Source organism: Caulobacter sp. P4_E5 (genome assembly GCF_056401555.1).
The window spans coordinates 54,676-109,409 of sequence record NZ_JBFUJD010000006.1 but is presented as its reverse complement, the minus strand read 5'-3'; the positions used below and the strand labels follow the sequence as shown (position 1 = coordinate 109,409).

53 protein-coding genes and 3 pseudogenes (1 of these 56 running past the window's edge) are annotated in these 54,734 nt (G+C 69.2%); 31 read left to right on the top strand and 25 right to left on the bottom strand.

The window, feature by feature from the left end:
- The first annotated feature begins 38 nt into the window (after positions 1-38).
- The 3 genes from queC (at position 39) to AC1DSO_RS03555 (ending at position 1,965) form a co-directional block, all read left to right on the top strand.
- Entirely contained in the window at positions 39-803 is a 765-nt protein-coding gene (gene queC / locus AC1DSO_RS03565) for a 7-cyano-7-deazaguanine synthase QueC (protein ID WP_477067527.1), read from the top strand.
- Between the two features lie 90 nt (positions 804-893).
- Entirely contained in the window at positions 894-1,526 is a 633-nt protein-coding gene (gene queE / locus AC1DSO_RS03560; RefSeq protein WP_477067526.1) for a 7-carboxy-7-deazaguanine synthase, read from the top strand.
- 73 nt (positions 1,527-1,599) lie between these two features.
- On the top strand, positions 1,600-1,965 hold the full coding sequence (locus AC1DSO_RS03555) for a 6-pyruvoyl trahydropterin synthase family protein (RefSeq protein WP_477067525.1): 366 nt from the start codon (positions 1,600-1,602) through the stop codon (positions 1,963-1,965).
- Positions 1,966-2,127: 162 nt separating this feature from the next.
- Here the strand turns inward: AC1DSO_RS03555 and AC1DSO_RS03550 are convergent, their stop codons facing one another.
- The 8 genes from AC1DSO_RS03550 to AC1DSO_RS03515 form a co-directional block, all read right to left on the bottom strand.
- Positions 2,128-2,346 carry a hypothetical protein gene (locus tag AC1DSO_RS03550; protein ID WP_477067524.1) on the bottom strand — a complete coding sequence of 73 codons (219 nt, stop codon included), beginning with the start codon at positions 2,344-2,346 and terminating at the stop codon, positions 2,128-2,130.
- A gap of 48 nt (positions 2,347-2,394) precedes the next feature.
- Positions 2,395-2,949, bottom strand: a complete 555-nt coding sequence (locus AC1DSO_RS03545) for a response regulator (protein ID WP_477067547.1) — start codon at positions 2,947-2,949, stop codon at positions 2,395-2,397.
- Positions 2,950-3,127: 178 nt separating this feature from the next.
- Positions 3,128-4,246 (bottom strand): chorismate synthase, encoded by a 1,119-nt coding sequence (aroC, locus tag AC1DSO_RS03540; RefSeq protein ID WP_477067523.1) that lies wholly within the window; start codon positions 4,244-4,246, stop codon positions 3,128-3,130.
- A gap of 179 nt (positions 4,247-4,425) precedes the next feature.
- Entirely contained in the window at positions 4,426-5,781 is a 1,356-nt protein-coding gene (locus AC1DSO_RS03535) for a pectate lyase (protein ID WP_477067522.1), read from the bottom strand.
- Between the two features lie 193 nt (positions 5,782-5,974).
- The gene (locus tag AC1DSO_RS03530; protein WP_477067521.1) at positions 5,975-7,324 is read right to left on the bottom strand and encodes a M56 family metallopeptidase; all 1,350 of its coding nucleotides are present in this window, start codon (positions 7,322-7,324) and stop codon (positions 5,975-5,977) included.
- A 26-nt stretch (positions 7,325-7,350) separates the two neighbouring features.
- Positions 7,351-7,587, bottom strand: coding sequence for a hypothetical protein (locus AC1DSO_RS03525; RefSeq protein ID WP_477067520.1), 237 nt, complete (start codon positions 7,585-7,587; stop codon positions 7,351-7,353).
- 159 nt (positions 7,588-7,746) lie between these two features.
- Entirely contained in the window at positions 7,747-8,985 is a 1,239-nt protein-coding gene (locus tag AC1DSO_RS03520) for a M56 family metallopeptidase (protein ID WP_477067519.1), read from the bottom strand.
- Positions 8,985-9,365 (bottom strand): BlaI/MecI/CopY family transcriptional regulator, encoded by a 381-nt coding sequence (locus AC1DSO_RS03515; protein ID WP_477067518.1) that lies wholly within the window; start codon positions 9,363-9,365, stop codon positions 8,985-8,987. The genes AC1DSO_RS03520 and AC1DSO_RS03515 overlap by 1 nt, the downstream gene beginning before the upstream one ends.
- Positions 9,366-9,530: 165 nt before the next feature.
- Between AC1DSO_RS03515 and AC1DSO_RS03510 the strand changes: the two genes are divergently transcribed.
- The 4 genes from AC1DSO_RS03510 to AC1DSO_RS03495 all read left to right on the top strand — a co-directional run bounded on the left by AC1DSO_RS03510 (position 9,531) and on the right by AC1DSO_RS03495 (position 12,820).
- Positions 9,531-10,016, top strand: coding sequence for a hypothetical protein (locus tag AC1DSO_RS03510; protein ID WP_477067517.1), 486 nt, complete (start codon positions 9,531-9,533; stop codon positions 10,014-10,016).
- Between the two features lie 222 nt (positions 10,017-10,238).
- Positions 10,239-11,204, top strand: a complete 966-nt coding sequence (locus AC1DSO_RS03505; protein ID WP_477067516.1) for a bifunctional helix-turn-helix transcriptional regulator/GNAT family N-acetyltransferase — start codon at positions 10,239-10,241, stop codon at positions 11,202-11,204.
- Positions 11,205-11,298: 94 nt separating this feature from the next.
- Positions 11,299-12,213, top strand: a complete 915-nt coding sequence (locus tag AC1DSO_RS03500) for a glycoside hydrolase family 19 protein (protein WP_477067515.1) — start codon at positions 11,299-11,301, stop codon at positions 12,211-12,213.
- Positions 12,214-12,253: 40 nt separating this feature from the next.
- Positions 12,254-12,820, top strand: a complete 567-nt coding sequence (locus tag AC1DSO_RS03495) for a hypothetical protein (protein ID WP_477067514.1) — start codon at positions 12,254-12,256, stop codon at positions 12,818-12,820.
- Here the strand turns inward: AC1DSO_RS03495 and aptA are convergent.
- On the bottom strand, positions 12,817-14,157 hold the full coding sequence (gene aptA / locus AC1DSO_RS03490; protein ID WP_477067513.1) for an omega-aminotransferase AptA: 1,341 nt from the start codon (positions 14,155-14,157) through the stop codon (positions 12,817-12,819). The two genes, AC1DSO_RS03495 and aptA, sit on opposite strands and share 4 nt — an antisense overlap.
- Positions 14,158-14,343: 186 nt before the next feature.
- Between aptA and AC1DSO_RS03485 the strand changes: the two genes are divergently transcribed.
- From AC1DSO_RS03485 to AC1DSO_RS03440, 10 genes are all read left to right on the top strand, one after another.
- On the top strand, positions 14,344-15,030 hold the full coding sequence (locus AC1DSO_RS03485; RefSeq protein ID WP_477067512.1) for a GntR family transcriptional regulator: 687 nt from the start codon (positions 14,344-14,346) through the stop codon (positions 15,028-15,030).
- Positions 15,031-15,094: 64 nt separating this feature from the next.
- Positions 15,095-16,585, top strand: a complete 1,491-nt coding sequence (locus AC1DSO_RS03480) for an aldehyde dehydrogenase (RefSeq protein WP_477067511.1) — start codon at positions 15,095-15,097, stop codon at positions 16,583-16,585.
- 6 nt (positions 16,586-16,591) lie between these two features.
- Positions 16,592-18,034 (top strand): NAD-dependent succinate-semialdehyde dehydrogenase, encoded by a 1,443-nt coding sequence (locus tag AC1DSO_RS03475; protein ID WP_477067510.1) that lies wholly within the window; start codon positions 16,592-16,594, stop codon positions 18,032-18,034.
- A complete protein-coding gene (locus AC1DSO_RS03470) occupies positions 18,031-19,389 on the top strand; it encodes an aspartate aminotransferase family protein (RefSeq protein WP_477067509.1) in 1,359 nt (452 codons plus the stop codon). The genes AC1DSO_RS03475 and AC1DSO_RS03470 overlap by 4 nt, the downstream gene beginning before the upstream one ends.
- 145 nt (positions 19,390-19,534) lie before the next feature.
- A complete protein-coding gene (locus tag AC1DSO_RS03465) occupies positions 19,535-20,914 on the top strand; it encodes a glutamine synthetase family protein (RefSeq protein WP_477067508.1) in 1,380 nt (459 codons plus the stop codon).
- A gap of 54 nt (positions 20,915-20,968) precedes the next feature.
- A complete protein-coding gene (locus AC1DSO_RS03460; RefSeq protein ID WP_477067507.1) occupies positions 20,969-22,060 on the top strand; it encodes an ABC transporter substrate-binding protein in 1,092 nt (363 codons plus the stop codon).
- A 151-nt stretch (positions 22,061-22,211) separates the two neighbouring features.
- Complete coding sequence (locus AC1DSO_RS03455; protein ID WP_477067506.1) at positions 22,212-23,120, top strand: ABC transporter permease; 909 nt, start codon at positions 22,212-22,214, stop codon at positions 23,118-23,120.
- A gap of 160 nt (positions 23,121-23,280) precedes the next feature.
- Positions 23,281-24,135: an ABC transporter permease gene (locus tag AC1DSO_RS03450; protein WP_477067505.1), complete on the top strand. Its 855-nt coding sequence runs from the start codon at positions 23,281-23,283 to the stop codon at positions 24,133-24,135.
- 53 nt (positions 24,136-24,188) lie between these two features.
- The gene (locus tag AC1DSO_RS03445) at positions 24,189-25,268 is read left to right on the top strand and encodes an ABC transporter ATP-binding protein (RefSeq protein ID WP_477067546.1); all 1,080 of its coding nucleotides are present in this window, start codon (positions 24,189-24,191) and stop codon (positions 25,266-25,268) included.
- A 142-nt stretch (positions 25,269-25,410) separates the two neighbouring features.
- Entirely contained in the window at positions 25,411-26,814 is a 1,404-nt protein-coding gene (locus tag AC1DSO_RS03440) for an aspartate aminotransferase family protein (protein WP_477067504.1), read from the top strand.
- Positions 26,815-26,816: 2 nt separating this feature from the next.
- On the opposite strand, the gene AC1DSO_RS03435 is transcribed toward AC1DSO_RS03440, so the two are convergent.
- Together AC1DSO_RS03435 and AC1DSO_RS03430 are read right to left on the bottom strand one after the other, a co-directional pair.
- Entirely contained in the window at positions 26,817-27,092 is a 276-nt protein-coding gene (locus tag AC1DSO_RS03435; protein WP_477067503.1) for a type II toxin-antitoxin system RelE/ParE family toxin, read from the bottom strand.
- Positions 27,080-27,259, bottom strand: a complete 180-nt coding sequence (locus AC1DSO_RS03430) for an antitoxin (RefSeq protein ID WP_477067502.1) — start codon at positions 27,257-27,259, stop codon at positions 27,080-27,082. Before AC1DSO_RS03430 ends, AC1DSO_RS03435 begins: the two co-directional genes overlap by 13 nt.
- Positions 27,260-27,322: 63 nt before the next feature.
- Here AC1DSO_RS03430 and AC1DSO_RS03425 point away from each other — a divergent pair, with 63 nt between their 5' ends.
- Entirely contained in the window at positions 27,323-28,720 is a 1,398-nt protein-coding gene (locus AC1DSO_RS03425; protein WP_477067501.1) for a glutamine synthetase family protein, read from the top strand.
- A 120-nt stretch (positions 28,721-28,840) separates the two neighbouring features.
- Positions 28,841-30,097 (top strand): NAD(P)/FAD-dependent oxidoreductase, encoded by a 1,257-nt coding sequence (locus AC1DSO_RS03420; protein WP_477067500.1) that lies wholly within the window; start codon positions 28,841-28,843, stop codon positions 30,095-30,097.
- A 20-nt stretch (positions 30,098-30,117) separates the two neighbouring features.
- On the opposite strand, the pseudogene AC1DSO_RS03415 reads toward AC1DSO_RS03420, so the two are convergent.
- Together AC1DSO_RS03415 and AC1DSO_RS03410 are read right to left on the bottom strand one after the other, a co-directional pair.
- A pseudogene (locus AC1DSO_RS03415) lies at positions 30,118-30,225 on the bottom strand (hypothetical protein); the annotation flags it as partial.
- A 21-nt stretch (positions 30,226-30,246) separates the two neighbouring features.
- Complete coding sequence (locus AC1DSO_RS03410) at positions 30,247-30,846, bottom strand: TetR/AcrR family transcriptional regulator (protein WP_477067499.1); 600 nt, start codon at positions 30,844-30,846, stop codon at positions 30,247-30,249.
- A gap of 106 nt (positions 30,847-30,952) precedes the next feature.
- Here AC1DSO_RS03410 and AC1DSO_RS03405 point away from each other — a divergent pair, with 106 nt between their 5' ends.
- From AC1DSO_RS03405 to AC1DSO_RS03385, 5 genes are all read left to right on the top strand, one after another.
- Positions 30,953-31,597 carry an SRPBCC family protein gene (locus tag AC1DSO_RS03405; RefSeq protein ID WP_477067498.1) on the top strand — a complete coding sequence of 215 codons (645 nt, stop codon included), beginning with the start codon at positions 30,953-30,955 and terminating at the stop codon, positions 31,595-31,597.
- A 183-nt stretch (positions 31,598-31,780) separates the two neighbouring features.
- Positions 31,781-33,802: a tetratricopeptide repeat-containing sulfotransferase family protein gene (locus AC1DSO_RS03400; RefSeq protein WP_477067497.1), complete on the top strand. Its 2,022-nt coding sequence runs from the start codon at positions 31,781-31,783 to the stop codon at positions 33,800-33,802.
- A 130-nt stretch (positions 33,803-33,932) separates the two neighbouring features.
- Positions 33,933-36,344 carry a TonB-dependent receptor gene (locus AC1DSO_RS03395; RefSeq protein WP_477067496.1) on the top strand — a complete coding sequence of 804 codons (2,412 nt, stop codon included), beginning with the start codon at positions 33,933-33,935 and terminating at the stop codon, positions 36,342-36,344.
- Positions 36,345-36,539: 195 nt separating this feature from the next.
- Entirely contained in the window at positions 36,540-37,853 is a 1,314-nt protein-coding gene (locus AC1DSO_RS03390; protein WP_477067495.1) for an amino acid permease, read from the top strand.
- A gap of 138 nt (positions 37,854-37,991) precedes the next feature.
- Entirely contained in the window at positions 37,992-38,228 is a 237-nt protein-coding gene (locus AC1DSO_RS03385; RefSeq protein ID WP_477067494.1) for a hypothetical protein, read from the top strand.
- Positions 38,229-38,401: 173 nt separating this feature from the next.
- Here the strand turns inward: AC1DSO_RS03385 and AC1DSO_RS03380 are convergent, their stop codons facing one another.
- From AC1DSO_RS03380 to AC1DSO_RS03355, 6 genes and pseudogenes are all read right to left on the bottom strand, one after another.
- Positions 38,402-38,989, bottom strand: a complete 588-nt coding sequence (locus AC1DSO_RS03380; RefSeq protein ID WP_477067493.1) for a TetR/AcrR family transcriptional regulator — start codon at positions 38,987-38,989, stop codon at positions 38,402-38,404.
- A pseudogene (locus AC1DSO_RS03375) lies at positions 38,986-39,124 on the bottom strand (hypothetical protein); the annotation flags it as partial. The pseudogene AC1DSO_RS03375 and the gene AC1DSO_RS03380, both read right to left, overlap by 4 nt.
- 19 nt (positions 39,125-39,143) lie before the next feature.
- A complete protein-coding gene (locus AC1DSO_RS03370; protein ID WP_477067545.1) occupies positions 39,144-40,292 on the bottom strand; it encodes an aromatic ring-hydroxylating oxygenase subunit alpha in 1,149 nt (382 codons plus the stop codon).
- A gap of 15 nt (positions 40,293-40,307) precedes the next feature.
- Positions 40,308-40,418: pseudogene (locus AC1DSO_RS03365) on the bottom strand (hypothetical protein); the annotation flags it as partial.
- Between the two features lie 10 nt (positions 40,419-40,428).
- Positions 40,429-42,060 carry a phytoene desaturase family protein gene (locus AC1DSO_RS03360; protein ID WP_477067492.1) on the bottom strand — a complete coding sequence of 544 codons (1,632 nt, stop codon included), beginning with the start codon at positions 42,058-42,060 and terminating at the stop codon, positions 40,429-40,431.
- Between the two features lie 170 nt (positions 42,061-42,230).
- Positions 42,231-42,875, bottom strand: a complete 645-nt coding sequence (locus AC1DSO_RS03355; RefSeq protein ID WP_477067491.1) for a glutathione S-transferase — start codon at positions 42,873-42,875, stop codon at positions 42,231-42,233.
- A gap of 107 nt (positions 42,876-42,982) precedes the next feature.
- On the opposite strand from AC1DSO_RS03355, the gene AC1DSO_RS03350 reads away from it, so the two are divergent.
- Entirely contained in the window at positions 42,983-43,549 is a 567-nt protein-coding gene (locus tag AC1DSO_RS03350) for a TetR/AcrR family transcriptional regulator (RefSeq protein WP_477067490.1), read from the top strand.
- A gap of 352 nt (positions 43,550-43,901) precedes the next feature.
- Here AC1DSO_RS03350 and AC1DSO_RS03345 read toward each other — a convergent pair whose 3' ends face one another.
- Together AC1DSO_RS03345 and AC1DSO_RS03340 are read right to left on the bottom strand one after the other, a co-directional pair.
- Positions 43,902-46,970: an efflux RND transporter permease subunit gene (locus AC1DSO_RS03345; RefSeq protein WP_477067489.1), complete on the bottom strand. Its 3,069-nt coding sequence runs from the start codon at positions 46,968-46,970 to the stop codon at positions 43,902-43,904.
- A 3-nt stretch (positions 46,971-46,973) separates the two neighbouring features.
- Positions 46,974-48,062 carry an efflux RND transporter periplasmic adaptor subunit gene (locus tag AC1DSO_RS03340; RefSeq protein WP_477067488.1) on the bottom strand — a complete coding sequence of 363 codons (1,089 nt, stop codon included), beginning with the start codon at positions 48,060-48,062 and terminating at the stop codon, positions 46,974-46,976.
- A gap of 76 nt (positions 48,063-48,138) precedes the next feature.
- On the opposite strand from AC1DSO_RS03340, the gene AC1DSO_RS03335 reads away from it, so the two are divergent.
- Both AC1DSO_RS03335 and AC1DSO_RS03330 read left to right on the top strand, forming a co-directional pair.
- Positions 48,139-48,786, top strand: a complete 648-nt coding sequence (locus AC1DSO_RS03335; RefSeq protein ID WP_477067487.1) for a TetR/AcrR family transcriptional regulator — start codon at positions 48,139-48,141, stop codon at positions 48,784-48,786.
- Positions 48,787-48,835: 49 nt separating this feature from the next.
- Positions 48,836-49,042, top strand: coding sequence for a hypothetical protein (locus AC1DSO_RS03330; protein ID WP_477067486.1), 207 nt, complete (start codon positions 48,836-48,838; stop codon positions 49,040-49,042).
- A 157-nt stretch (positions 49,043-49,199) separates the two neighbouring features.
- On the opposite strand, the gene AC1DSO_RS03325 is transcribed toward AC1DSO_RS03330, so the two are convergent.
- Positions 49,200-50,564 carry an aminotransferase-like domain-containing protein gene (locus AC1DSO_RS03325; RefSeq protein ID WP_477067485.1) on the bottom strand — a complete coding sequence of 455 codons (1,365 nt, stop codon included), beginning with the start codon at positions 50,562-50,564 and terminating at the stop codon, positions 49,200-49,202.
- A gap of 50 nt (positions 50,565-50,614) precedes the next feature.
- Between AC1DSO_RS03325 and AC1DSO_RS03320 the strand changes: the two genes are divergently transcribed.
- The gene (locus tag AC1DSO_RS03320; RefSeq protein WP_477067484.1) at positions 50,615-51,028 is read left to right on the top strand and encodes a DUF983 domain-containing protein; all 414 of its coding nucleotides are present in this window, start codon (positions 50,615-50,617) and stop codon (positions 51,026-51,028) included.
- Positions 51,029-51,183: 155 nt separating this feature from the next.
- On the opposite strand, the gene AC1DSO_RS03315 is transcribed toward AC1DSO_RS03320, so the two are convergent.
- Complete coding sequence (locus AC1DSO_RS03315; RefSeq protein ID WP_477067483.1) at positions 51,184-51,642, bottom strand: carboxymuconolactone decarboxylase family protein; 459 nt, start codon at positions 51,640-51,642, stop codon at positions 51,184-51,186.
- Between the two features lie 106 nt (positions 51,643-51,748).
- Here AC1DSO_RS03315 and AC1DSO_RS03310 point away from each other — a divergent pair, with 106 nt between their 5' ends.
- The gene (locus AC1DSO_RS03310; protein ID WP_477067482.1) at positions 51,749-52,621 is read left to right on the top strand and encodes a sigma-70 family RNA polymerase sigma factor; all 873 of its coding nucleotides are present in this window, start codon (positions 51,749-51,751) and stop codon (positions 52,619-52,621) included.
- Here the strand turns inward: AC1DSO_RS03310 and AC1DSO_RS03305 are convergent.
- Entirely contained in the window at positions 52,618-53,235 is a 618-nt protein-coding gene (locus tag AC1DSO_RS03305) for a GNAT family N-acetyltransferase (RefSeq protein WP_477067481.1), read from the bottom strand. The two genes, AC1DSO_RS03310 and AC1DSO_RS03305, sit on opposite strands and share 4 nt — an antisense overlap.
- Before the next feature lie 5 nt (positions 53,236-53,240).
- Positions 53,241-53,549, bottom strand: coding sequence for a polyhydroxyalkanoic acid system family protein (locus AC1DSO_RS03300; RefSeq protein ID WP_477067480.1), 309 nt, complete (start codon positions 53,547-53,549; stop codon positions 53,241-53,243).
- Between the two features lie 128 nt (positions 53,550-53,677).
- Here AC1DSO_RS03300 and didA point away from each other — a divergent pair, with 128 nt between their 5' ends.
- Both didA and AC1DSO_RS03290 read left to right on the top strand, forming a co-directional pair.
- Positions 53,678-53,896, top strand: a complete 219-nt coding sequence (didA, locus tag AC1DSO_RS03295; protein ID WP_477067479.1) for a DNA damage-induced SOS-independent cell division inhibitor A — start codon at positions 53,678-53,680, stop codon at positions 53,894-53,896.
- A 58-nt stretch (positions 53,897-53,954) separates the two neighbouring features.
- Positions 53,955-54,734 carry the 5' portion of a dipeptide epimerase gene (locus tag AC1DSO_RS03290; RefSeq protein WP_477067478.1) on the top strand. Its footprint extends 225 nt past the window's final position, so only the first 780 of its 1,005 coding nucleotides appear in the window; its start codon is at positions 53,955-53,957; the stop codon falls past the right edge of the window.

The window sequence follows — 54,734 nt, the reverse complement described above, 5'->3', positions numbered from 1 at the left end:
GGGCCCATGTTCGCCCCCATGCTTATCGAGCGCCCCGCATGAGCTCCCCCGCGACAGGGGCCGCCCTGGTTCTGTTTTCCGGCGGCCAGGACAGCAGCGTCTGCCTGGCCTGGGCGCTGGAGCGCTATGCCCGCGTCGAGACGGTCGGCTTCGACTATGGCCAGCGCCACGTGATCGAGATGGAGGCGCGCCAGGCGGTGCGTCGCCAGATCGCCGCCCGTTTCCCCCAGTGGGCTGATCGCCTCGGCGAGGACCACGTGCTGGACATCAGGAGCTTCGGCCAGGTGGCCCAGTCGGCCCTGACCGCCGACCGCGCCATCGAAATGACCGAGCGCGGCCTGCCCTCGACCTTCGTGCCCGGTCGCAACCTGGTGTTCCTGATCTACGCCGCGGCCCTGGCCGACCGGCGCGGGATCGACGCCCTGGTCGGCGGCATGTGCGAGACTGACTTCTCGGGCTATCCCGACTGCCGCCGCGACACCCTGGACGCCATGCAGAACGCCCTGAACCTGGGCATGGACCGGCAGTTCCGCGTCGAGACTCCGCTGATGTGGCTGACCAAGGCCCAGACCTGGGCGCTGTCCAAGGCGCTGGGCGGCGAGGACCTCGTCCAGCTGATCGTCGAGGAAAGCCACACCTGCTACCAGGGCGAACGCGGAGCGCTGCACAGCTGGGGCCACGGCTGCGGGACGTGCCCGGCCTGCGAGCTGCGCGAGAAGGGCTACGCGGCGTGGGACGCGGCGGGGCGCCAAACTCTTCCTTCTCCCCTTGCGGGAGAAGGTGTCAGCGAAGCTGACGGATGAGGGGTTGATAATCTTGTCCGGACAAGCCAGCGCGACCCCTCACCCGACCTGCTTCGCAGGCCACCCTCTCCCGCAAGGGGAGAGGGGCGCATGACGTATTCGGTGAAAGAGATCTTCCTCACCCTGCAGGGCGAGGGCGGCCAGGCGGGCAAGGCGGCGGTGTTCTGCCGCTTCTCCGGCTGCAACCTGTGGACCGGCCGCGAGCAAGACCGCGCCAAGGCGGTCTGCACCTTCTGCGACACCGACTTCGTCGGGACCGACGGCGAGAACGGCGGCAAGTTCGCCACGGCCGACGACCTGGCCGCCGCCGTCGAGGCCCAGTGGACCGGCGGGCCGGACGACCGCCTGGTGGTCTGCACCGGCGGCGAGCCGTTCCTGCAATTGGATGAGGCCGCCATCGCGGCCTTGCACGCGCGCGGCTTCCAGATCGCGGTCGAGAGCAACGGCACGCTCGAGGCGCCGGCCGGCATCGACTGGATCTGTATCAGTCCCAAGGCCGACGCCCCGGTGGTCCAGACCTCGGGCCAGGAGCTGAAGCTGGTCTTCCCCCAGGCCAAGGCCCTGCCGGAACGCTTCGCGGACCTGGATTTCGAGCGGTTCTACCTGCAGCCGATGGACGGTCCGGACCGCGACAGGAACACGCAATTGGCGGTCGCCTATTGCCTTTCGCACCCACAATGGCGTTTAAGCGTCCAAACGCACAAATATCTCGGCCTGCCCTGACGGATAAGGCGCGCGACTTGGTGACAGGGTCGACGCGCTAGAGCCTCCCAGGCCTTGTCAAAGAAGTACCCTGATGAAGCCCGTCTTCGAGATCACGAAGGCCGCGCATTTCGACGCGGCGCATTACATCGAGCAAGGTCCCGCCGACCATCGCTACCGCAAGCTGCACGGCCACTCGTTCAAGGTCGAAGCCAGCGTGAAGGGGCAGATGCAGGACGCCGGCTGGGTCGCCGACCTGGACGGACTGGACGCCGCGCTGAAGGCCGTCGCCACCGAGCTGGACCATGGCCTGCTGAACGATCGCCCCGGCCTGGAAAGCCCGACGCTGGAGCGTCTGTGCCTCTATTTCGCCGAGCGCCTGACGCCGGCGTTCCCCGGCCTGTCGCGCGTGGTGATCTCGCGCCCGACCATCGGCGAGAGCTGCGCGCTGACGCTGTAGGGCTGAAGTGATCTCTCCTCCCCCTCTGGGGGAGGGGGGACCGGCGAACGCCGGTGGAGGGGCCCTGTGAGGCAGCCGGCGCACAACCGCTGCGCGGACCCCCTCCGTCTCGCCGCGTATTCGCGGCGATCCACCTCCCCCTAATGGGGAGGAGAGGGTTGTTTACTCTTCCCGGTCTTCGCTGTCCTTGTGGCCATCGCCAGGGATCACCGCCTTGCCGGTGGCCACCACGGCCTTGCCCGCGCCGCCGACGACCGCGCCGGTGACGCCGATGGCCGTGCCGGCCACGGTCCCGACGGCGGCCGCTGCGAGGCAGCCCGTCTGCGAGACGGCGATCATCGCCAGGACGGCGGCGAGGGGGGCGAGGCGGCGAAGGGTCATGGTCAAGCTCGTAAAACGCTGTTCACCACGTTTTAGCCGGCCAAAGGTTTAAAATCTCCGCGTCGGATGGCCGCGCCGGGCGACCGCCTCTTCCGGCTCGCTGTCCAGGTAGGTCGTGCGTCTGTCGTCGTCGCGTCGCCGGGGGCCCGCGTAGCGCGGGTCGTCGCGGCGGCGGCGGTCGGGGCCGAAATAGTCCTCGGCGCGCACGAACGGGCGCGGGTTCTCGATCAGCAGGGTCAGGCGGTGGACGACGCCGCGCGCCGTGACCGGCTTGACCAGGAACTCGTTGACCCCGGCGTCGCGGGCCTCGTGCGCCCGCCGCGCGGTCGAATGGCCGGTGATCATCACGATCGGGCAAAACGGGTTGGGGCTGTCGGGCGAACGGCGCAGCAGGTTGACGAAGTCGATGCCGTCCAGCCCCCGCATCGACAGGTCGGTGAACACCACGTCGATCGCCACCTTGCGCAGCAGCGACAGCGCCTCGGCGCCGTCGGTGGCCTCGTAGACCTGCCGCACGCCGATGGCGCGCAGGATCTCGGTCAGCAGCAGCCGCATGTGCTGGTTGTCGTCCACCAGCAAGATCTTCAGGAGGTCGAACCGCACGCGTTGAGCCCCCTCCGCCGCGCGTTGCATGTCACAACTCATGCGGGCGTTGATCGCCTGTCAGGAGATGCGTTGGGCCAGCCTTATCTCTGCAATCGTATGCAGGTCAATCGAAAAACTCAGCTAAATCAGTGGTAAGACCAATTCGACCGAAGTTCTTTGACCTATGTTCGCGCTGTCAGCGGCTCGCGCCAGGCGCGAACATGCCGCCGCCGGTCTGGGCGCGATGGCGCAGGAAGGCGTCGGCCAGCACGCAGGCGACCATGGCCTCGACCACCGGCACGCCGCGGATGCCGACGCACGGGTCGTGGCGGCCCTTGGTGCGCAGGTCGATCTCCTCGCCGGCCTCGTTGAGGGTCTGGCGCGGGATCAGGATCGACGAGGTCGGCTTGAACGCGACGCGCGCCACCACCGGCTGGCCCGTGGAAATGCCGCCCAGCACGCCGCCGGCATGGTTGGACAGGAACACCGGCTGGCCGTCCTCGCCCAGGCGCATGGCGTCGGCGTTGTCCTCGCCGGTCAGGGCGGCGCTGGCGAAGCCTTCGCCGATCTCGACGCCCTTGGCGGCGTTGATCGACATCAGGGCGGCGGCCAGTTCGGCGTCCAGCTTGCCGTAGAGCGGCGCGCCCCAGCCGGCCGGCACGCCGACGGCTTCGACCTCGACCACGGCGCCGGTCGACGAGCCCGCCTTGCGGATCGTCTCCAGATGCTCTTCCCAGACCGGGATGATGGCGGCGTCGGGCGACCAGTAGGGGTTCTGCTCGGTCTGGGCCCAGTCCCAGTTGTCGCGGTTGATGGCGTGCGGACCGATCTGCACGAGGGCGGCGCGGATCGTCACGCCCGGGATCACCAGCCGGGCCACCGCGCCCGCCGCCACCCGCGCGGCGGTCTCGCGCGCCGAGCTGCGCCCGCCGCCGCGATAGTCGCGGACGCCGTACTTGGCGAAATAGGGGTAGTCGGCGTGGCCCGGGCGGAAGGCCTGGGCGATCTCGCCATAGTCCTTGGACCGCTGGTCGGTGTTCTCGATCATCAGGCTGATCGGCGTGCCGGTGGTGCGCTGGCCGTCGGTGCGCGCGTCCTCGAACACGCCCGACAGGATCTTCACCGCGTCGGGCTCCTGGCGCTGGGTCACGAACTTGCCGTTGCCGGGGCGGCGCTTGTCCAGGAAGCCCTGGATCATCTCGGCCGTCAGGGCGATGCCCGGGGGGCAGCCGTCGACGACGCAGCCCAGGGCCGGGCCGTGGCTTTCGCCCCAGGTGGTGACGCGGAACAGGTGACCGAAGGTGTTGTGCGACATGGCGGGGGGTTTAGCGGAAACGGGGCCGGGTCGCAAAAGAGAGGATGAGCTTGCTCACTTGCCCCCTCCGGGCCTACGGCCCTCCTCCCCCGGAGGGGGAAGAAGGGCGCATCCTTCCGCCCCCGCTGGGGGCGGACGACCCGCGGAGCGGGTCAGGTGGGGGCCGCCGAGCCGGCCGGTTATCCTCGGACCTTCGCCGCGTCGGCGAGATAGAGCTCCAGGTTCGTCCAGCCCGAACCGTCCTTGGCCAAGGGCGCGCCGTCGGCCGCCTTCGGGTTCAGGCCGTGCGCCTTTTCCCAGCCGTCGGGCATGCCATCGCCGTCGGTGTCCTTGGCCGGCTTGGCCGTCGGCAGGATCGGCCAGCCGCCGACATCGGCCTGGGTGTTGATCACCTTGCCCGCGCGGGTCTTCACGCCGTCGAGGATCCGCCTGTCGACCGGGTCGCGCCAGACCGAGGCGCCGGCGTCGGCCAGCACGCGCTCATAGGCCTTGTCGGCGCTCTCCGGCGTCACCGCGCCCACGTCCAGCGGCGCGGCCAGGCGATAGCCGGCGGGTTCGGGGATGGTGAAGGTCACCAGGCTCCAGGGATCGGCCGGGACCACGCCGGCCATGCTGTTGCCGGCGAAGTAGCCCTTCGCCAGGCTGTTGCTCTCCTGGAAGATCACGGTCTTGCCGGAGTTGGGCCCCGGCACATAGGCGTTGTCGACGAAGTTGTAGGCCGCCAGCGCCGCCTTGTCGGCGTCGTAGCCGGCATAGGCCTTGCCCCAGTTGTAGAAGACGTTGGAGCGGAAATCGAAGAACGCCCCAACCGGGTCCTTGTCCGGCCCCGCGTAATTGCCGGGGCGCGGCATGCGGGCCATGTGGTTGGCCCACAGATTGTGGTGGAAGCTGATCTTGCTGCCGTCGCCGCCGCGGATCAGGCTGCCATAGCCGTGGTCGCCCTTGACGTGGATCGAGTGGGCCAGGCTCTCGGCGATGATCGACCACTGCACGGTCAGGTCATAGAAGCCCTGATCCGGACGGTCGTAGCGGGCCGAGGCCGACAGGGTCTCGTCCACCGACCAGCTGGCCGAGACGTGGTCCAGGATGATCCGCCGGCCGCCCGAGATCCAGATCGCGTCGCCCTCGACCTTGCTCTCCGCGCCCAGACGAGAGCGGATGAAGCGGATGACCACGTCGTCGGCCGAGACCACCAGGGTCTGATCGCGCAGGGTGACGCCGCCGCCGGGCGCGGTCTGGCCGGCGATGGTGATCTGGCCGTTGCTGATCTTCAGCTCGCGCTTGAGCTGGATCGTGCCGGCCACATCGAACACCACGGTGCGCGGGCCCGTGGCCTGGATCGCCGCGCGCAAGGAGCCGGGGCCGTCGTCGTTCAGGTTGGTGACGCGAAGAACGGCGCCGCCGCGTCCGCCGGCGCTGAACCGGCCTGCACCCTCGGCGCTCGGAAAGGCCAGGACGTCGGCGGCAAGGGCGGGCGCGGCCGCCAGGGTCAGGGCGAGTGCGCAGGCGGCGGCGCGAAGGTGGCGGCTGAGCATGGTCCATCCCCGTGAAGGCGGCGGTCTTTGCGCCGCTGCTAGGGAAGGGAAAATGCAGGTGGGAGCCGGCTTTGTCCACCGGTGTCATTCGCGCAGCCGCTCCATCCTCCTGTCATCCCGGAAGCGCTGGTGCTTGCCGCGGTCCCGGCTCTCCGCTGCGCTACGGCCGGGATGACAGGGAAAGATCGCGCCCCTAAATCCCCGGCTTCATGACGACATTCAGCGTCACCCGCGACTTGTCGCCGACCATCCGGTTGACGACCTCGACCTGATCGATCGCGCCCCTGGGCAGGACGGTCGGGTCGAAGTCGGCGGGCGGCGTCTCGCCGTTCAGCAGGACCGTGGTCTCGGGCGGCGTCAGCCGGCCGCGCACCTGAACGTGACCGTGATAGGTCGAGACCTGGCCGTCGGGAACCTTCAACTGGCCCTTGATCAGCTCGGCGTTGGTCACCCGGACATAGTCCGAGCGGATCTCGACATACTGGCCGCTCTTGCTGTCGCTGATGACCGTGCGGCTGGAGTTACGGCCCGCGCCATCGCCCTGCTGGGCCAGGGCGATGGAGCCGACGGTGGCCAAGGCCACGGCTAGCAGGCCGGCCAGGCCTAGCAGGAGACGACGCGCCAGGCCGGCGGGATCGCGGGGATCGGTGATGGCTTTCAGGCGCATGAGGGTGGGTCTCCTTCCCTTGCCGGTGAAGGCGGGATGCAGGGCGGGCGCGGCGCGCATGCGCAGCACGTCGATCAGGTTTTCGGCGTAGCTCCGGCGGATAGCCGGGCTGGCGCCGTCGAGGGCGAGGGCGTCGGCCAGCTCCTCCCGCGTGGCGGCGGCGCGGGCCCGCAGCACCGCGAACGGCGGGACCATCCAGAACAGGCCGCCCAGCAGGTGCTCGAACAAGAGCCGCCAATTGTCGCCGCGCTTCAGGTGGGCCAGCTCGTGGGCGCAGATCGGCACGAGGCGGTCGATGTCGAGCCGCGCGGCCAGGTCGGCGGGCAGCAGGATGACCGGCGTCGTCAGGCCCGCCAGCAGCGGCTGGTCGATCTGGTCGCTGACCTTGACCTCGGGCCGACCGGTGTCCAGGCGGCGAGCGGCGGCGCGGACGGTCAGGGCCAGGTCGTGCGAGACCGGGCGGGCGTCGCGGACCATCCGCTTCAGCTTGGCGTGGCCGATCGCCTGGCGGGCGGCGGCGACCGCCAGGCCGCCCAGGGCGCTGAGGATCAGGGCCGCGCCGACGATCTCGACGCCGTCGAAGCGCGACAGGGCCTGGGCTGACGCCGCGGTCATCGTCGCGCTGGCGACAGCCACGGTCTTCGAGGTCAGGGCCGCCTGGTAGACCGGCGCGGTGGCCGCCTCGGGCAGGGCCGAGACGCCGACCATCAGGGCCAGGGTCGCCGGTGGCAGGGCCAGCGCCAGGTTCCAGGCCCGCGCCCGAGGGGCGGGGTCGCCGGTCAGCCGGTCGGCCGCCTTGCCCAGCAGCCAGCCCAGCCCACTGGCGGGCCAGGCGGCGACCAGGCCGAGGGCGGCGGAAGCGAGCAGCGGGTTCATGGGACTCCTCCGCGAGAGCTTGAGCTTTACTGGGGCGCGCCGTTCAGCACGACATTGACCGCGATCTTGCCGTCGACGGTGATCCGCTGGTCGGTGATCTCGACCCGCTGGATGGCGCCGGCCTTCAGGTCGCTGGGCTGGAAGCCGGCGGCGGCGGGCCGGCCATTGACCATCAGGGTGACGTTCACCGGGTCCAACTTGCCCTTCACCGACACGTCGCCGAGGAACACCACCTGGCGCCGCGAGGGAGCCGACGTCTGCATATCGGACATGACCCTGATGAAGCCACGATCCGGGGCGGGCTGGGGATCCGGATGAGGATCGGGACGCGGATTGGGCTGTGGGTTCGGGCGCGGACTGGGCGTGGGATGCGGGTCCGGCATCGGCTGGGCGCGCTCGGCCTCGGCGGCTTCGGCGGCCGCCTAGGCCTGAGCGGCGGCCTCGGCGGCGGGCGCGGCCTCGGCGGCGGCTTGGGCGTGGGCCGCCTCGGCGACTTGGGCGACTCTCGCGGACATGGCGCGAGCCGCCTCCGCGCCGACAGCGTCCGTGGCCGCCTCGGCGGCCGCGGCGTCAGCGGCCTTCCGCGCGGTCTCGGCGGCCTCCGCGTGGGCATGAGGCGGGGCCAGGCGGCGGGCCTGGTCGGCCAGGGCCAGGGAGCCGGCGCCGGTCGCGACCGTCAGGACGCCGCCCAGGGCCAGGGCCAGGCCGACGCGGCCGAGCGAGGCGGCGCCGCGCGGCTGCAGGATGGCCGCCAAGCGCATGCGGACCAGGCTGCGGTCTCGCCCCGTGAACGCCGACTCGAAAGCCAGCTGGGGCGAGGGCAGGGCGTTCATCCGCAGGGCCTCGACCAGCACGCGGGCGTAGTCGCGGCGCGCCTCGGGTCCGGCGCCGTCCAGGGCGGCCAGGTCGCAGACCGCTTCGCGGGCGGCCAGCATCCGGCCGCGCAGGGCGGTGATCGGCGGCGTCAGCCAGAACAGGCCGGCCAGGGCCTCCTCGGCCGGGATTCGCCAGTTGTCGCCGCGGCGTAGGTGGGCCAACTCGTGGCCGCAGACCAGAGCCAGGCGCGCGGCGCCGGCGGTCTGCGCCAGGGCCTTGGGCAGCAGGATCACCGGACGGCGGGCGCCGGCCAGCAGCGGCTCGGCGATCGCGGCGCTGATCCGCACGCGCGGCGCCTTGACCCCCAGCCGCGCGGCGTGGAGGCGGACCGACTCGAGCAGGGCGTAGTCCTGGCAGGGTTCGGCGGCGGCGCGCACGGCGGCCAGCCGCCGGCGGCCCCGGTTCCAGCGCCAGCCGCGCGTCAGCAGGCCCGCCGCCGACAGGCCGACCAGGCCCCAGGCCAGGCCATGTGACAGGACCGGCGGCGGCGTCCAGGCCGGGACGGCGGGAGCGCCGGCCAGGTCCACGATTGCGACCACGCGCTGCGCGGCAGGCGGCGCCAGGCTCTCGGTCGCGGTTTTCGGCGACGTGGCGGGGGAGAAGGTCAGAGCCACGGTCGCGGCCAGGGCGGCGGCCGGCAGGGCGTAGGCCAGGCTCCAGGCGGCGGCGCGCGGCCGAGGATCGTCGGTCAGGCGTTCGACCAGGCGGCCGAGGCCGAAGCCCAGGGCGCCGACGGGCCAGGCGGCGACGAGGCCAAGGGCGGTGGAGGCGAGCAGCGGATGCATCACTTGGTCTCCCCAAGGGCGGACGACTTCGTGTTGAGCAGGGTCTCCAGCTCCTCGATCTCGGTCTCGGACAGGATCTGGCTGCCGGCGAAGGCCGAGGCGGGCAGGCGACCGTCGATCTCGAGCAGGCCGCGCAGGCGGTTCAGCACCCCGCCGATCACGTCGACCTTGGCCTTGTGGGCTTCGTAGACAGCCAGGCCGTGCACCGAGCGGCGGACCAGCAGGCCCTTGGCCACCATCCGCTCCAGCACCGTGCGGGTGGTCGAGGCGCTCCAACCCAGTTCCGGCTCGATCAGGGCCTGGGCCTCGCGGGCGCTCATCGCGCCGCCGCGCCAGAAGGCCTTCAGCACTTCCAATTCGAGGTCGGAAGGTTCGGTCATGGCGCTTGGAATCCCCGTGGGTTTCGAGTGGGATCTCGCTGATGTCGCGAGTACGCTACAAATGTAACGAGCTGGCGTCAAGCGTGGTGACCGCTGTTCTCTGATGACAGATGTGATTTGTTGAATTACATCTGTACATCTACCTGACGTTGGCGAGGCTCACCCATGGCGTCCGAGGACATCCAGATCGTCAAGCTGCCCATCGAGGAACCGGTTCGCCACCAGGTGCGGCGGGTGGCGCTGATCCTCGGCCTGACCGTGCTGGTCTGCGCCCCCGGCTTCGCGATGATCGCCCACGACCAGCAGTCCAAGCGCGCCGCGCTCGACGCCTTCTGGCGTGTCGAGGGGCGGCCCTGCGCGCCGCTGGCTCCCGAGCGCTTCCGGCGGGTGTCCGCGCGGGCCTCGGTCACGCCCTATGACGGCGCGCGCTATGAGCGCCACGGCGGGGCGATGACCTGCACCCATCGCACCGACGAGATCGGCGGGGTTCCGGTCCGCTATCCGGTCTGCAAGTTCGACTCGCCGGACTATCTGGGCGTGACGGCGGCCGGGCAGGAGCGGTTCTACGACCTGACCATGGGCCGCTCGGCGGCGGTTGGGGTGGTGAACGGCCAAGTGCGCTGCGTGGTGGCGCCGTCGTTCGAGATGTAGGGCGGGGGCTGAGCGCCCCCTCCGTCACGGCGCGTATTCGCGCCGCGCCACCTCCCCCGTTTCACGGGTGAGGAGGGTGTTGCTTCCTCCTCCCATGCGAAGCGGGGGAGGTGGATCGCTGCGGATACGCAGCGAGACGGAGGGGGCGTCCTTACCTCCCCTCTTGCGCTCTCGCCCATTCCATAGCTAGCTATATAGCGTGCTATGGAATGGAGGCGCGGCATGGAAGTCGATCTTCTTGCGGGGTTTGGCGTGGGCTTTCTGGGCAGCCGGCTCAAGCGGCTGGCCGAGCGGATGCAGGCCGACGCGGCCGAGGTGGCGCGGTCGCTGGGCCTGCCGGTGCAGCCGGCCCAGATGTCGCTGCTGATGACGATCCGCCTGCACGGCCCGACCACGGTCGGCGAGCTGGCCGAGCGCCTGCGATTGGCCCAGCCCACCGTCACCCGCGCCCTCGGGGCCCTGGAGCGCGAGGGTCTGGTCGAGGCCCGTCGTATTCCGGGCGACCAGCGCTCGAAGCGCCTGGCGCTGACCGACAAGGGCGCGGCCCTGATGGACCGCATCCAGACCTATCTGCTGCCCCGGATCGAGCCGGCCGCCGCCGAACTGGTCGCGGGGCTGTCGGGCGACTTCATGCAGGGCCTGGCCAAGGTCGAGGCGCGGCTGGACGAGGTCTCGCTGCTGACCCGGATCCAGGCGGTCGGCGCCCCGGCCATGTGGGTGCGCGACTTCTCCGACGACCTGGCCGAGGCGTTCTATCGGATCAACGCTGACTGGATCAGCGACATGTTCTCGCTGGAGCAGACCGACATCGACCTGCTGTCGAAGCCGCGCGAACTGATCCTCGACAAGGGTGGGGTGGTGCTGTTCGCCGAGACGCCGGACCTGGGCGTGGTCGGGACGGCGGCGCTGATGGTGTCCAAGGACGGCTGGGTCGAGCTGACCAAGATGGGCGTGACCCCGCAAGCGCGCGGCCGCAAGGTCGGCGAGTTCCTGCTGGCCAAGACCCTGGAGCGCGCCGCCAGCCTGGGCATGGACCTGGTCTATCTGCTGACCAACCAAAAGTGCGCGGCGGCCATCCACCTCTACGAGAAGCTGGGTTTCGTCCACGACGCCGAGATCATGCGGCTGTTCGGCTCGCGATACGAACGCTGCGACGTGGCGATGTCGTACCAGTCGACCAGGGACTAAAGGCCCCGCGCGCGGAGGCGGAAATTTTCTCGCCGCCTAAGCGGAGCCGTCGACGCGGTCGCGCGTTTTGGCCAGGTTGGCACGGGGCTCAACCATGGCGCGACGGAATCTCCACGGACTGGAACTGCACGACCGGGGGCGGACCTTTCTGCTGACCCCGACCTCGTGGATGCGGCCTGGCAGCTGTCGGCCGCTGTCGTGGGCCGACGTCCTGGACCTATGGGAGACCCTGTGGCTGAGCCCGTCCAGCCTGCAGGAGCTGCGGCTGTTCTGGGCCCGCCAGCGTCCGGCCGAAGCCTGCCGGGCGGTCACCCGCATGTCGGACGCCGAGCTCAGGAGAGCGATCCTGGCGATGCTGCGCGGCGGCCACGCGACCTTGGGCGTGCGTGCGGGCGGGGTGACGGCCGAGCAGCTGAAGGCGATCATGCCGAACGCCCTGCTGTCCGACATCAACGCGGCGCTGGGACCGCTGAACACCGCCATGGACAAGCACGGCATCGACAGCGCCCCCAAGCGCGCGGCCTTCCTGGCCCAGCTGACCATCGAGTCCCAGCAGCTGTCGCACACGGTCGAAAGCCTGCGCTACACCCACGCCGAGCGGCTGAAGGACGTCTTCGGCTCGAAGTATTTCCCGACCGTCGACTCCGCCAAACCCTATGTGAAGAACGCCGAGAAGCTGGCGAACTACGTCTATGGTTCGAAGAACGGCAACAACCAGCCGGGCGACGGCTGGGCCTATCGCGGGCGCGGCTACATCCAGGTGACCGGCCGGGCGAACTATCGCGACGTCGGCTACGAGGCCAATCCGGACGCGCTGCTGACCCCGGCCGGCGCGGCCGATTCCGCCGCCGCCTACTGGGAGAAGCGCAAGCTGAACGAGGCTTCGGCGACGTGGCTCGAGCGCCCGGCGTTCGACCTGGTGACCAAGAAGGTCAACGCTAAGAAGCTGGAGGCGACCGCGCGGTGGCAGGCGTATCTCCGCGCCAAAAAAGCCTTGTCGCCCAAATAGAAATCCGCCTCCTATTCCATCGAACCCACGGAGCCGTCGCATGGCCGTTCGTCCAATCTCCGCGCTCGTCCTGTTGGCCGTGCTGGCCGGCTGCGGCCAACGCCAGGCGGCGGCGGAGTCGAACGCGCGGCCCGAGACCGGGGCGGTCCGCGCTGACCGCGCCGCCGACGCGGGACCGCGCTGCGGGCCGGGCGAGCGGCCGGTCTATGTTTGTCCGTTCAAGCAGAAGAGGGTGTCGGTCTGCGCGACCGATCGCACGGCGACCTATCGCTATGGGCCGGCCGGCAAGACGGACCTGACGATCACCACCAACGGCGCCGACGGGCGCGGCCATCTGGGCACGGTGCGAGGGCCGGGCCGGGGCGGTGAGCAGACCAGCCTGCGGTTCTCCAACGGCGGCTACGAGTACATCGTCTATTCGGCCATCGGCGGCACGGACACCGCCGTCCCGGGGCGTCAATGGTCCGGGCTGGTGGTCATGAAGGGCGCGAACGAGGTCTCCAGCGCCGAATGTCCCGCCCGCGGCCCGGCCCAGCGGTTCACGCTGGACACCGCGCCGTCCTTTCTCCCGCGCGAGGACAATCCCGACTACGAGGCCTTCTTCTAGTCCACCCTGGCCAGCACGGCCCGGATCGTCTCGACCATGCGGTCGATGTGCGCCTTCTCCAGGATCAGCGGCGGCGACAGGGCGATGATGTCGCCCGTGACGCGGATCAGCAGGCCTTCGTCGAAACAGGTCTCGAACACCTCCATGGCCCGCGCCGTGGCGGCGCCGGGGCGCGGCTCCAGCTCGATGCCGGCGACCAGGCCCAGGTCGCGGATGTCGATCACGTGGCGGGCGTCGGCCAGGCTGTGCATGGCCTCGCGCCAATAGCCCTCGATCCCGGCGGCGCGGGCGAACAGGTCGTCCTCCTGATAGGTCTCAAGCGTCGCGATCCCGGCGGCGCAGGCTAGCGGATGGGCCGAATAGGTGTAGCCGTGGAACAGCTCGATCGGCGCGTCGGCCCCTTCCAGCAGGCTGTCGTAGATCCTGGTCGAAGCCGCCACCGCGCCGCAAGGGACGGTGGCGTTGGTCAGGCCCTTGGCTATGCACATCAGGTCCGGGGTGACGCCGAACCGGTCGGCCGCGAACGGCGCGGCCAGCCGTCCGAAACCGGTGATCACCTCGTCGAAGATCAGCAGGATGTCGTGCTTGTCGCAGATCGCCCGCAGGCGCTCCAGATAGCCCTTGGGCGGGATCAGCACGCCCGTCGATCCGGCCACCGGCTCGACGATCACGGCGGCGATGTTGGAGGCGTCGTGCAAAGCCACGATCCGCTCCAGGTCGTCGGCCAGCTGAGCGCCGTGCTCGGGCTGGCCCTGGGCGAACAGGTTGCCGGGTACGCCGTGGGTGTGGGGCAGGTGGTCGACGCCGGTCAGCAGCGAGCCGAAATACTTGCGGTTGGTCGGGATGCCGCCGACGGAGATGCCGCCGAAGCCGACGCCATGATAGCCGCGCTCGCGGCCGATCAGCCGGGTCTTGGTCCCCTTGCCCCGGGCGCGGTGGTAGGCCAGGGCGATCTTCAGGGCGGTGTCGACCGCCTCCGAACCGCTGTTGGTGAAGAAGATCCGGTCCAGACCCTTGGGCGTCACCTGGGCCAGGCGCGAGGCGAACTGGAAGGCCAGCGGGTGGCCCATGTTGAAGCAGGGGGCGTAGTCCATTTCGGCCGCCTGCTTCTGGATCGCCTCACGGATCCGGGGGCGATCGTGGCCGGCGTTGACGCACCAGAGGCCGGCGGTGGCGTCCAGCACCTCGCGGCCCTCGGGCGTCTTGTACAACATGCCGCTGGCCGACGAGAGCATCCGCGGCTGGCTCTTGAACCGCCGGTTCGGCGTGAACGGCATCCAGAAGGCGTCGAGATCGTTGGCGCTGGGCATGCGGAGGTCCTTGACGAGGCCTTGCATTGTGATCGCAATTTCGCCTCTCTCGTAAAGAGAACTTTTCATCCGACCTCCCCGGCGAAAGCCGGGGCCCAGATGGAGGAGCGCTGGAGTGGGTTCCAGAAACGCGGCGTCGATCCCGTCAGCCCAAGCGCCATGGGATCTGGATCCCGGCTTTCGCCGGGAAGGTCGGAAGAAGAGGGGGAGAGCATGAAGCAAGCCCGCAAACCCCTGGCCGACTCCCCCGCCGTCCACGACCAGGTCTACGACTCCATCCGCCAGGCGCTGATCACCGGCCGGATCGCGCCGGGCAAGGGCGTGTCCTTGCGCACCCTGGCCGCCGAGCTCGGGGTCAGCCCGATGCCGGTGCGCGATGCGGTCCGCCGCCTGGTCGCCGAGCGGGCCCTGGCGATCAATCCGGCCAACAAGCGGTTGTCCGTCCCCTCCCTGACCGCCGACCGGCTGGAGCAGCTGTCCCTGGCCCGGCTGTGGGTCGAGCCCGAGCTGGCGGCCAGAGCCGTCACGAGGGCCGCGACCCAGGTCGACGCCGGCCTGATCCGCCAGCTGCAGGCGATCGACGCCGAGGTCGACGAGGCCCTGCGGCTGGGCGACGTCGACCGCTACATGACCGCCAACCATGCCTTCCATTTCGCCCTCTACGAACGAGCCGGGGCCGAGGTGCTGCTGTCGATGGCCGGCGGCCTGTGGCTGCAGATCGGACCGTTCATGCGGGTGGTGTTCGGCCGGGTCGGGGCCGACGGCCTGGTCGCCGACCGCCACGCCGAAGCCATCGAGGCGCTGAAGGCCAAGGACGCGGACGGCGCCCGCCGGGCCATCGCCGCTGACCTGTCCGAGGGCATGGACAAGATGCGCGCGGCCGTGGGGACCGACGCATGAGTCGGGTGCTTGACACTTCCGCCGATGGCGCGAACTGTGATCACAATCCTCCGGATCTCCTCGCGTGACCTTGCCCGCCGACATCACCGAGCGTCTCACGCGTCTGGCCCTGCCCGGCCGGGCGGTGATCGACGGCGCGCTGGTCGAGGCCGCCTCGGGCGCGACCTTCCACAACATCTCGCCACGTGACGGCCAGGTGCTGAACCCGGTGACCGCCTGCCAGACGCAGGACGTCGAGCGGGCTATCGCCAGCGCCCGCGCCGCCTTCGAGGACGGCCGCTGGCGCGACCTGGGGCCCCGCCAGAAGAAGAAGGTCCTGTTCCGCCTGGCCGAGCTGATGGAGCGCGACGCCGAGGACCTGGCCCTGCTGGAAAGCCTGGACGTCGGCAAGCCGATCTCCGACGCCCGCAACGTCGACATCCCGCTGGCGATCGGCACGTGCCGTTGGTACGCCGAGGCGCTGGACAAGGTCTATGGCGAGGTCGGCGCGTCGCCGGTCGACCGCCTGAGCTACGCGGTCCACGAGCCGCTGGGCGTGATCGGCGCGATCGTGCCGTGGAACTTCCCGCTGCACATGGCGATGTGGAAGGTCGCGCCGGCCCTGGCCATGGGCAATTCGGTGGTCCTCAAGCCCGCCGAGCAGTCGCCGCTGACGGCGCTGAAGCTGGGCGAGCTGGCCCTGGAAGCGGGGCTCCCGGCGGGCGTGCTGAACGTCGTCCCCGGCCTGGGCGGCGTGGCCGGCGAGGCCCTGGCCCTGTCGATGGACGTCGACATGATCGCCTTCACCGGCTCGGGCCCGGTCGGCCGCAAGCTGATGGAATACTCCGCTCGCTCGAACCTGAAGCGGGTCAGCCTGGAGCTGGGCGGTAAGTCGCCCCAGATCGTGTTCGCCGACTGTCCCGACCTGGACGCCGCCGCCCAGGCCGCGGCCTGGGCCGTGTTCTATAACCAGGGCGAGGTCTGCACCGCCGCCTCGCGCCTGCTGGTCGAGGCCTCGATCAAGGACGCCTTCCTCGAGCGGGTCGTCGCCGTGGCCAAGGCCATGGTGGTCGGCGACCCGCTGGACCCGGCCACCCAGTTCGGGGCCATGGTCAGCGAGCGGCAGATGAACACCGCCCTCGACTATATCGCCACCGCCGACAGCCAGGGCGCGCGGCGCGTGCTGGGCGGCCAGCGGATCCGCCAGGAGACCGGCGGCTTCTATGTCGAACCGACCATTTTCGACCGCCTCGACCCCGACCACACCCTGGCCCGCGAGGAGGTGTTCGGGCCGGTGCTGGGGGTGATGAGCTTCGACGGCGAGGACGAAGCCTTGGCCCTGGCCAATGACACCGTCTACGGCCTGGCCGCCGGTCTCTGGACGTCCGACATCAACCGCGCCCTGCGCGGCGCGCGGCGGCTGAAGGCGGGCCTGGTCTGGGTCAACGGCTGGGACGCCTGCGACATCACCATGCCGTTCGGCGGCTTCAAGCAGTCCGGCTTTGGCCGTGACCGCAGCCTTCACGCGTTGCACGAGTACGCCGACCTGAAGTCGGTGTCCGTGACGCTGAGGTAGCCGCAAATGACCCTGAACCTTGTCGAAACCGAAGCCTTCATCGATGGCCTCTGGATCGAAGGCGCCGCGACCTTCGAGGTGTCGAACCCGGCCGACGGGACGGTGATCGCCCAGGTCGCCGACCTGGGACCTGGCGAGACGCGGGTGGCGATCGAGGCCGCGCATCGGGCCTTCCCGACCTGGGCGGCCAAGACCGCCAAGGAGCGCGGGGTGATCCTGCGCCGGTGGAGCGACCTGATGCTCGCCCACACCGAGGACCTGGCCCGACTGATGACCGCCGAGCAGGGCAAGCCGCTGGCGGAGTCGCGCGGCGAGGTGGCCTATGGCGCGGCGTTCATCGACTGGTTCGCCGACGAGGCCAAGCGCGCCTACGGCCACACCATCCCGACGCCGATGCCGGGCAAGCGCCTGGCCTCGATCAAGCAGCCGGTCGGCGTCTGCGCCGCCATCGCGCCGTGGAACTTCCCGATCGCCATGATCACCCGCAAAGTCGGCCCGGCCCTGGCCGCCGGCTGCACGGTGGTGGTCAAGCCGGCCGCCGAGACGCCGCTGTGCGCCCTGGCCATCGCTCGGCTGGCGGTCGAGGCCGGCGTGCCGGCCGGCGTGTTGAACGTGGTCACCGGCAGGGATTCCAGCGCCATCGGCAAGGCCCTGTGCGACGACAGCCGGGTGCGGAAACTGTCGTTCACCGGTTCGACGCCGGTCGGCAAGATCCTCTACGCCCAGTGCGCCGGCACGATGAAGAAGCTCAGCCTGGAGCTGGGTGGCAACGCGCCGTTCATCGTCTTCGACGACGCCGACCTCGAGGCCGCGGTCGACGGCGCCATCGCCAGCAAGTACCGCAACACCGGCCAGACCTGCGTCTGCGCCAACCGCCTGCTGGTCCAGGCCGGGATCCACGACGCCTTCGTCGCGCGCCTGGCCGAGAAGGTCGCGGCGATGAAGGTCGGACCCGGCACGGGCGAAGGCGTCACCATCGGTCCGCTGATCAACGACAAGGCCATCGTCAAGGTCGAGAGCCTGGTGCGCGAAGCGGTCTCGGCCGGGGCCAAGGTGGTGACCGGCGGGCAACGTCACGACCTGGGCGGGCTGTTCTACCAACCCACCGTCCTGACCGACGCCACGCCCGACATGCGGCTGTTCCAGGAGGAGATCTTCGGCCCGGTCGCCCCGGTCGTGAAGTTCCACACCGAGGCGCAGGCGATCGAACTGGCCAACGCCACGCCCTTCGGTTTGGCTGCGTATTTCTACAGCCGCGACGTCGGCCGCTGCTGGCGCGTGGCCGAGGCGATCGAGGCGGGCATGGTGGGGATCAACGAGGGGCTGATCTCGACCGAGGTGGCGCCGTTCGGCGGCGTCAAGGAGTCGGGGTTGGGTCGCGAGGGGTCTTCCGAGGGCTTGGACGAGTATTTCGAGACCAAGTACCTGTGCTTTGGCGGGGTCGGATGATCGCCGAACTCACCCGAACCCTCCCCGACCTCCTCGCCAACGAGCGCGCCCGCTTCGTCGCCGAGCACCCGCGCTCGATCGCCATGGCCAAGGCCGCTTCGGCCGTCTGGCGCGGCGGGGCGCCGATGCACTGGATGAACGACTGGGCCAGCCCCAGCCCGATCTTCGCCGCGCAAGGCGTGGGAGCCCAGGTCACCGACGTCGATGGCAGGCTCTATGACGACTTCTGCCTGGGCGACACGCCGGCCATGTTCGGCCACGGCGACGCCTCGGTGGCCGCCGCCATCGCTGACCAGGCTAGGCGCGGGACGGGCTTCATGCTGCCGACCGCCTCGGCGGTGATCGTCGGCAAGCTGCTGGCCGAGCGCTTCGGCCTGCCGCTGTGGCAGACGGCGACCACGGCCAGCGACGCCAACCGCGCGGCGATCCGCTGGGCGCGGGCGGTGACCGGACGTCCGGTGATCCTGGTGTTCGACGGCTGCTATCACGGCATGGTCGACGATGCGTTCGTGGTGCTGAAGGACGGCGCAAGCGTCATGAAGCCGGGCCTGGTGGGTCAGGTCCATGATCTCACCGCCACCACCCGCGTGGTCCCGTTCAACGATCTCGAAGCGCTGAAAGCGGCCTTGGCGCCGGGCGACGTCGCCGCCGTGCTGGCCGAGCCGGTGATGACCAATTGCGGGATGATCCTGCCCGAGCCCGGCTTCCACGACGCCCTGCGCGAACTGACCCGCGCGGCCGGGACCCTGCTGGTCATCGACGAGACCCACACGATCTCGACCGGTCCCGGTGGCTATACCCGCGCCCACGGCCTGGAGCCCGACGTCTTCGTGCTGGGCAAGGCCGTGGCCGGCGGCATCCCCGCCGCCGTCTGGGGCGTGACCGCCGAGCTCTCGGCGCGGATGGACGAAGCCCAGGCGCGGATCGGACCGGGCCAGTCAGGGATCGGCACCACGCTATCCGGAAACGCCCTGGCCATGGCCGCCATGCGGGCCATGCTGTCCGAGGTGATGACCGACGCGGCCTATGCCCGGATGCTGGCCGGGGCCGCGCGGCTGGTGGCCGGCCTGCGCGGCGTGATCGCGGCGCGAAGGCTGACCTGGTCGGTGGTCCATGTCGGGGCCCGCGTCGAGCTGGTCTTCGCCGACCCGCCGCCAAAGGACGCCGCCGCCATGCGGAAAATACTGGACCAGGATGCGGTCGAAGCGCTGCATCTGTGGCTGATCAACCGAGGGGTGCTGATCGCGCCCTTCCACAACATGATGCTGGTCTCGCCCGTCACCGACGACGCGGCGATCGACCGGCTGGTCGCGGCCATCGATGGGTTCGCGATCGCGATGGGGGAGATGGGATGAGTTTTTCGCGGGTGCAGCGCCCCCTCCGTCTCGATGCGTATCCGCATCGATCCACCTCCCCCGTTTCACGGGTGAGGAGGGTGAGTTTCATCCTCCCCCGTGAAACGGGGGAGGGGGACCGCGAAGCGGTGGAGGGGGCGTCCGCATGAGCCAGGTCGCCGACATCCAGGAATGCCGCGACTTCCTCGCCGCCCATCCGCAGGTGAAGTTCGTCGAGGTGTTCTTCACCAGCATGACCGGCGTGCCGCGCGGCAAGCGGCTGCGGGTGCATGAACTGGAGGCGATCTACGACTACGGCCGCTTCCTGCCCGGCTCCATCCTGGTGGTCGACACCACCGGGGCCGACTGCGAGGACACCGGCCTGGTCTGGGAGGACGGCGACGCCGACCGCCGGGCGCGGCCCGTGCCCGGCACGCTCACCCTCGCGCCGTGGCTGGGTCCCGACGTCGCCCAGGTGATGCTGTCGCTGTACGAGCTGGACGGGACGCCCAACGACCTCGACCCCCGCCACGTGCTGCAGCGGGTGCTGGACCGCTACGCCGCCGACGGCCTGACGCCGGTCGCGGCCTGCGAGCTGGAATATTATCTGGTCGACCAGCAGCGCGGCCCGCGCGGCGAGCTGATGCCGGCGAAGTCCGCGCAGACCGGCCAGCATCCGACCGGCATCCAGGTCTATGGCCTGCCGGAACTGGAGGCCCACGCCCCGTTCCTGCGCGAGCTGTGGGACACCGCCGACGTGCTGGGCGTGCCGCTGGAAGGCGCGATCTCGGAGTTCGCTCCGGGCCAGGTCGAACTGACCCTGAAGCACAAGCCTGACGCCCTGCGGGCCGCCGACGACGCGGTGCTGTACAAGCGCGCCGCCAAGGGCGTGGCCCTGCGCCACGGCTGCGAGGCGACCTTCATGGCCAAGCCGTGGAGCGATCGGGCCGGCAACGGTTTCCACGTCCATCTCAGCGTCAATGACGCGGCCGGCAATAACCTGTGCGCCGCCGAGGACCTCGAGGGCTCGGCCCTGCTGAAACACGCCATCGGCGGCATGAAGGCGCTACTGGGTGAGGCCATGGCGATCCTGGCGCCCAACGCCAACAGCTATCGCCGCTTCAAGGCCAACAGCTATGCGCCGGTGGCCCCGACCTGGGGCGTCAACAACCGCACGGTCAGTCTGCGTGTCCCGGCCGGTCCGCCGCCCACCCGCCACGTCGAGCACCGCGTGGCCGGGGCCGACGCCAATCCGTACCTGGTGATGGCCGTGCTGCTGGCCAGCGCTCACCACGGCCTGACCAACAAGCTCGATCCCGGCCCGGCCGTGATCGGCGACGGCTATGCGGCGGCGGCCAAGGAGAACATCCGGCTGCCGTCCAACTGGTTCGCGGCGGTCGATCTGTTCGAGCGATCGGCCGTGCTGCGCGACTATCTCGGCGACCGCTTCGTGGACATGTTCGTCTCGGTCAAGCGCACGGAACAGGCGCGGTTCTTCGAGGTCGTCACCGAACTGGATTTCGATTGGTATCTCCGCAACGCCTGAAGGCTGAGTAGCCGCCTAGGGCAAGGCATCGCACGGAACACGAGGGAGTTTCGAATGAGCGGATACAGGAACGGCGGGGCCTCGCGGCGCTCGCTTCTCACGGCCTTCGGCGCGGCGGCCATTGGCCTGTCGTTCACCGCCTGCGGCCAGAAACCCAAGCTGGAGCCCGGCCAGGAAGAGCCCAAGCTGAACTTCTACAACTGGGACACCTATATCGGCGAAACCACCCTGGGCGACTTCAAGAAGGCGTCCGGCGTCGACGTGAACATGAGCCTGTTCGCGACCAACGACGAGCTGTTCGCCAAGCTGAAGGCGGGCAATCCAGGCTTCGACGTCATCGTGCCGTCGAACGAGTTCGTCACGCGGATGAGCCAGGCCGGCATGCTGGAGCCGCTGGACCACGCCAAGATCCCGAACCTGAAGAACGTCGACCCGTCGTTCCTGAACCCGGACTTCGACCCGGGCCGCAAGTACTCGATGCCCTACACCTGGCTGCTGCTGGGCATCGGCTATCGCAAGAGCAAGGTCGACGGCGTGCCCGACAGCTGGAAGTGGCTGTTCGACAGCGACAGGTACAAGGGCAGCATCGCCCTGCTGTCGGAAAGCGCCGACCTGGTGCGCCTCTGCGCCAAGTATCTGGGCCACTCGGTCAACGACATCCCGGCCGACATGATCCCCAAGATCGAGCAGATGCTGATCAAGCAGAAGCCGTTCGTGAAGGCGTTCCACGACGACAACGGCCAGGACCTCTTGGTCTCCAAGGAGGTCGACCTCGTCCTCGAATACAACGGCGACATCGCCCAGGTGATGAAGGACGACCCGGACATCGGCTTCGTGGTGCCCAAGGAAGGGTCCTTGATCAACTCCGACACCCTGTGCATCCCCAAGGGCGCGCCGCGGCCGAACAACGCCCACGCGTTCATCAACTATCTGCTGGACGCCCAGGCGGGGGCTGAGATCACCAAGACGATCCTCTACCCGACCCCCAACGCGGCGGCCAAGGCGCTGATGCCGGCCAGCTACCGTGAAAACCCGGTGATCTTTCCGCCCGCCGACGTGATGGCCAAGTGCGAGTACGGCGCCTTCGAGGGGGCCCAGAAGGCCAGCCTCTACGAGGAAGTCATCACGCGGGTGCGGGCGGCTTAGGGACGGGTGATTTCTCCTCCCCCGCGATGCGGGGGAGGTGGCCCGGAGGGCCGGAGGGGGCCAGCACGGCCGATCTCCAGCTCGCCCCCTCAGTCGCTCCGCGACAGCTCCCCCGCATCGCGGGGGAGCAGATTCAGGAACGGGGATCTCGATGGAGCAATCCTGGAAACAGGCCAAAGCCGTCTTCGCCGCGGCGCTGGGACCGCCGCTGGTGTGGCTGGCGCTGTTCTTCCTGGCGCCGATGGCGATCGTCTGGGCCTACAGCTTCGGCCACAACGAAGGCCTGACGCAGATCGCCATCAGCGGCACCTTCGCCAACTACGCGCGGGCGATCGAGCCGCTGTATCTGAAGATCTTCCTGAAGTCGGCCTGGGTGGCCGGCCTGACCACGGGCCTGTGCCTGGTGCTGGGTTTCCCGGTGGCCCTGGCCATCACCTTCGCCTCCGACAAGGCCAAGACCTGGCTGTTGCTGCTGATCATGCTGCCGTTCTGGACCAACCTGCTGATCCGCACGTACGCCCTGATCGCCGTGCTGCGCACCGAGGGCTACATCAACCAGAGCCTGGAATGGCTGTGGAAGGGCGGCAGCGGTTTCGCGGCGATGGTCGGGCTGCAGCCGCTGGGCGACTTCCAGCCGCTGGAACTGCTGCACAACAATTTCGCGGTGATCCTGGGCCTCGTCTACGTGCACCTGCCGTTCATGGTGCTGCCGCTCTATTCGGCCCTGGACCGCCTGGACAAATCGCTGCTGGAGGCCAGCCTCGACCTTGGGGCCGGGCACATGCGGACCCTGTTCAAGGTGGTCGTGCCCCTGGCCCTGCCGGGCATCGCCTCGGGGATCCTGATCACCTTCATCCCGGCCCTGGGCGCCTATCTGACGCCGGACCTTTTGGGCGGTCCCGACAGCCAGATGATCGCCAACATCATCGAGCGCCAGTTCAAGCGCGCCAACGACTGGCCGTTCGGCGCGGCCATGTCGTTCGTGCTGATGTACCTGACCTTCATCGCCATCGCGATCCAGGCGCTGCTGGCCAAGCGGACGCCGGAGGCAAGGGGATGATCGTGTTGTTCGGAACCCTGACGCCCCCTCCGTCACGGCGCGTATTCGCGCCGCGCCACCTCCCCCGTTTCACGGGTGAGGAGGATGCGGTTTCCTCCTCCCATGCGAAGCGGGGGAGGTGGATCGCTGCGGATACGCAGCGAGACGGAGGGGGCGCTCGATGACCCGCAAATCCCCCCCCGGTCCCCTCGAATACCTCCGCCGCTGGCCGATGCAGGCCTGGCTGGCGATGGTTGGGATCTTCCTCTACGCGCCGCTGGTCGCCCTGATGGTGTTCAGCTTCAACGACAGCCGGCGCAACATCGTCTGGCAGGGCTTCACGCTCAAATATTACGACAAGCTGTTCAACGACTCCGCCCTTCTGGAGGCGTTCGGCAACAGCCTGACGATCGCGGCGGCGTCGACGGTGATCAGCCTGGTGCTGGGGGCTTCGGCCGCCCTGGTGCTGTGGCGGTTCCGCTTCCCCGGCAAGACCGTGCTGGACGGGGCTCTGGCCCTGCCGATCGTGGTGCCCGAGATCTGCATGGGCGTGGCCATGCTGGTGTTCTTCGCCAAGGTCATGCCCTGGCCGCAGGGGATGGTCTGGCCGCTGAACCTGGGGGCGATCATCATCGCCCACGTCTCGTTCTCGTTCCCGTTCGTGGCGGTAGTCGTGCGGGCCCGCATGGCCAGCTTCAACCGCGAGATGGAGGAAGCCGCCCGCGACCTGGGGGCCGGCGAGTTCCGCACCATCCGCGACGTGATCCTGCCGCACATGGCCCCGTCGCTGGTGGCCGGGGCGTTGCTGGCCTTCACGCTGAGCCTGGACGACTTCGTCATCACCTTCTTCACCGCCGGGCCCGACACGGTGACCTTCCCGGTGAAGGTCTATTCGATGGTCCGCTTCTCGGTGACGCCGGAGGTCAACGCGGCCTCGACGGTGCTGATCGTGCTGACCGTGCTGCTGACCGCGGCGGCGTTGAAACTGCAGGGGGATCCCGCCGCGACGGCGGGTCATGGGGGCGAGAAGTCGTGAGCGAACCGAAACCCATCATCACCTTCGAGAACATCACCAAGCGCTTCGGCAAGATGGTGGCCGTCGACAACGTCTCGCTGACCATCAACGAAGGCGAGTTCTTCTCGCTGCTGGGGCCGTCGGGCTGCGGCAAGACCACCCTGCTGCGGATGCTGGCCGGCTTCGAGACCCCGACCGAGGGGCGGATCCTGATCGACGGCCAGGACATCTCCAACGTGCCGCCCAACAAGCGGCCGGTGAACATGGTGTTCCAGTCCTACGCCGTGTTCCCGCACATGACCGTGGCCGACAACGTCGCCTACGGCCTGGTGGTCGACAAGGTGGCCAAGGCCGAACGCGACCGGCGGGTCGACGAGGCGCTGGAGCTGGTGCAGCTGGGGGGCCTCGGCCATCGCAAGCCCGACCAGCTGTCGGGCGGCCAGCGCCAGCGCGTGGCCCTGGCCCGGGCGCTGGTGAAACGTCCCCGGGTGCTGCTGCTGGACGAGCCGCTATCGGCCCTGGACGCCAAGCTGCGCGAGCAGATGCGCACCGAGCTGTGCACCCTGCAGGAGAAGGTCGGGATCACCTTCATCATGGTCACCCACGACCAGGACGAAGCCCTGGCCCTGGCCTCGCGCTGCGCGGTGATGAGCCGGGGCGTGCTGCAGCAGGTGGCCACGCCCAGCGACCTCTACGAGTTCCCCAACAGCCGCTTTGTGGCCGACTTCATCGGCAGCGTGAACCTGTTCGAGGGGGTGCTGGCCGTGGACGAGCCCAGCCACGCGGTGATCCGCTCGCCGGACCTGCCGGTCGATATCTTCCTGGACCACGGCGTCACCGGCGCGCGCGGCGGCACGGTCTGGGCGGCGATCCGGCCCGAGAAGATCGAGCTGCACAAGAAGGCCGGCGACGAACCGCCCAACCTCGGCGACTGCCCGAAAGGCACGAACGCGGTGGCGGGCGTCATCAAGCACGAGGCCTATCTGGGCGGCCAGTCGACCTACGAGGTCGAGATCGGCTCGCCTCCCACTGGGGGCCGCCGGATCAAGGTCCACCGCTCGAACCTGACCCGCTGGGACCAGGAGGATTTCAAGCTGGGCGAGACGGTGTGGCTGTGCTGGCACGCGTGTTCGCCGGCGGTGTTGTTGTCGTGACCCACTTGCCCCCTCCGCGCTTCGCGCTCCTCCCCCGGAGGGGGAAGAAGGATCCTTCCGCCCGCCTTTGGGGGCGGACGATCGCGCAGCGATCCGGTGGGGGGAGCGAAGCGACCAGAAGAAAAGACCGAGGAGCCCACCGATGACCGTCCCGATCCGCAACCACGACATCGCCGAGCTCCGACGCCTGGACCTGGCCCACCACCTGCCGGCCCAGGCCGATCACAAGGTCATCGCCGAGTTGGGCGGCAGCCGGATCATCACCCGGGCCGACGGGGTCTACATCCACGACGGTGACGGCCATCAGATCCTCGACGGCATGGCCGGCCTGTGGTGCGTCAATGTCGGCTATGGCCGCACCGAGCTGGCCGACGCCGCCTACGAGCAGATGCTGGAGCTGCCGTACTACAACACCTTCTTCAAGACCGCGACGCCGCCGACCGTGACCCTGGCGGCCAAGATCGCGCAGAAGATGGGCGGCCATCTGAGCCACGTGTTCTTCAACTCGTCGGGCTCCGAGGCCAACGACACGGTCTTCCGTCTGGTCCGCCACTTCTGGAAGCTGAAGGGCCAGCCAAGCCGCACGGTCTTCATCAGCCGCTGGAACGCCTATCACGGCTCGACCGTGGCCGGCGTCTCGCTGGGCGGCATGAAGCACATGCATGTGCAGGGCGACCTGCCGATCCCGGGGGTCGAGCACGTCATGCAGCCCTATCCGTTCGGCGACGGCTTCGGCGAGGATCCGGCCGCCTTCCGCGACCGCGCGGTCCAGGCGATCGAGGACAGGATCCTGGAGGTCGGCCCCGAGAACGTCGCGGCCTTCATCGGCGAGCCGGTGCAGGGGGCGGGCGGGGTGATCATCCCGCCGGACGGCTACTGGCCGGCGGTCGAGGCCCTGTGCCGCAAGTACGGGATCCTGCTGGTCTGCGACGAGGTGATCTGCGGTTTTGGACGGCTGGGCCAGTGGTTCGGCCACCAGCACTACGGGATCAAGCCGGACCTGATCGCCATGGCCAAGGGCCTGTCGTCCGGCTACCTGCCGATCTCGGCCGTCGGGGTCGCCGACCACATCGTCGCCGAGCTGCGCGAGAAGGGCGGCGACTTCATCCACGGCTTTACCTATTCGGGCCACCCGACCTGCGCGGCCGTGGCGCTGAAGAACATCGAGATCATCGAGCGCGAAGGCCTGGTCGAGCGCACCCGCGACGACACCGGGCCCTACCTGGCCAAGGCGCTGGCCAGCCTGAACGACCATCCGCTGGTCGGCGAGACCCGTTCGCTGGGCCTGATCGGCGCTGTCGAGATCGTCCGCGAAAAGGGGACCAACCATCGCTTCCTCGACAAGGAGGGCGAGGCCGGGCCGATCGTGCGGGACCTATGCATCCAGAACGGTCTGATGGTCCGCGCCATCCGCGACAGCATCGTCTGCTGCCCGCCGCTGATCATCACCCACGCCGAGATCGACAAACTGGTCGCCATCATCCGCCAGTCCCTGGACGCGGCCGAGCCCGTGCTGCGGGCCTTGAAGCCGGAGGCGGTGTCATGAGGTTAAGTGGGGCGACGGGCGTTGTGCCGGACGCTGCCTATGACGACCCGATCACCGACCACGCGATAGCGCAGCGCATAGGGAGGGACGGCCACGATTTCGCGACGCCCTCGGGTGCTCGTGCGGCCACGTTCCGGATGGTCAGCCAGGCGCTCGCCAGCAGCCAGCAGTCTTTGGCCAAGGCGTTGGGCGGCCAGGGGACGCGACTGGTTGAAGACGTAGGCGACGATGTTGTCGATGTCGGCCAGTGCTTGGTCGGTCCAGATTACTTGCGCCACGAATATGGCGTGGGGAGTTGGTGGGGCGTCCCCAAGGATTTTAGCCACTCCACCACGCGTTCATGGGGGACAACTCTGCCGGCCGCTAGATCGGCGTCCGCCGCCGCATCAGCCGCCAACTCGGCTTCGTCTTCCTCGTCAAAGATGTCGGGTTCCGGCTCGGCCATGCCCTACGATACCAGAAACCTTTCGAGAACAAACCGAGAAAAACCGAGCTTTTGGAGCGTCGCATGAAGCCCAAGCACAACAAGGCCAAGCGCGAGACCACGCTCAATCGGGGCGTCTCGACCCTGGAAGAGGCCCAGGCCTGGTTCGCGCGTCAGAGCATCGAGGAGATCGAGTGCGTGGTGCCCGATCTGGCCGGGGTGGCGCGCGGCAAGATCATGCCGGTGCGCAAGTTCCTCGGCACCCCGTCGATGAACCTGCCGCTGGCGGTGTTCTACCAGACCATCACCGGCGACTTCCCCGAGTTCGAGGGCGCGGTCAGCGCGGTGCAGTCGGATACCGACATCTTCCTGACCCCCGACTTCGCCACCCTGGCCGCCGTGCCGTGGGCCCAGGACCCGACCGCCCAGGTGATCCACGACGCCTTCCACCCCGACGGCCGCCCGGTCGAGGAGGCCCCGCGCCAGGTGCTGCGGCGGGTGCTGGCGCTGTATGCCGACAAGGGCTGGGTGCCGATCGTCGCGCCGGAGATCGAGTTCTATCTCGTCGACAAGAACACCGACCCCGATTACCCGCTGAAGCCGCCGATCGGCCGTTCGGGCCGGCCCGAGACCGGGCGGCAGGGCTATTCAATCAGCGCGGTCAACGAGTTCGATGCGCTGTTCGAGGACATGTACGAGTACTCCGAGCGCCAAGGCCTGGAGATCGACACCCTGATCCACGAAAGCGGCGTGGCCCAGATGGAGATCAACCTGCGCCACGGCAATCCGCTGGAGCTGGCCGACCAGGTGTTCATGTTCAAGCGCACCATCCGCGAGGTGGCGCTGGAGCACGAGATCTACGCCACCTTCATGGCCAAGCCGATGGCCAGCGAGCCGGGCAGCGCCATGCACATCCACCAGTCGATCGTCGACAAGGACGGCAAGAACCTGTTCTCGGACAAGAAGGGTGAGGAGACGGCGCTGTTCCACGGCTTCATCGCGGGGCAGCAGACCTATCTGCCGGCGATCATGGCCATCTTGGCGCCGTACGTGAACAGCTACCGCCGGATCGCCAAGGACTCGGGCGCGCCGGTCAACACCCAGTGGGGCTATGACAACCGCACCTGCGGCCTGCGCGTGCCGCCGTCGGACCCGGCCAACCGCCGGCTGGAGAACCGCATTCCCTCGTCGGACGCCAACCCTTATCTGGCCATCGCCGCCTCGTTGGCGGCGGGGTATCTGGGCATGGTCCAGGATCTCAAGCCCGCAGCGCCGGTCGACACTGACGCCAGCGTGTTGGGCGTGCAGCTGCCGCGCAGCCTGACGGAATCCCTGAAGCTGTTCGAGCAGTGCGAGCCCCTGGTCGAGATCCTGGGTCCGATCTTCTGCCAGGCCTATGACCGCGTGAAACAGGCCGAGTACGAGACCTTCATGCGCACGATCAGCCCGTGGGAGCGGGAGTTCCTGCTGCTGAATGTGTAGCGGTCACTGGCCCCCTCCGGGCCTGCGGCCCTCCTCCCCCGGAGGGGGAAGAAGGCTGGCGCGCACCTTCCGCCCCCTCCGGGGGCGGACGACCGCGAAGCGGTCAGGTGGGGGCAAGTGATGGGCGGGAACTGGTACGAAGCCACCGCTCACGACCGCTCCGACCTGCCGCCCCTGAGCGGCGACACCCAGACCGACGTCTGCGTCGTCGGCGCCGGCTTCACCGGTCTCGGCGCGGCCCTGGCTCTGGCTCCGCGCGCCAAGGTCGTCGTGCTTGAGGCCGACCGCATCGGATCCGCCGCCACCGGCCGCAACGGCGGTCAGGTCCATACCGGCCAGCGGCGCGACCAGGCCTGGCTGGAGACGGCGGTCGGCCGTGACGACGCCATGGCCCTGTGGCGCTTGGCCGAGGACGCCCGCGCCCACTTCAGAACCTTGACCGACGCGATCTCCTGCGACTGGCGGCCCGGCATGATCCACGCCCGCCACAGGCGCGGCGGCGAGGCCGAGGACGCGGCCTATGTCGCGCTGATGGCCGAGCGCTATGGCTATGACCAGTTCGCCCTGATCGACGAAGCCGAGCTCGCCGCCGAGCTGGGGACCGACGCCTATCACGGCGGTCTGGTCGATCGCGGCGGCGGGCACGTTCACCCCCTGAACCTGGCCCTGGGCATGGCGCGTCAGGCGATGGCGGCGGGCGCCGTGATCCACGAGCGGACTCGCGCCGAGACCTGGCGGCGCGAGGGCGGCAAGATCGTCGTCGAGACCGCCTCGGGCCGTGTCACCTGCGATCAATTGATCCTGACCGGCGACGGCTGCCTGAACGCCATGGCCGGCGCGGCCCGCGCACGTGTCATGCCGATCAACAACTTCATCGCCGTCACCGCGCCGCTGGGCGCGCGGGCCGAAGCCATCATCCGCTCGAACGCGGCGGTGTCGGACAGTCGCTTCGTCGTGAACTATTTCCGCAAGACCGCCGACGGCCGGCTGCTGTTCGGCGGCGGCGAGAACTACCGGCCGGGCTTTCCGCGCGACATCGCCGGGCTGGTGCGCGGCAACCTGCTGAAGGTCTATCCTCAGCTGGCGGACGTCGCGATCACCCACGCCTGGGGCGGGACCCTGGGCATCACCATGAGCCGGATGCCGTTCGTCGGCGAGGTCGCGCCGGGCGTGCGGGTCGCGTCCGGCTATTCGGGCCAGGGCGTGATGCTGGCGCCCTATGTTGGGCGTTTGCTGGCCGACGCGGCGGTGGGCGAGAGGGCTGGGGTAGAGCTACTCGCGCGCGTACCGACCCCGCCGTTCCCGGGCGGACGGCTGCTGCGATGGCCGCTGACGGTGGCGGGGCTCAGCTGGTACGCGCTGCGGGATCGGTTGTAGGTACTTCAGCACCACAAAATCCGTGTCATCCCGGCCGCAGCGAAGCGGAGAGCCGGGACCCAGGGGCCGCCGCAATGCGCTTGGCCCCTGGGTCCCGGACAGCCTCTACGAGGCTTCCGGGATGACACGGAATTTTTAGCTGCCGCACTTCACGCCAACTGCTTCGCCGTCAGCATCGCCACATGCCGCCGCAGCTGGGCGATGCTGCGGTCGAAGAAACCGATGTCACGGTGAGTGCGGGCCTGCATGACCGCGCCCTCCATCGTCGTCAGGATGAACTCCGACAGGCCGCGCAAGTCGGTCCCCGGCGGCAGGCTCGCGTCCTGCAGACAGCCCTCGATGGCGGTGGTCCAGTTGACGAAGTTCTGGGCCAGCAGCTCCCGCACCGGCGGGTCGGGCTCATGCAGCTCCAGGGCCAGCGAGCCGATCGGGCAGCCGTACAGGCACTCGCTCTCCAGCAGCGCCCGGCGATAGGCGTCGAGCAGGGCGAAGATCCGCGCGACCGGGTCCTCGACCCCGCGCCAGGCCGGGTCCAGCAGCATCTCCTGGATGCCGTCGCGGTACATTTCCAGCACCCCGACCAGCACGTCCTGCTTGCCGGGGAAGAAGTGGTAGAGGCTGCCGCTGTTGGCCTGCGAGCGCGAGAGGATGTCCGACACCGAGGTCGAGCCGTAGCCCTTGGCGGCGAACAGCTCCATCGCCGTCAGCAGGATGCGTCGCCGGGTGTCGAGCGGGTTCGAGGGGGCCATGCCGTCTGCGTAGCACGCTTGAATGATCAGTCAACTTTTCGCTTGAACGATCGATCAAGTCGTGTTTGGCTTGAATGGTCATTCAAGACCTGGGGAGGGGATGAGGATGTTGAAATCGACTCTGATCGCGGCGGTCGCGCTGCTGGCCTTCGCCGGAACCGTCCAGGCGCAACAGGCGCGCAGCTGGAAGGATTTCCCGGGCGTCTCGAACACCAGCTATGTCGACGCCGCCGGCCAGAAGGCGCTGCAACTGTCGATGGACATCCCGGCCCCGCCGCACGCGGTGTTCGACGCCTTCGCCACCTCGGACGGCTTCAAGAGCTGGGCGGTGGCCGTGGCGCGGATCGACCTACGCACCGGCGGCGAGATCGAGGCCAGCTACGACCCGAAAGCCCAGATCGGCGACCGCAACAACATCAAGAACCAGATTGTCACCTTCATCCCCGACCAGCTGCTGGTGATCCGCAACGTCCAGGCCCCCGAGGGCTTCGCCGGGAAGGGCGAGTTCCAGAAGACCGTGACGGTGATCGAGTTCCAGCCGATCGACGGCGGCAAGACCCGGGTGCGCCTGACCAACACCGGCTATGGCGACAGCCCCGAGGCCAAGACCGTGTTCGGCCACTTCGAGTGGGGCAACGCCTATACGCTGGCCGAGCTGAAGAAGCGGTTCGAGACCGGCGCGATCGACCGGACCAAGGGCGACGGGGCGAAGAACAACGAGGCGGCCGACAAGGCGGTAAAAGGCAACTAGCGCCGCAGGGCCCCCACCTGACCGCTTCGCGGTCGTCCGCCCCCGGAGGGGGCGGAAGGATCTCCCCTTCTTCCCCCTCCGGGGGAGGAGCGCCGTAGGCGCGGAGGGGGCAAGACGTGTGCAACGCGCCGCCAAGCGCGCTCTCCGATTGACACCCCCATCTCCCCCCGCTCTCCTCGCCGCATGGACTCCACCACCGCTCCGCCCGCCGTCAGCCTCGCCGCGGCGCTCGAACATGCCGAGCGGCTGTTGGAGACCGATCCGCGTCTGGCCGCCGAGCAGGCGCGCGAGATCCTGAAGCTGGTTCCACGCCACGCCGACACCACCCGCGTGCTGGCCGCCGCGCTGCGTCTCTCGGGAGACCCCCAAGCCGCGCTCGACACCGTCGCGCCCCTGGCCCAGGCCCTGCCGAACCTGCCGCTGGCCCAGCTGGAACTGGCCCTGTCCCTCGAGCAGCTGGGCCGCACCGCCGAGGCCGTCCGCGCCTTCGATCGGGCCAGCGCCCTGGAGCCGCGCCTGTCGGAAGCCTGGCGCGGCCTGTCCGAAAACCTGGCGCTGCTGGGGGATGACGCCGGCGCCGAGAAGGCCCTGGCCCGCCAGCTGCGCGCCTCGACCCGCGACCCGCTGCTGGTCGAGGCGGCGACGGCGCTGACCGACAACCGCCTGGGCGAGGCCGAGCGGCTACTGCGTGAGCGGCTCAAGGCCGACGCGGGCGACGTCGCCGCCATCCGCATGCTGGCCGAGACCGGCGCGCGCCTGGGCCGCTATGCCGACGCCGAAAACCTGCTGACCCGCTGCCTCGAACTGGCGCCCAACTTCGCCGCCGCCCGCCACAACCTGGCGACCATGCTGTACCGCCAGAACAAGAACCTCGAGGCGTTGGCGCAGATCGAGACGCTGACGGCCAAGGACGCGCGGCATCCGGGCTACGCCAACCTCTACGCCGCCATCCTGGCGCGGCTGGGCGAGTATGATCGGGCCATCGCCGTCTATGACCGGGTGCTGGCCGACTATCCCAACCAGCCGAAGGGTTGGATGAGCTATGGCCACGCGCTGAAGACGGTGGGCCGCCAGTCGGGCAGCGTCGCGGCCTATCGCCAGGCCCTCGAGCTCGCCCCGACCCTGGGCGAGGTCTGGTGGAGCCTGGCCAACCTCAAGACCGTCAAGTTCGCCGACGCCGACCTGGCCGCCATGACCGCGGCGCTGGAGACGCCGGATCTCTCCGACGACGACCGCCTGCACCTGCGCTACGCCCTGGGCAAGGCGCACGAGGACGCCGAGCTCTGGGACGCGGCGTTCGACCACTACGCGGCCGGCGCGGCGATCCGCCGGAAGCAGCTGGACTACGACCCGGAAGAGAACGCGTCCGACACCGCGCGGACCAAGGCGGTGTTCACCCCGGCCCTGCTGGCCGCGCGGGCGGGGCAGGGCTGCCCGGCCCCGGACCCGATCTTCATCGTCGGTCTGCCGCGCTCGGGCTCGACCCTGGTCGAGCAGATCCTGGCCAGCCACTCGATGGTCGAGGGCACCATGGAGCTGCCCGACCTGATCGTCATGGCCCGGCGTCTGGGCGGCAAGACTGCCACCCGCGCCGAGTCGACCTATCCGGAATCGCTGGCCGACCTCTCCGCCGACGACCTGAAGGCGCTGGGCGAGGAGTTCCTGGAGCGCACCCGCATCCAGCGGAAATCGGGCAAGCCGTTCTTCATCGACAAGATGCCGAACAACTTCGCTCATGCCGGGCTGATCCACCTGATCCTGCCCAACGCCAAGATCATCGACGCCCGCCGCCATCCGCTGGGCTGCTGCTTCTCGGGCTTCAAGCAGCACTTCGCCCGCGGGCAGGGGTTCAGCTACGACCTGACCGACATCGGCCGCTACTACGCCGACTACGTGGAGCTGATGGCCCACTTCGACGCCGTGTTGCCGGGCCGGGTGCATCGGGTGATCTACGAGCACATGATCGCCGATCCCGAACGCCAGATCCGCGCCCTGCTGGACCATTGCGGCCTGCCGTTCGAGGCGGCCTGCCTGTCGCCGCACGAGAACGACCGCGCCGTGCGCACCGCCAGTTCCGAGCAAGTCCGCCGCCCGATCTTCAAGGACGCGGTCGAGCACTGGCAACATTTCGAATCACATCTGGACCCGCTCAAGCAGGCATTGGGTCCTGTGTTGGACGCCTATCCGAACGCGCCCGTTATTTGACCAACTGCTCCGGACCTTGCCATTTCTGCAACACTCACAGGAATTGGCGGCAAACCGAAAATTCAACCTTGCCGGGACGTTAGGCGCAGGCCGAACATCGTTCCATTAGAACGGTAAGGGGAGCGACTGTATGTCGTCGGGATCGGTTCGACTGAAGAAGGCCGGCGTCTGCTCCGCCGCCCTGTTGGCTTCCACCATGTTCACCAGCGTCGCCTACGCCCAAGCGCAGGCGAACCAGAACACCGCCCTCGAAGAGGTGGTGGTCACGGCCCAGAAGCGCAGTGAAAACCTGCAGGACGTGCCGGTCAGCATCCAGGCGCTGGGCGGCGAGAAGCTGGAACAGCTGCAGGTCAGCGCGTTCGTCGACTATGTGAAATACCTGCCCAGCGTCTCGTTCACGACCAGCGGGCCGGGCTTTGGCCAGGTCTATATGCGCGGCGTGGCCAGCGGCGGCGACGGCAACCACTCCGGTTCGCTGCCCAGTGTCGGCGTCTATCTGGACGAACAGCCGGTCACCACCATCCAGGGCGCGCTGGACATCCACGTCTACGACGTCGCCCGGGTCGAGGCTCTGGCCGGTCCGCAAGGCACGCTGTACGGCGCCAGCTCCCAGGCCGGCACGCTGCGAATCATCACCAACAAGCCCTCGACGGCCGGCTTCGCGGCCGGTGTCGATGTCGAGCTGAACCAGGTCGATCACGGCGGGACCGGCCACACGCTGGAAGGCTTCGTCAACATCCCGCTCTCCGACAAGATCGCCGTCCGCATGGTCGGCTGGGACGTGCGCGACGCCGGCTATATCGACAACGTGGCGGGGACGCGCACCTACGATCGCGGCGACACCGACCCGACCAACGACTACACGATCAACAACAAGGCCCGGGTCCGCGACGACTACAACACCGTCTACACCCAGGGCGGCCGCGCGGCCCTGCGGATCGAGCTGGACGACAACTGGGTGATCACCCCCAGCGTCATGGGCCAGGTGCAGAAGTCGGGCGGCCTGTTCGCCTTCGACCCCAAGGTCGGCGACCTGAAGGTCACCCACTTCTATCCGGAAAGCTCGAAGGACAAGTGGGTCCAGGCGGCGATGACCATCGAGGGCCAGGTGGCCAATCTCGACGTCACCTATTCGGGCTCGTACCTGAAGCGCAACGACGTCACCAACCAGGACTACACCGACTACTCGTACTTCTACGACCAGGTCGGCTACGGCTTCTACTGGACCGACAACGCCGGCAACCTGGTCAATCCCTCGCAGTACATCCAGGGCAAGGACCACTACACCAAGGAAAGCCACGAGATCCGCATCGCCTCGCCGCAGGACCAGCGGTTCCGCTTCGTGGTCGGCGGCTTCTACCAGAAGCAGAAGCACGGCATCTTCCAGAACTACAAGATCGACGGCCTGGGCAGCGATCTCTCGGTGCCCGGCTATACGGGCACCATCTGGTTGACCAAGCAGCAGCGGGTCGACCGCGACAAGGCCGTGTTCGGCCAGGCCGAGTTCGACATCACCGACAAGCTGATGCTGACCGCCGGCATCCGCTTCTTCAAGGCGCACAACACCCTGGTCGGCTTCTACGGCTATGGCGCGGGCTACGGCTCGACCGGCGAGAAGGCCTGTTTCAAGGGGCCGGTGGTGGCGGGCTCGCCCTGCACCAACCTGGACAAGGGCGTGACCGACAAGGGCAACTCGCCGAAGGTGACGCTGACCTACAAGATCGACGGCGACAAGCTGATCTACGCCACCTATTCGAAGGGCTTCCGGCCCGGCGGCATCAACCGCCGCAGCACCCTGCCGCCGTACCACGCCGACTATCTGAAGAACTACGAGGCCGGCTGGAAGACCACCTGGCTGGACAACAGCTTCCGCTGGAACGGCGCGGTGTTCATGGAGGACTGGTCAGGCTTCCAGTTCTCGATCCTGGGCGCCAACGGCCTGACCGAGATCAAGAACGCCAACGAGGCCCGCATCAAGGGCGTCGAAAGCGACGTGACCTGGGTTCCGGTCCACGGCCTGACGATCAACGCCTCGGCCGCCTATACCGACGCCAAGCTGACCGCCAACTATTGCGGCAAGGTCGACACCACGACGGGCAATCCGATAACGACCTGCCCGGCAAAGCGCCCCGATGGGTCCGTCAATCCGGAATTCCCCGACGGGCCTCAGGCGCCGGATGGCACGGCGCTTCCGATCACCCCGAAGTTCAAGGCCAACCTGACGGCGCGCTACGACTTCAGCTGGGGCGACTGGGACAGCTACGTCCAGGGCTCGATCGTTGGCCAGACCAGCAACTGGACCGACCTGCGCCTTAAGGAGCGTGCGATCATCGGCAAGCAGAAGGGCTATCAGACCACCGACATCTCCACCGGGATGAGCAAGGATGGCCTGTCGCTGTCGCTCTACATGAAGAACGTGTTCGACAAGCGGGCCAGCCTGAACCGCTACGCCGAATGCGCCGAGACCGTCTGCGGAACCCAATACTACATCGTCCCGAACCAGCCCCGCACCGTCGGGATCAAGCTCGGGAAGAACTTCTAGGTTTCGAGTTCGAGAGAGAAGGGCGGTCCGGTCGGGCCGCCCTTTTTCTTTTCCCTTCCCCGACCTCCCCGGCGAAGGCCGGGCCCAGATTCATCCGGAGCGCCAGACGTTGATGCGCCTTTCCGCCGAGTCCGGACCCGCTGACACCTGGGGTTCGATCTGGGCCCCGGCCTTCGCCGGGGAAGTCGGATTGTAATGAAGACCTCAGCCTCCCGACCCCTCGGCGTGTGGATGTGCGCGGCCTTGGTCGTGGGCAACATGATCGGCTCGGGCGTGTTCATGCTGCCCGCGTCGCTGGCGCCCTACGGCTGGAACGCGGTGATCGCCTGGCTGCTGACCATCGGCGGAGCCCTGTGCCTGGCCTATGTGTTCGCGCGCCTGGCCCAGGCGTTTCCGCGCGCCGGCGGGCCGTTCGCCTATACCGAGGAGGCGTTCGGCCGCGTGCCTGGCTTCATGGTCGCCTGGGCCTACTGGATCTCGGTCTGGGTCTCCAACGCAGCCCTGGCCATCGCGGCGGTCAGCTATTTCAGCGTCTTCGCGCCCGCGCTGGCCAAGACCCAGGGCCTGGCCGCCCTGCTGACCGTGGCGGTGGTCTGGATCGCCACCGCCATCAACTGCGCCGGCGCGCGCACGGCCGGCTGGACTCAGGTGGTGACCACGGTCCTGAAGTTGGTCCCGCTGATCGCCGTGGCCGGCCTGGCCGCCAGCGTGCTGCTGCACAAGGGGCCGGCGGCGGTCATGCCGTTCCAGCCCTCGGCCCTGTCGGGAAGCGCGATCACCGCCGCCGCGGCCCTGACCCTGTGGGCCCTGCTGGGCGTGGAGACCGCGACCATCCCCGCCGACAAGGTGGTCGATCCCGTCCGCACCATCCCGCGCGCCACCCTGGCCGGCACCGCCTTCGCCGGCCTGATCTACCTACTGGTTTCGTCGGGCGTGCTGCTGCTGACGCCGGCCTCGGTGCTGACCGGCTCGAACGCGCCGTTCGTCGACTTCGTGGCCTTCCACGCCCGCGGCGACTTCAGTCTGGTCCTGGCCGCCTTCGCCGCGATCAGCGCCCTGGGCGCCCTGAACGGCTGGGTGTTGATCCAGGGCGAGATGCCCGCCGCCATGGCCCGCGAGGGCGTGTTCCCCGCCTGGTTCGGCAAGCTGTCGGCCAATGGCGCGCCGGTCCGCGCCCAACTGGTCTCCAGCGGGCTGGTGACCGTCCTGGTGCTGATGAACTACGCCAAGTCGCTGGCCGACACCTTCACCTTCATGGCCCTGCTGGCCACGGCCGCGACCCTGTTCGCCTATCTGTTCTGCTCGCTGGCGGTGCTGCGCCTGCAGGCCCAGGGGCGCATGGATCGCTCGAAGGCCCTCAGCGTTATCGCCGCGATCGGCGCGGCCTATTCGGTCTGGACCTTCTACGGCGCCGGCTGGTCGGTGACCTTCTGGGGCGTCGTGCTGATGGTCGCCGGCGCGCCCGTCTATCTGCTGGTGAGGAAGATCGCCCGCGACGACAGGATTTGAATCCGGTGAAGAACCGCACAGCCAATCTTGGCCTGGCTCATGCATTGTGCATCGCAGCGCAATTTGATTGTGCGATAGCGAAACAACTGTCATGTCAGCGTGGTTAGTCTCACGTTGAGTACGTCCAAGGAGGTCGCCATGACCGAGAATCACTACTACGTCCGCCCCGTCGCCGGGGTGTGGCATGTGACCTGGAACGACTCGGCCGAGCTGATCGGCTGCTATTCCTCGCAACACGAGGCCGAGGCCCTGGCGCAGTTGCTGGCGCGCCACATGCGCGAGCAAGGTCGCAAGGCCGAGGTCCACGTGTTCGAACCCGAGGTCAGAACGCCTTCTTGGGGCCGCAATCGTGCGGCTCACCAGGCGGCGGCGTAGAGTTTTTGCGAATCGAGCGCGGCGGTGTCGCGCTCTCCCTTAGGGGGCGTCCGGTCTTCTCGGCGAAAGCCGGTTTGAAGCGCTGGGGTGGTGGGATTGGCGCTGCAACGACAGCGCGCCCCCGCGTCATCTTTCCAGGCTGCGCTGGGAAGACCGGAGTTTCCACTAAAGGATCAGGGCAGCCAGCCCTCCAGCGCGCGGGCGATGATCCGCGTCGCCTCGTCCGGGCTAAAGGTCGCCGGATCCAGGCACAGTTCCAGCCATAGTCCGTCCACGGTCGCCGTCAGGGCGATGGCGGCCAGGCGCGTGTCGCTTGCGCCGGCGGCGGCCAGCAAGGCCTCCAGCCGGGCGCGGAACGCCGCGTAGGAGGCCGCGTGGATCGCCGCGATGCGCGGCTTGGTCTTCACCAGACTCCAGAACCCGATCCAGGCGGCCAGCAGGCGCGGGTCCAGCACCGGCGGCGCGAAGCTGGCGGTGAGATAGGCCAACAGGCGTTCGCGCGGGCCGGGACCGGCGGCCTCGACCGCCGCCTCCAGCGCCGTGTCGATGCGCTGGCCGACGGCCTCATAGGCGGCGGTGACCAGCTCGTCGACGCCTTCGAAATAGTGGCGCAGCAGGCCGGGCGAGACGCCGGCCTCGGCGCAGATGGCCCGCACCGAGGTCCCGGCCACACCCTCGCGGGCCAGCACCGTCTCGGCGGCGGCCACCAGGGCCTGCCGGCGCACATCGGGGGCTTCACGGGTGAAGGCGGCGCGGGTCATTGGGCCGAGTTCCGAGCAAAACAAACCGTGTCATCCCGGAAGCGCGTAGCGCTGTCCGGGACCCAGGGGCCGGCGCGGTGCGGTTGCCCCTGGGTCCCGGCTCTCCGCTGCGCTGCGGCCGGGATGACACTGGGAATTTGCGGAGGAAAGCCAGTCACCACCCCTCCGGCGGCCGCTCCAGCCGGCTCTCGGGGATCAGCGCCCGCATCTTCCTGCCGAAGCTGCGCAAGCTGACCTCGCTGGTCGCCAGCGGGCCGGCCGTGAAGGTCCGCGAGGCCATGCCCTGCTGGACGCGGGCGACCAGCGCGGTGTCCTCGGCGTTGACCTGGCGGTTGATGCGCCAGTTCAGATACCGCGCCGCCTTCATTTCGCGCCGGTCATCGGGCAGGGCGTAGGCGATCTCGCGGATCATGGTCCTGGTCGCCGAGACCGGGATGAACTGCATGAAGTCCACCTGGTCGGGATAGATGTCGAAGGCGAAGTTCGGCCACAGCTTGAAATAGGTCCACAGTCGCTTGCGGTCGTCCGGCAGGTGCGGAACGTCGGGCAGCAGGTCCTGGTACAGGCGCTCCGACGGGCTGTCGGACGGCTCGTCGATCAGCTGGCCCCACATCTTGTCGACGAAGGTCTTGGCCTCGACCCCATAGCCCTTGCCGAACAGCCGGGTCAGGCCCGGATGGGCGACCGGGATGTGCAGGCCGTCCGAATAGTTGTCGCTGATGTTCTTCCAGTTGACCTCGCGCGGCCGCAGGGTGACGCGGCCGAACGGCTGCAGGTCCTCGAAGCGGTAGGGAGCGACCTCGTCCTCGTAGGGGGCCATCATGGTCGCGACGCTGGGGCCTTCGCCTTCCATCCGCACGAAGACGAAGCCGCGCCAGAGTTCGGTCTCGACCTTGGCCAGACCCTGCTCGTGCATTTGCAGCGCCGGATAGTCGTCGCGCATCGGCACGCCGATCAGCCGGCCGTCCAGGTCGTAGGTCCAGGCGTGGTACGGGCAGACGATCCGGCCGCAGTGGCCCACGGGGCCATCCAGCAGCCGCGCCCCGCGATGGCGGCAGACATTGGCGAAAGCCCGCGCCCCGCCGTCCTTGCCGCGCACCACGACCAGGCTCTCGCCGACGAAGTCGAAGGTGTGGAAGTCGCCCGGCTTGGGGATGTCGTTCAGGTGGCAGACGATCTGCCACGAGGGCCGGAAGATCTTGTCCCGCTCCTCACGGAAGAAGCGCTCGGAGCCGTAGATCCAGCCGGGCAGGCCCCAATTTTCTAAAGGGTCGGCGGCCTGGGGGTCTTCGTTGGAGATCATGGTCACCGGCTTGCCCCCTCCGCGCCTGCGGCGCTCCTCCCCCGGAGGGGGAAGAAGGATCGCGCGCGCCTTCTGCCCCCTTCGGGGGCGGACGACCTGCGAAGCAGGTCAGGTGGGGGCAAGTGAGCCGGCCGCATCACCGCCCCACCGCCGACAGCTTCACCGCCGTGGCGAAGTCCTTGTCCCGCAAGATCTCGCGCGCCGCGTTGCGTCCGGGATTGCCCGACACCCCGCCGCCGGGGTGCGTGCCCGCGCCGCACATGTAGAGGCCCTTGATCGGCGCGCGGTGGCTGGCGTTGCCCAGGAACGGCCGGGCGGCCCAAAGCTGATCCAGCGACATGTGGCCGTGCATGATGTCGCCGCCGATCAGGCCGAACTTCCGCTCCAGGTCCAGCGGCGACAGGATCATCCGCCCCAGCACCGAGGCCTTGAAGTTGGGGGCCCATTTGTCGACCGTGGCGATGATCAGGTCGGCGGCGGCCTCGCGCGCGTCGTCCCAAGAGGCCCCGTTCGGCAGGGTCGGCGCGAACTGCTGGCAGAACAGGCTGGCCACGTGCTGGCCTGGCGGGGCCAGGCTGGTGTCGATGGTCGAAGGGATCAGGATCTCGACGATCGGCGCGGTGCTGATGCCGCCCGCCTTGGCGTCGCGATAGGCCGCGTCCATGTAGTCCAGGCTGGGGGCGATCACGACGCCGCTCTGGTGGTGCTCGGCCATCGCCTTGCCGGGCAGGCAGGTGAAGTCCGGCAGCTCGGACAGGGCGACGTTCATCCGGAAGGTGCCCGAGCCGTTCTTGTAGCCGTCGACCCGCTTGCGGAAGTCGGCAGTCAGGGCCGAGGGCGGCACCAGCTTGCGATAGAGCAGGGCGGGATTGACGTTGGCGCTGACGATCGGGGCCATGACCTGGCGGCCGTCGACCAGCTGCACGCCCACGGCTTTCGCGCCGTCGACGTGGACGCCCTCGACCGGCGCGTTCAGCAGGATTTCGACCCCGGCCGCCTCGCAGGCCTTGGCCATGGCCTGGGTGATCGAGCCCATGCCGCCGACCGCGTGGCCCCAGGCGCCCTTCTTGCCGTTCACCTCGCCGAAGGTGTGGTGCAGCAGCACGTAGGCCGAGCCCGGCGTGTCGGGGCTGGCGAAGTTGCCGACCACGGCGTCGAAGCCGAACGCGGCCTTGACCGGGTCGCTCTCGAACCAGCCATCCAGCACATCGCGGGCGCTCTTGGTGAACAGGTCCAGCAGGTCGCGCTTGCGCTCGCGCGACAGCATGGCCAGTCGCCCGCCCTGGCGCAGCGCCCGCAGCAGGCCGGGCAGGCCGTCGCCCAGGTTCGGCGGGGTCTCCTGGGCCAGGTCGCGCAGCACGTCGCCGATCTCGTCCAGCATGGCGTAATAGGCCGGCAGCACCTCGGCGTCGCGGCGGCTGAACTTGCGGAACTCCTCCTGGGTGCGCTCCAGGCCGCCGCCCAGCTTGATGTACTTGTCGTCCGACAGCGGCAGGAAGTTGGAGATCGGCCGTTCCAGGAAGGTCAGGCCGTAGTCGCGCAGGCCCATGTCGGCGATCACCCGCGGGTTCAGCAGGCTGACCGTGTAGCTGGCCACTGAGTTGCGGAAGCCGGGATGGAATTCCTCGGTCACCGCCGCCCCGCCGACCACACCGCGCGCCTCGCAGACCGTGACCTTCAGCCCGGCCTTGGCCAGGTAGAAGGCGCAGACCAGCCCGTTGTGCCCCCCGCCGATGATCACCGCGTCGCGGGTTTGGGTGGTGGCCATGGTGCTCTCCCCAGAGTGTGGGGAGAGTGTTGCTGTACGATCGTATAATAGGCAAGGGGGGGAGCTGTCGCGGAGCGACTGAGGGGGCCAGCTGGAAGTCGGCCGCGTTAGCCCCCTCCGACCCTCTGGGCCACCTCCCCCGCGACGCGGGGGAGGATCTATCGCGCCCCCTAAGCCGGGTTCCGCACGCTCGGCCGCTGCTCCACCCGGGCGCGCCAATCGCTCAGCGCCGAGCAGTCGCCGGGCACGGGGATCTCGGCGTAGCCGGCGAAGACCAGGCCTTCCAGCACGGTGATGTCGGCCATCGAGAACTGGTCGCCGGCCACATAAGGCTGGTCGCGCAGCACGCTGTCGAAATAGCGCATGCCCGCCTCGGCCGTCACCCGGCGGCGGCGGCCGAAGTCCTCGCGGCCGGCCCAGTCGGGCGACTTGTGGGCTTGCAGCTTGGGGCCCAGGCCCGGGGTGGCGTGATGGAAGTAGTCGCCGATCGGGTCGATCAGCTCGGACTCGGCCCGCTTCTGCATCATGTGGATCACCGCCTTTTCGCGTGGCGTCTTGCCGGTCAGCACCGGATTTCCGTCGAGGTTGTCGACATATTCGGTGATGGCCGTGCACTCGGCGATGAACAGGCCGTCGTCCAGTTCCAGCACCGGCACCGTGCCCGTGGGGTTCTTGGCCAGGAAGGCGGGATCCTTGTGCTCGGCGCCGGGCAGGTCGACGTTCACGAACTGGACCTGGTCGGAAAGGCCCTTCTCGGCCAGGGCGATGCGTACGCGCAGCGGGTTCGGAAAGCCGGGGACGTCGTGGATCTTCATGGTCTGCTCCATCAATCTATCTACCAGTAGGTAGGTAACGGCCCGAGGTAAGGGCTTTCGTCGGACGGAGTCAACGTCTATCTACTGGTAGGTAGTCAGGAGCGCCGATGAACACCCACGACACGCGGCAGACGATCATGGACACCGCCCGGGCCATGGTTCAGGCCAAGGGCTACAACGCCCTCAGCTTCCGCGAGGTGGCCAAGGACGTCGGCATCAAGAGCGCCAGCATCCACTACTACTTCCCGACCAAGGGCGACCTGGGCGCGGCCCTGGCGCGGCGCTACACCGAGGACGCGGTCGGCTATTTCGAGCACCTGCTGACGCGCGGCGACGATGTCGAGACCACCTTCCGCGCCTATGCCGACGTGTTCCGCGCCGCCCTGCGCGACGACAACCGCATGTGCCTGTACGGGATCATGGCCGCCGAATACGCGGACCTGCCGCCGGAGGTCCGGGTGGCGGTCGACGCGTTCAGCGCCGCCAATGTCGCCTGGCTGAGCCGGCTGCTGGCGCCCCGCCATCCCGACCTCGACGAGACGGCTCTGCGCGCCCGGGCGCTCGCCGTCTTCGCCGCCATCGAGGGCGCCCAGCTGGTGGCGCGAGGCCGCGGCGACATCGCCGTGTTCGACCAGATGCTGGCGGCGTACAGCGCCGCGGGGCTGACGCCGTAGGGGGGGGTGAGAAATCCCTCTCTCATAGAGAGAGGGAGGGGCCCATCGCATAGCGATGGGAGGGTGAGAGGTTACAATCTCTCCGAACGAGGCACGCCTTCTTCCCGCTCTCCCCGGGGAAGGCCGGGGCCCAGATCGAACCCGCCAACGCTCGACAGGTTGATGGGGGCGCTTCTCGGATCATCCCAAGCCGCTCAGGCTGAATCTGGACCCCGGCTTCCGCCGGGGAGGTCGGAGTCTGGCGGATCAGGGGAATCGAGGTTCGCCGGCTGGCGGTGAAACCTCTCACCCTCCCACCGCCTGCGGCGGCGGGCCCCTCCCTCTCTCTCAGAGAGAGGGGTTCCTGTGATCGCTACCCCACCTCCGCCTTGCCGCGCGCCGTCAGCCAGTACATCACCGGCGTCGCCACGCGGCTCAGCAAGGTGCTGGTCACCAGCCCGCCGATGATGGCGATGGCCAGCGGCGAGTAGAGGCCCGAGTGCTCGATCGCCAAGGGCAGCAACCCGCCGATCGCGGTCACGCTGGTCAGCAGCACCGGCAGGAAGCGCACCTCGCCGGCCTTCTCGATGGCGTCGTGCAGGTTCATGCCTTCGCGACGCAGCTGTTCGGTGAAGTCGACCAGCAGGATCGAGTTCTTGATCTCGATGCCAATCAGGGCGACCACGCCGATCGTGGCGGTGAACGACAGCGACTCGCCAGTCAGGAACAAAGCTAAAACCGCGCCGAACACCCCGAACGGGATGATGCCGGCCACCACCAGGGCGGTCTTGAACTTCTGGAACTCCAAGACGAGCACCGCCAGGATGCCGAACACCGCCACCAGCACCGCCGCGCCCAGACCCGCGAAGCTTTCCGACGCCGCCTCGGCCTCGCCGCCCAGCGACAGACGGTAGCCGGGGGGCAGGGGCAGGTCCCTGGCCAGGCGCGCCACCGCGTCCCGGGTCACGCCCGACGCCAGGAAGCCGGTGCGGACATAGGAACTGATGGTCACCGTCCGCTCGCGGTCGAAACGGTCGATCCGCGAGGGGCTGGACTTCAGTTTCGGCGTGGCGATGGCGTCCAGCGGCGCGGCCAGGCCGTCGGCGGTCGGGACATAGACGCCCTTCAGCGCCGACAGCGGATTGCGCGGCGCGCCGTCGACCTGCTCGGTCGGCAGCCGCACCTTGACTGCGTAGTCGTCGCCGTCCGGGTCGCGGAAGCGGGCGGTCTCCTCGCCGGACAGGGCCAGGCGGGCGATGCGGCGGGGCGCGCCGGCCGGGACGCCCAGGGCGGCGGCCTTGGCCTCGTCGACGCCCAGGTCCAGGTCGGTGCGGTCCAGGCGGACCGGGTTGGTGACGTCGCGCGCGCCCGGCGTCGCCTTGAGAATGGCTTCCGCCCGGGCGGCCAGGGCCTTCAGCACATCGAGGTTCTGGCCGGTCAGGCGCACGGCGATCGGCGCGTCGATCGGCGGGCCGTTCTCGAAGATCAGCACACTGATCCGTGCGCCCGGAAAGCTGGCGAAGTCCTTGCGCAGGCGGTCCAGCACCGCCTCGCTCTTGCCCGGCTCCCAGCGTTTCAGGCTGACGAAAACCTCGGCGAAGGTCGTCGAACTCTCGCGCTGGTTTCGGTTGTAGAAGATCTGCGGATTGCCGCGCCCCAGGTTGGCGGCCTGCCAGGCGACGTCCGGCTCGGCCTTCAGCCGGCGCTCGACGTAACGCAGCACGCGGTCGGTGCGGGCCAGAGACGAGCCGTCCGGGGTCTCGACGCGGATCAGGAACTGCGGCGTCTCGGCGGCCGGGAACAGGCTGGAGCCGATCAGCTTCGCCAGCGGCAGGGTGGTCAGGCACAGGGCCAGCAGGATCGCCAGGGTGACCCACGGCCGCGCCAGGGCCCGGTGCAGCACCGGCCGGTAGAAGCGGTGGATGCCGTCATTGACCGCCCGCAGCAGCACGTTGCCCTCGGGGTCGGAGTGCTTGTCCAGCACCCGGCTGGCCAGGAACGGGATGATGGTCATCGAGACCAGCAGCGAGGCGGCGATGGTGCACAGCACCGTCACCGGCAGCGACTTGATATAGGCCCCCGAGCCGGCCGGCAGGGCCATCAGCGGCAGGAAGGCCAGCATCAGGGTCGCGGTGCAGCCCAGCACCGCCAGGCTGATCTGGCGCGTGCCGTTGATCGCCGCCTCGACCCGGTCCTCACCCTCGCGCACCCGGCGGGCGATGTTCTCGGTGATGACGATGCTGTCGTCGACCAGCAGGCCCAGGGCCAGCACGAAACCGGCGATCGACAGCTGGTTCAAGGTGAAGCCGAACGCCTGCAGCATGGTCAGGCCGATCAGCAGGCTGAGCGGGATCGAGACCATCACCACCAGGCCCGCGCGGGGCCCTAGCGGCAGCAGGGTGATCAGCACCAAGGCCAGGGCGATGCCGAAGTCGCGGAACAACTTATTCAAACGATAGTCGACGTTCTCGGCCTGGACGAAGCCGCGCTGCAGCTTGACGCCGGCGGGCAGGGTCTTCTCGTAGTCGTCCAGCACCGCTTGCACGGCCTTGGTGATCCTGGCGACGTCCTGGCCGTCCTTCTGGGTCACGGTGACGAACACGGCCCGCTGGCCGTTGAAGCGGGTCAGGTGCGAGGGCTCGGCCTGGGCCCAGGCCACCGTGGCGACGTCGCGGACGCGGGTGACCTGGCCGCCGACCGCGCGCACCGGCGTGTCGGCCACGGTCGCCAGGTCGTGGAAGGCTCCGCCGGACTTGACGTTGAAGCGCCGCTCTCCGGCCTGGACCGCGCCTATGGGCGCCTCGGCCCCGGCCGATTTCAGCGCGTCGGCGACGGCGGTGGCGGGCAGTTTCAGGGCCGACAGGCGGGCGAGGTCCAGCGTGACCTGCACCTGCGACGGCGGCGCGCCCCAGTACTTGGCCTCGCGCACGCCCGGCACGCGGTCCAGCCGCTCGCGCAGCCGGTCGGCGGTCTTTTCCAGCCGGCGCATCGGCAGGATGTCGGAGGTCAGGGCGACCTGGACGATGGCGACTTCCGAGGTCCGCACCCGCTGGATGTCGAGCAGGGTCAGACCTGCCGGCAGGTTGCCGCGGATGGCGTTCACCTCGCGGACCACTTGGTCGTACTTGCGCTCGGCGTCGACGTCCCAGGTGAAGTGGACGCGGATCGTGGCCGCGCCGTCCGAGCTGGTCGACTCGACCTTGTCGATGTTGTCGAGGCCGTCGACCGCGTCCTCGATCGGGTCGACGACCAGTTGCTCGATCTCCGACGGCTCGGCCCCTGGCAGAACGGCCCGGATGATCACGATCGGCGTGGGGAAGTGCGGGTCCTCGGACCGCGGCACGGTGTTCAGCGCATTGATGCCCAGCATCACCAAGAGGCCAAAGGCCACGAGGGTGAACTGCCAGCGGCGGACGGCGAAGGTCGCGAGGTCGAACGTCACGGCTCAGCGGTCCAGACGGGTGGGATCGATGACCCGCACGGCCTCGCCATCGGCGACGAAGCCCGCCCCGGCGGTGATCACCTGGGTTCCGTCGGCCAGGCCGGCGACCAGGGCGTCGTCGCCGTCGAAACCGCCGAAGGTCACCGGCGTGCGCCGGGCCTTGCCATGGTCGAAGCGGAAGACGAAGGCGCGCTGGCCGTTGGCCTCCAGCACCGCCTCGGCGGGAATGCGGGCATAGGCCGTGGTCGCGCCGGGCGCGGCGCGGACGGCCAGGCTGGCGTGGGCGATCTGGCCGCTGCGCAGGGCGGGCGGCGGCGCGGACAGCTCGATCTCGACCGCGATCGCCCCGGTGCGGGTGTCGGCCGCCTCGCCGACGCGGGTGACGCGGCCGGCGAGGCGTTGGCTTCCCCCATTGGCTTGCAGGTCCTCGACCTTCACCTGGGCCGTGTCGCCGACCCGGACGCGCGAGGCGTCGCGAGCCGCCAGCGGCAGGCGCAGGACCAGCGGGCTGGACAGGTCGGCGACCCGCGCCACCACCTGGCCGGCGGCCACCACCTCGCCCGTCTGGGCGCGGCGCTCCAGCACCACCCCCGACACCGGCGAGACCAGGCTGGCCCAGCGGCGGTCGAAGCGGGCGGCGTCATAGGCGGCCTGGGCGGCCTTCAGGGCGCTTGCCCGGTCGTCGAGGCGCTGGCGGCTGACATAGCCCTTGTCGAACAGGGTCTTGTCGCGCTCGACGTCGCGACGGGCCCGCTCCAGGTCGGCGCCGGTCTGCTGCTGGCGGGCGTCGACGCCCGCCGGATCGATGGCGGCGATGGCCTGGCCGGCGCGGATGCTGTCGCCGGCCTCGACCCGCATGGAGGTCAAGACGCCGGGGATGCGGAACGACAGCGCCATCTCGCGACGGCGCTCCAGCGTGCCCGCGCCGCCGACTGAGCCCGCCGCATCGGGCGCGGCGACGCGGGCGGCTTCGACCGGCGTCGGCGCGACCGGATCGTCCACCTTGGGCTTGGCGTTACAGGCGCCGAGCGCCGCCGCGACCAGCAGCACCACTGAGGGGAGGGTCGGCGTCCGCCACATAGACTGTTCCAAATCGATCAGTGATAAGTTATCAGTGATCGACAACGCTCGCTTGTCAAGCTTCGGCGGTGATGCTCAAGGACGTTCGATGAAGTCTCCCGCCCTCCGAGTTGCGAAAAGCCGTTCCCCGCGTAAACCCAAGGGGCAGGGCGCCGAGCGCCGCGAGGAGATCCTCGACGCGGCCCAGAGCCTGTTCGCCCAGAAGGGCGTCCACGCGGTCTCGACCCGCCAGATCGCCGAGATCGCCGGCATCTCGCAGCCGGCCCTCTACGCCTATTTCGCCACCAAGGACGACATCGCCGCCGAGCTGTGCGTGCGGGCCTTCGCGATCCTGGCCGAGCGGATGGCCGCCGCGCGGGTCGGCTACACCCCGACGCCGGAGAATTTCGAGCGCTGCCTGCGGGTCTATATCGACTTCGGCCTGGACCACCCGGACGCCTATCGGGTGGCCTTCATGCTGGAGAAGAGCGGCGACGGCAGCTTCTTGGAGAGGACCGGCGGCCGGCCGATGATCGCTGGCCAGGAGGTGTTCGCGGTGTTCGTCGAGATGGTCGGCGAGCTGCATGCGCGCGGCCTGATGGCCGGCGACGACGTGATGGCCGCCACCCAGTCCCTGTGGGCCGGCCTGCACGGCCTGGTGTCGCTGCTGATCGCCCGGCCCGAGTTCCCCTGGATCGATCGCGAGCGGTTGATCGCGACGCACGTGGTCATGCTGCGGCGTGGGGCGTTGAAATAAGGGCCTCGCGCCTCTAGATGACGCCCTGCTCTTTCGGGAAGGATCCCCCATGGCCACGCTCCTGCCGCTCCAATCGTTCAGCCTGCAGGAGACCGACGACGGCTACCGCCTGCTGGTCTCGGCCATCGGCGGCGAGTCGCTGTACGTCTCGATCACTACCGACCAGATGGACGACATCATCGACAGCCTCGAGAACGCCATGGGCGGCGAGAGTGACGGCGAGGGTGAGGATGAGGTCGACGACGTCGAGTACTAGGGCGCTCGGCCATCCCTTTTCATCCGACCTTCCCGGCGAAAGCCGGGATCCAGATCCCATGGCGTTTGGGCTGATGGGAAGAGCGCCGAGCTCATGGAACCCACTCCAGCGCTCTTCCAGCTGGGCCCCGGCTTTCGCCGGGGAAGTCGGAGTGGGGTTAGGACGCTTGTAGCTCCGCCAACGCCCGCAACCCCCGCGCCAACGTCCCCCGCTTCCCCGCAGCGCCGAGCGAGATCCGCAGGCCCTCGCCAATCGCACCCGGCGCCCGGAACGCCTCGGCCCCGACCAGCGCCAGGCCCCGCTCCCGCGCCGCCGCGCTGGCCACCGCGCCCGGCAGCCACACGTGCAGGCTTTCCGGCCCACCAACCGCCGTCGGCAACCACTCCGCCGCCAGCGCCCGCCGCGCCACGGCCTCTTCCCGCACCCCCGCCAGCACCCTGGCGGCCACCCCCTCACGGATCCAGCTGGTGACCACCGCCGCCATCAGCGGCGCGGGCATCTGGGCGATGGCATGCAAGGTCGCCGCCAGCCCCTCGGCCTGTCCCGGCGGCGCGACGACATAGGCCAGGCGCAGGCCCGGCGAGAGGGCCTTGGCGGTGGTGGCGACATGGAACACGCCCTGCGGCCACAGGCTGGCCAGGGCGGGCAGGGGCGCGGTAGGCAGCAGGCCATAGGCGTCGTCCTCGATGATCATGACGCCGGCCTCCCGGGCGATATCGGCGACCGCTTGGCGTCGCGCCAGGTCCATGGTCGCCGCCGTCGGGTTCTGGAAGGTCGGGGTGCAGCAGATCAGGCGCGGCCGGTGCTCGGCGAGCAACCGCGCCAGGGCCTCGGGCTCCAATCCCTGTTCGTCCAGCGGGCAGGCCACGACGCTCAGCCCTCGTCGGGCGGCGGTGGCCAGAAGGCCCGGATAGGCGAAGGCCTCGACCAGGATCGTGTCGCCCGGCCGTGTCAAATGATCGAGCAGGGCGGAGAGCGCCGTCTGCGCGCCGCTGGCGACGATCACCCGCGCGGGATCGACCTCGCCGAGGGTCGGCGCCAGCCAGGCCGCGCCCGCCGTCCGCTGGGCCAGGGAGCCGGCGCCGGGATGGTAGGCCATCAGGATTGCCGGATCGGTGCGGGCCAGGATCGCGCCTGTCGTCTCGCGCAGCAGGGCCGCCAGGTTCAAGCCCGCCGGCGGCGGCGGCAGGTTCATCGACAGGTCGACCAGCCCCGCCTCGTCCTCGTTCATCCGTGAGCGGATGAAGGTGCCGCGCCCGGGGGTCCCTTCGATGAGGCCGCGCTCGCGGGCCAGGGCGTAGGCGCGGGTGACGGTGGTCAGATCGACGCCAAGCAACCGCGCGACCTCGCGCTGGGCCGGGACCTGGTCGCCGGCTTGCAGCTCTCCCTCGGCCGCCGCGTTTTCAAGAGCCTGGGCGATCCGGCGATAGGCGGGGCCGTCCAGCGCCTCGAAACGGCGCAGCCAGGCGGCGGCGGGATTCGGTGATCCCTTAGTTGTCGTCACGGCGCGAAATCCATACATTATCTTCGGAATGTATGGATCTATTTCGCGATTGTAGGAAGGGGGCTTCGATGCCCGACCATGAACCGATTTACGACTCCCCGACGCCGATCGAGGCCGGCCTGAAGTGCCGCTGCCCCCGCTGTGGAGAGGGCAAGCTGTTCCAGGGCTTCCTGAAGCTGGCGCCGAAGTGCGACCGCTGCGGCCTGGACTTCTCGTTCGCCGACCCGGCCGACGGCCCGGCCTTCTTCGTGATGAGCGGGGTCGGGATCGTGATCATCGCCATTTTCGCCTGGATCGAGGTCGCCTTCCACCCGCCGGTCTGGGTGCATTTCGTGACGGTCTTCCCGGCCCTGATCATCGGCTGCCTGGCGACCCTGCGGCCCGTGAAGGCTTGGCTGGTCGCCGCCCAATACATCAACAAGGCCGAGGAAGGCCGCTTTGAGAGCCTGGGGCGGCACGATTACGATCCGAGAAGGATGTAGCTGCACAAAACCCGACCTCCCCGGCGAAAGCCGGGGCCCAGATCTCACGCGGCGGCGCTGATTGGAGGGGCTCAGCGGTTCCAGAGCCCACTCCAGCGCTCTTCCATCTGGACCCCGGCGTTCGCCGGGGAGGTCGGATGAGTGGGAGGAACGGCCTAAACCCCCAGCGACCCCGCCACCTGCCGCGTCGCCGCGTTCAGGCGGTTCCAGACATTGATCGCCGAGATGCTGATCAGCAGGCCGGCCAGGGCCTTGTCGTCATAGTGTTTGGCGGCCTCGTTCCAGACGTCGTCCGGCACCGGGTCGGTCTTGTCGGCGACGCGGGTCACGGCCTCGGCCAGGGCCAGGGCGGCGCGCTCGGCCTCGGTGAAGTAGGGGGTGTCGCGCCAGCCGGCGACGGTGGCCAGGCGCTCGGGGCTCTCGCCCGACTTGGCGGCGGCGCGGGCGTGCATTTCCAGGCAGACGCCGCAGCCGTTGATCTGGCTGACGCGCAGGTGCAGCAGCTCGTGCAGGGTCTCGGGCACGCCCTCGACATGGGCGGCCTTGCTCAGGGCCATCAGGGCCTTCATGGCGTCGGGCAGCACGAAGGCGGGCTGGGTCATACGGGCTTGCATGGGAGAATCTCCGTAGGTTTGTTGCGTCTCGACGCCCGTCGCCGGTCACATCCGGCGGTTTGCGTTCGTCGAAGGTGTGACGAAGCCCGACGGAGCGATGTGACCGATGCCGCCAAAAAGTCCTGAGAAAAATTATCTGGCCGACAAGTTCGAGGCCGATCGGAGCCGCCTGCGGGGCGTGGCCTATCGCATGCTGGGCTCGCTGCCCGAAGCTGAGGACGCCGTGCAGGAGGCCTGGCTACGGCTGAGCCGCGCCGACACCAGCGGCGTCGACAACCTCTCGGCCTGGCTGACCACCGTGACCTCGCGCGTGTGCCTGGACATGCTGCGCAGCAAGAAGTCGCGGCGCGAGGACGCCCTGCTGGAGGGCGGCCCTGAACCGTCGGTCAGCGGCGAGGACGCCATCGAGCGCGAGACGATCCTGGCCGACTCGGTGGGCCTGGCCCTGCTGGTGGTGCTGCAGGCCCTGTCGCCCGCCGAGCGCATCGCTTTCGTGCTGCACGACCTGTTCGACATGCCGTTCGACGAGATCGCCCCGATCGTCGAGCGCACGCCCGACGCCGCCCGCCAGCTGGCCAGCCGGGCTCGCCGGCGGGTGCGCGGCGGCGAGGCGCCGCTGGACGCCGCCCAGACCGCCCAGAAGAGCGTGGTCGACGCCTTCCTGACCGCCTCACGCACGGGGGACATGCAAGGGCTGCTGGCGGTGCTGGACCCGAACGTGGTGGTCCGCGCCGACGTGTTCGCCGGCGGCGGCCAGACCCGCGAACTGCGCGGGCGCGAGAAGGTGGCGGCCTACTACGACGGTCTCGCCAAGACCGCCCGCACGGCGCTGGTCGACGGCAAGATCGGCGCAGTCGTCGCCCCGCGCGGCAAGCTCTACCTGGTGCTCGACATCAAGGTCGAGAACGGCAAGGTCGTCGAGATCACGGCGGTGGGCGACCCCGAACGGCTGGCGACGCTCGAGCTGGCTACGGTCTAACCGCTGATCACCGAGGTCACCTCGCCGACCTCGGCCCAGCCCATGGCGCGGTACAGCGCGCGGCCGTCGGGAGTGGCGATCAGAACGCCGGTCGCGGCGCCCCGCGCCAGGACCGCGGCCGACAGCCGGTTCATCACCGCCTTGCCCAGCCCCAGCCGGCGGTGGGCCTCTTCGGTGACGATGCGATCGAAGGTGGCGACGGCCCCGTTCAGGCCGCATCGGCCCGTGGCGGCCGGCGTTCCGTCGGGCGCGTCGATCTCGAGGTTCACGGTCAGTGGGCCTTCGACCAGCCGCGCGGAATAGCCCGCCGGCAGGGCGGCCTCGGCGGCGGTCAATGTCGTCGTCATCAGCCAGTGCGCGTCGCGAGGCGTCCAGCCGTCGGGCGTCAGCGCCAGCACCGCCGCGCGCGGGGCCAGGGCCTCGACATAGACGAACGGCTCGGTGACGCTCGCGACCAGGCGGCGATAGGCGTCCGGCTCGAAGGCGGTCAGCACGTGGCGGCCCACCTGCTCGGGCAGGTCGATCCGCATCCACAGCCCGGCCGGGCCCGGCTCCGGGTCGAGATAGCCGCGCGCCCGGCAATAGCCGACGGCCCAGGTCTCCAGCGTGACCATGGCGGCTACTTCAGCAGCGCCTGGCCCCGCCGGTTCAGCTCGTCCTTGATCTTGCCGGCCGCCATGCCCAGCAGGCCGGGCAGGGACAGGTCGAGGCGGGCGTGGTCGTCCAGCACCTGGACGACGCCGGTGATGGTCTGGCCCATGGCCACGGCCGAGAAGTTCAGCACGTCGCCGGCCCAGCTCTGCGAGAAGCGGCTGGGATCGCCGCCGGGGATCTGGCCGGCCAGCTGCGCCAGGCCGCCTTCCAGTCGGCGCTTGGCTTCGGCCGCGCCCAGCTGGTGGGGGATGTTGATGCTGACGGTCTTGGCCATGGCGGTCCTCGAGAAGCTCACCGGCGAAACGCGGCCGGTCTTCGTCCGGTTCTATACGTCCGAATCTGGCGCATGGCACGGCCAAGGTCGTGTCCATCAGATGAGCCTCCTTCAGACAAGGGCCCGACATGACCGATCTCGCCATGCCCCAACCGTTCACCGCCCGCCGCACCGCCCAAGCTCGCTTCGTGCGTCCGGGCCGTCCGGGCGGCGTGCTCGGCGCGATCCACTATGCCGGGGTGCTGCTGGTCTGGCTGGCCCTGTTCGTCGTCGACCGTCCCCTGGCGCTGAGGGTGATGGCCGAGCGCCGCGCCGACTCGCCGATCCCGCGGCATTGGGGTTGGTAGTCTCGGTGGTCTTGGGGGGGGCTGGTGAAGTCGCCCGAAACGCGCCATCCCTTCGCGGATGTCGATCGTCGTTTCCGCCCGCCCGGTCTCGCATCCGCTGAAGGCCCCGTTCCGCATCTCGCGCGGGGTCAAGACGACCGCCGACGTGGTCGAGGTGACCGCCACGGCCGACGGCCATGTCGGACGCGGCGAGAGCGTACCCTACGGCCGCTACGGCGAGACGGTCGACAGCGTGCTGGCCCAGCTGGGGCCGGTGCTGGCCTCGGATGACGTGGACGCCGCGTACGCGGCCCTGCCGCCCGGCGCGGCCCGCAACGCCCTCGACCTGGCCCTCTGGGACCTTCGCGCCAAGCGCACCGGCGTCAGCGTCGCGAGCGCCACCGGTCTGCCGGTCCCGCCCGCCCTGGTCACCGCCGTGACGGTCAGCCTCGACACGCCCGAGGCGATGGGCCAGGCGGCGAAGGCGGTCGCCGACGCGCCGCTGATCAAGGTGAAACTGTCGGCCGACGACCCCGCCGCCCGCCTGCGCGCGGTGGCCGCCGCGGCCCCGAATTCCCGCTTCATCGTCGATCCCAACGAGGGCTGGACCTTCGCGATCCTCAAGGACCTGAAGCCGCTGCTGGCCGACCTGCCGATCGCCCTGGTCGAACAGCCGCTGCCGGCCGACGCTGACCACGACCTCGACGGCTGGGATCCGCCGTTCACGGTCTGCGCCGACGAGTCCGTCCATGTCGGCGGCGACCTGGCGGCCCTGCGCGGCCGCTACCAGGCGGTGAACCTGAAGCTGGACAAGACCGGCGGCCTGACCGAGGCGGTGTCGATGCTGCGAGCGGCGCGG

What these genes read in the sequence shown, in the direction of transcription:
- queC (WP_477067527.1), top strand. Translation starts at nt 39, where the DNA reads ATGAGCTCCCCCGCGACAGGGGCCGCCCTGGTTCTGTTTTCCGGCGGC.
- queE (WP_477067526.1), top strand. Translation starts at nt 894, where the DNA reads ATGACGTATTCGGTGAAAGAGATCTTCCTCACCCTGCAGGGCGAGGGC.
- AC1DSO_RS03555 (WP_477067525.1), top strand. Translation starts at nt 1,600, where the DNA reads ATGAAGCCCGTCTTCGAGATCACGAAGGCCGCGCATTTCGACGCGGCG.
- AC1DSO_RS03550 (WP_477067524.1), bottom strand. Translation starts at nt 2,346, where the DNA reads ATGACCCTTCGCCGCCTCGCCCCCCTCGCCGCCGTCCTGGCGATGATC.
- aroC (WP_477067523.1), bottom strand. Translation starts at nt 4,246, where the DNA reads ATGTCGCACAACACCTTCGGTCACCTGTTCCGCGTCACCACCTGGGGC.
- AC1DSO_RS03535 (WP_477067522.1), bottom strand. Translation starts at nt 5,781, where the DNA reads ATGCTCAGCCGCCACCTTCGCGCCGCCGCCTGCGCACTCGCCCTGACC.
- AC1DSO_RS03530 (WP_477067521.1), bottom strand. Translation starts at nt 7,324, where the DNA reads ATGAACCCGCTGCTCGCTTCCGCCGCCCTCGGCCTGGTCGCCGCCTGG.
- AC1DSO_RS03525 (WP_477067520.1), bottom strand. Translation starts at nt 7,587, where the DNA reads ATGCAGACGTCGGCTCCCTCGCGGCGCCAGGTGGTGTTCCTCGGCGAC.
- AC1DSO_RS03520 (WP_477067519.1), bottom strand. Translation starts at nt 8,985, where the DNA reads ATGCATCCGCTGCTCGCCTCCACCGCCCTTGGCCTCGTCGCCGCCTGG.
- AC1DSO_RS03515 (WP_477067518.1), bottom strand. Translation starts at nt 9,365, where the DNA reads ATGACCGAACCTTCCGACCTCGAATTGGAAGTGCTGAAGGCCTTCTGG.
- AC1DSO_RS03510 (WP_477067517.1), top strand. Translation starts at nt 9,531, where the DNA reads ATGGCGTCCGAGGACATCCAGATCGTCAAGCTGCCCATCGAGGAACCG.
- AC1DSO_RS03505 (WP_477067516.1), top strand. Translation starts at nt 10,239, where the DNA reads ATGGAAGTCGATCTTCTTGCGGGGTTTGGCGTGGGCTTTCTGGGCAGC.
- AC1DSO_RS03500 (WP_477067515.1), top strand. Translation starts at nt 11,299, where the DNA reads ATGGCGCGACGGAATCTCCACGGACTGGAACTGCACGACCGGGGGCGG.
- AC1DSO_RS03495 (WP_477067514.1), top strand. Translation starts at nt 12,254, where the DNA reads ATGGCCGTTCGTCCAATCTCCGCGCTCGTCCTGTTGGCCGTGCTGGCC.
- aptA (WP_477067513.1), bottom strand. Translation starts at nt 14,157, where the DNA reads ATGCAAGGCCTCGTCAAGGACCTCCGCATGCCCAGCGCCAACGATCTC.
- AC1DSO_RS03485 (WP_477067512.1), top strand. Translation starts at nt 14,344, where the DNA reads ATGAAGCAAGCCCGCAAACCCCTGGCCGACTCCCCCGCCGTCCACGAC.
- AC1DSO_RS03475 (WP_477067510.1), top strand. Translation starts at nt 16,592, where the DNA reads ATGACCCTGAACCTTGTCGAAACCGAAGCCTTCATCGATGGCCTCTGG.
- AC1DSO_RS03470 (WP_477067509.1), top strand. Translation starts at nt 18,031, where the DNA reads ATGATCGCCGAACTCACCCGAACCCTCCCCGACCTCCTCGCCAACGAG.
- AC1DSO_RS03465 (WP_477067508.1), top strand. Translation starts at nt 19,535, where the DNA reads ATGAGCCAGGTCGCCGACATCCAGGAATGCCGCGACTTCCTCGCCGCC.
- AC1DSO_RS03460 (WP_477067507.1), top strand. Translation starts at nt 20,969, where the DNA reads ATGAGCGGATACAGGAACGGCGGGGCCTCGCGGCGCTCGCTTCTCACG.
- AC1DSO_RS03455 (WP_477067506.1), top strand. Translation starts at nt 22,212, where the DNA reads ATGGAGCAATCCTGGAAACAGGCCAAAGCCGTCTTCGCCGCGGCGCTG.
- AC1DSO_RS03450 (WP_477067505.1), top strand. Translation starts at nt 23,281, where the DNA reads ATGACCCGCAAATCCCCCCCCGGTCCCCTCGAATACCTCCGCCGCTGG.
- AC1DSO_RS03445 (WP_477067546.1), top strand. Translation starts at nt 24,189, where the DNA reads ATGGTGGCCGTCGACAACGTCTCGCTGACCATCAACGAAGGCGAGTTC.
- AC1DSO_RS03440 (WP_477067504.1), top strand. Translation starts at nt 25,411, where the DNA reads ATGACCGTCCCGATCCGCAACCACGACATCGCCGAGCTCCGACGCCTG.
- AC1DSO_RS03430 (WP_477067502.1), bottom strand. Translation starts at nt 27,259, where the DNA reads ATGGCCGAGCCGGAACCCGACATCTTTGACGAGGAAGACGAAGCCGAG.
- AC1DSO_RS03425 (WP_477067501.1), top strand. Translation starts at nt 27,323, where the DNA reads ATGAAGCCCAAGCACAACAAGGCCAAGCGCGAGACCACGCTCAATCGG.
- AC1DSO_RS03420 (WP_477067500.1), top strand. Translation starts at nt 28,841, where the DNA reads ATGGGCGGGAACTGGTACGAAGCCACCGCTCACGACCGCTCCGACCTG.
- AC1DSO_RS03410 (WP_477067499.1), bottom strand. Translation starts at nt 30,846, where the DNA reads ATGGCCCCCTCGAACCCGCTCGACACCCGGCGACGCATCCTGCTGACG.
- AC1DSO_RS03405 (WP_477067498.1), top strand. Translation starts at nt 30,953, where the DNA reads ATGTTGAAATCGACTCTGATCGCGGCGGTCGCGCTGCTGGCCTTCGCC.
- AC1DSO_RS03400 (WP_477067497.1), top strand. Translation starts at nt 31,781, where the DNA reads ATGGACTCCACCACCGCTCCGCCCGCCGTCAGCCTCGCCGCGGCGCTC.
- AC1DSO_RS03395 (WP_477067496.1), top strand. Translation starts at nt 33,933, where the DNA reads ATGTCGTCGGGATCGGTTCGACTGAAGAAGGCCGGCGTCTGCTCCGCC.
- AC1DSO_RS03390 (WP_477067495.1), top strand. Translation starts at nt 36,540, where the DNA reads ATGAAGACCTCAGCCTCCCGACCCCTCGGCGTGTGGATGTGCGCGGCC.
- AC1DSO_RS03385 (WP_477067494.1), top strand. Translation starts at nt 37,992, where the DNA reads ATGACCGAGAATCACTACTACGTCCGCCCCGTCGCCGGGGTGTGGCAT.
- AC1DSO_RS03380 (WP_477067493.1), bottom strand. Translation starts at nt 38,989, where the DNA reads ATGACCCGCGCCGCCTTCACCCGTGAAGCCCCCGATGTGCGCCGGCAG.
- AC1DSO_RS03370 (WP_477067545.1), bottom strand. Translation starts at nt 40,292, where the DNA reads ATGATCTCCAACGAAGACCCCCAGGCCGCCGACCCTTTAGAAAATTGG.
- AC1DSO_RS03360 (WP_477067492.1), bottom strand. Translation starts at nt 42,060, where the DNA reads ATGGCCACCACCCAAACCCGCGACGCGGTGATCATCGGCGGGGGGCAC.
- AC1DSO_RS03355 (WP_477067491.1), bottom strand. Translation starts at nt 42,875, where the DNA reads ATGAAGATCCACGACGTCCCCGGCTTTCCGAACCCGCTGCGCGTACGC.
- AC1DSO_RS03350 (WP_477067490.1), top strand. Translation starts at nt 42,983, where the DNA reads ATGAACACCCACGACACGCGGCAGACGATCATGGACACCGCCCGGGCC.
- AC1DSO_RS03335 (WP_477067487.1), top strand. Translation starts at nt 48,139, where the DNA reads ATGAAGTCTCCCGCCCTCCGAGTTGCGAAAAGCCGTTCCCCGCGTAAA.
- AC1DSO_RS03330 (WP_477067486.1), top strand. Translation starts at nt 48,836, where the DNA reads ATGGCCACGCTCCTGCCGCTCCAATCGTTCAGCCTGCAGGAGACCGAC.
- AC1DSO_RS03325 (WP_477067485.1), bottom strand. Translation starts at nt 50,564, where the DNA reads ATGTATGGATTTCGCGCCGTGACGACAACTAAGGGATCACCGAATCCC.
- AC1DSO_RS03320 (WP_477067484.1), top strand. Translation starts at nt 50,615, where the DNA reads ATGCCCGACCATGAACCGATTTACGACTCCCCGACGCCGATCGAGGCC.
- AC1DSO_RS03315 (WP_477067483.1), bottom strand. Translation starts at nt 51,642, where the DNA reads ATGCAAGCCCGTATGACCCAGCCCGCCTTCGTGCTGCCCGACGCCATG.
- AC1DSO_RS03310 (WP_477067482.1), top strand. Translation starts at nt 51,749, where the DNA reads ATGCCGCCAAAAAGTCCTGAGAAAAATTATCTGGCCGACAAGTTCGAG.
- AC1DSO_RS03305 (WP_477067481.1), bottom strand. Translation starts at nt 53,235, where the DNA reads ATGGTCACGCTGGAGACCTGGGCCGTCGGCTATTGCCGGGCGCGCGGC.
- AC1DSO_RS03300 (WP_477067480.1), bottom strand. Translation starts at nt 53,549, where the DNA reads ATGGCCAAGACCGTCAGCATCAACATCCCCCACCAGCTGGGCGCGGCC.
- didA (WP_477067479.1), top strand. Translation starts at nt 53,678, where the DNA reads ATGACCGATCTCGCCATGCCCCAACCGTTCACCGCCCGCCGCACCGCC.